The following is a 54,774-nucleotide window of genomic DNA, read 5'->3' on the forward strand; positions in this document are numbered from 1 at the left end:
CCACCACCCCCCCCACCCCCCCCCCCCCAAAATTCTTTCTGCGCTGGGGGGGCCCCCCGAGTTTTTTTTTCCCCCTCCGCTTTGCCCTTGGGGGCCCCCCCCCCGGGGGGGGCCCCCACCACTTTTTCTTTTTCCCGAATAAGAGGGACCTGTCGATTTCATTTGTGGATTTCGTTGTTTCTGTGAATCCTGAAAATCTTGCACCGCCCATAATTGGACGCTGTTATCCGATCGGGCTTTCGCATTGAGTGTCAACGTTGTTGTTGGTAATGTCCGCCGCGCGTTCCCACACTCTTCCGACCAGCCAACGGATGCTTCCGTATGGCTAGTTCGGCATGCCGAAGGGGCAGTCAATGAGCAAAGAAAGAACCCGCCTGGTCCGCTCCAGGCGGACTCGTCGGGCCGTACTCGGAGCTGCCACGGCTCTGGTACTCGCCGGTGGTGGATTCGCCGTGGCGAATGCGTCCACGCCCGCCGCTGAGAAATCCGCCGCGGGCGTCCAGCGGCCGGTCGACAAGCAGGCCAAGGGCACCGCGGCCGTCGTCAGCGCCGCCAACGCCTTTCTGAACACGCTGACCTCGGACCAGCAGGCCTCGACCCTGCTGGACCTCACCCAGGCCAACGCGACCGCCTGGTCGAACCTCCCCTGCGGCGGGACCTGCCGCCCCGGCATCCAGTTCAGCACCCTGTCGGACGACCAGCTGGCCGCCGCCGAGGCCCTGTTGAAGACGGCCCTGGGCACCGGCAAGGACACCGGTTACGAGCACGTCCTGCAGACCCTCAAGGCCGACGACGTGCTCGCCTCGGCCGAGAGCACCAGCTCCTCCTCGGCCGCGCCGACGGACGCGCCCACGGCGACCGACTCGGCCTCGGCGACGGACTCGGCCTCCGCCGACCCCTCCGCCACGGCCACCGACTCCGCCTCCGCGGCGCCCACCGACGTCCCGACCGGCGCCCCGCCCTCCGGTGGCGGCGGCGCGGGCGGCTTCTCGTACGGCAGCGGCTACTACTACCTGGCGCTCCTCGGCACCCCGTCCAAGACCGGCACCTGGCAGCTGCACTTCGGCGGCCACCACCTCGCCGTGAACATCACGTACAAGGACGGCAAGGTCTCCGGCGCCAGCCCCTTCTTCACCGGCGTCGAGCCGACCAGCTGGACCGCGGACGACGGCACCACGTACGCGCCGCTGGCGAAGTTCCGCGACGGCCTGCTGAAGCTGACCGGCAGCCTGAGCACCTCGCAGCTGGCCGAGGCCAAGCTGTCGGAGTCGTTCAGCGACGTGCTGCTCGGTCCCGGCAAGGACGGCGACTTCCCGGAGACCAAGGAGGGCATCAAGGCCAGCGAGCTGTCGCCGAAGCAGAAGAAGCTGGTCCTGGCGGCGATCCACCCGTGGATCGCGGACGTGGACGACGCCACCGCCGCCCAGCTGATGAAGACATACGCGAAGGAGCTCGACCAGACCTACGTCGCCTACTCCGGCGGCACCGGCCTGGACACCCAGGGCGACTACGTGCGCATCGACGGTCCCAGCGTGTGGGTCGAGTTCGTCTGCCAGAACGGTGTCGTGTACCAGGACCAGGTCCACTACCACACCGTGTACCGCGACCACACCCGCGACTACGGGAACGAGTTCTCCTTCTCATGACCGGACCGCGAAACTGGCTGACCACCGCCCTGACACGCCTGGTGGCCGGGATCGCGATCGTGGTGCCGGCGGCGCTCCTGCTCGGGGCGTCGCCGGCCGCCGCGCATCCGATGCCGCACTCGGTGGTGCAGCTGGACGTGTACCGGTCCTCGGTGTCCGCCCGGCTGGAACTGCCGGTCTCCGACTTCTCCCGGGCCAGCGGCATCGATCTGGACGACGTCACCGGCAGGACCGTCCCGGCCGCGCGGACCAAGGCGATCCGCGCCTACCTCGGCCGGCACATCCACCCGACCACCACCGGCGGCAAGGCGTGGCAGGTCGCCGTCGGCTCGATGCACCTGAGCGCCACCCGGCAGACGTCCACCGGCCCGTATCGCGAACTGACCGTCGCCGCGGTCCTCACCCCGCCCGCGGGCGCCGACGTACGCCACTTCACCTTCGACTACGACGTGATCGTGCACCAGGTCGTCACCCACGTCACCCTCGTGACGGTCCGCCAGGACTGGGCGAACGGCCAGGTCGACGGCAAGGGCACCACCCAGGTCGGCACCATCGAGCTGGACATCCGGCACATGAAGGTCCCGGCCCTGAAGGTCGACCTCGGCCCCGGCAGCGCCTGGCGCGGCTTCGTCGCCATGGTCGAACTCGGCGGCAACCACATCCTCACCGGCACCGACCACCTGCTCTTCCTGCTGATCCTGCTCCTGCCGGCCCCCCTCGCCGCGACCGGCGGCCGCTGGACCGGCCTGGTCGGCCCCCGCAAGGCACTCGCCCGCATCGGCGGCATCACCCTCGCCTTCACCGCGGGCCACTCGGTCGCCCTGGCCGCGAGCTCCCTGGGACGGCTCGACATCCCGTCCTGGCCGGTGGAGGCGTTCATCGCCGCGAGCATCCTGGTCGGCGCGATCCACGCGATCCGCCCCCTTTTCCCGGGCCGGGAAGCGGTCGTGGCAGGCGTCTTCGGCCTCGGCCACGGCATGGCGTTCTCCTTCGTACTGGCCGAGATGCACCTCTCCACCGGCCAGTTGGTCACCAGCCTGCTCGGCTTCAACCTGGGCATCGAACTGGTCCAGCTGCTGCTGGTCTGCCTCGCCCTGCCCTCGCTCCTGGTCCTCGCCCGGCTGCGCGTCCAGCCCGCGCTCCGCCTGACCGGCGCGACGCTCACCGGGATCGCGGCCCTCGGCTGGCTGGTCGACCGCCTCGGCCTGCCCAACCCCGTCGCCCGCGCCGCCGACAGCGCAGGCTCCCACACCACACTGCTGCTGGTCACCCTCACGCTGGCCGCACTCGTCAGCACCGGATGGACCCTGGCCACCCGCCTGCGCGGCACCCCACAGGGCGGGCTCAGGCCCCGATGGCGTGCAGCCCCGGACCGGTCATGAGCCTGCGCAGGCCGCCCTCGGCCGCCGGATCCGCCGGGGTGACGGCGATCAGGCACTGGTCCGAGCCGTCGAGGGTGGCGAGCGTGTCGTAGCAGAGGGCCAGTTCGCCCACGACCGGATGCCGGATGCGTTTGCGGCCGTGGGCGCGCTGCTTCACCGTGTGGTCCTCCCACCATGCGGTGAACTCCGCGCTCCCGTCCCGCAGTTCGGCGATCGCCTCGTGCAGCCGCGGGTCGTCCGGGTGGCGTGCGAGGTTCGCCCGCAGGTTGCCGACCGTCTCACGGGCCACCCGCGCCCAGTCCAGCTGGACCTCGCGCATACCCGGCTCCAGGAACAGCACCCGCGCGGTGTTGCCGCCGAGCTCCCCGGCCGTGCCGAAGCCCGCGCCGAACAGAGCCGTCGCGGCCGCGTTGTGGGCCAGCACGTCGAAACGGAAGTCGACGACATAGGCCGGGATCAGCGGCATCCCGGCCAGCAGCACGCGCAGCGAGTCGCCGACCGGCGCGGACAGGTGCCGGGCCACCGGGGTCTCGTCCCGCGCGAGGAGATGCAGATGGTGCCGCTCGGACGGCGACAGCCGCAGCGCCTGCGCCACCGCGTCCAGCACGGCCGCGCCCGGCATGCCGACCCGGCCCTGCTCCAGCCGGATGTACCAGTCGATGCTGACGGTAGCGAGCTGCGCCACCTCCTGCCGCCGCAGCCCCGGCGTACGGCGCCGGCCCACGTCCGGCAGCCCGACGTCCTCGGGCCGCAGCCGCGCCCGCACGGCCCGGAGGAACTCACCCAGTTCCGCGCGCCGAGGTGCCCGCCCGCCGACCCTGTCCGCCATGCCCGCCATACCCGCCATACCCGCCATACCCCTCATGATCCCGACCCCGGCCGCGCGCTGTCGACCCGCGAGCCTGGTATCCCGAATGCCAGCAATCCGAGAGCCTTCCTGCCGGCGTCCCGCCTCCTTGATCGTGGTGCCACCGCAGACACCCCACCCACCACCCAGGAGGGCACCATGAGAACGTCGATCCGAGCCGCCGCCGCGCTGACCGCGGCCGCCGCCGCCGTCACCACCGGCGTCACCACGGCCGACGCCGACACCCACACCGGCCGCGCGGACGACGGAGGGTACGGCTACACCCAGGTCCGCAAGGTCGTCCCCGACTCCGCCGCCCGGTTCACCGTCACCAGCCCCGACATCCGCAACGGCGGCACCATCCCGGCCGACTCCTACGCGGGCGCCGCCTTCGGCTGCTCCGGCGACAACAAGCAGATGCGGCTGTCCTGGCACGGCGCCCCCAAGGGCACCCGCAGCTACGCGGTCACCATGTTCGACCCCGACGCCCCCACCGGCTCCGGCTTCTGGCACTGGCAGACCTGGGACATCCCCGCCACCAGCCCCGAGCTGGGCTCCACCCTGCCGGCCGGCGCGGTCGCCGGCACGAACGACGCCGGCCAGACCGGCTACCTGGGCCCCTGCCCGCCGGTCGGCGACATCACCCACCACTACCGGATCACGGTCTACGCCCTGGACACCCCGAGCCTGCAGCTGCCCGCGGCGACCCCGGCCGCACTCACCCGCTTCACCATGTCGACCCACGTGATCGGCACGGCGACGATCACGGCGACGGCGCGCAGGTAGGCCGGTCGGCCGGTCGGTCGTCCGGGGCACGGCTGCAGGGCCTCGCGCCCGCCACCAACTGACCGTCGGGGCCGCCCGCTTCTCGGCAGTGTCGTGCTTCCACGGGTCAGAAGCGTGCGAGCGGCCACAACACGGATGCCCCACCCCCGGTAGGAGGGCAGGGCATCCGTGCGCCGAGGGGATCAGCCGATGTGGTAGACGGTGACGGTCACCTCTCCGTCCGGACCGGGGATGGTGTACGCGCCGGGGCCGTGGAAGGGCTCGCAGCCCTGGGCGAGGATGTCGTCGGCGTTGATGCCGGTGTCGTCCTCGCCGACGTAGGCGCACACCTCGCTGATCAGGTGGTCGGCGAACCGGTGCGTGGCGCCTGCCTCGGGGTAGCGCGGCACGGTGGGGGTGTTGATGTCCAGGTCCGGGTGTTCCCACAGGGTGGTCTGCCGAAGGCCGTCATCCTTCACGAAGACCCGCCCGTAGGGTTCGGGAAGGTCGTTGTCGTCCTTCTCCTGGGGGTTGGAGAACTCGATCGAGTAGGTGACGAGCCCACCGGGGTACCGCGCCTGCGCAGCGGACTGCGCCTGAGCCGATCCGGCACTCACCGCTCCGGCCAGCAGCAGGCCCATCGAGGCGACGGCCGCCACGCGACCCATGGACTTCGAACGCATCCCTGATCCCCTTTCACTCAATGTAGCCGCCTGGCTACGCTTCGAAGATAGGGGAGGTCAGGAGGCCGATCGGCAAGTGCTTCTGGCAAACCACTCTGGCGGATGGCGCCGATGTTCGCCGGTCGTGGCTCAGTGCGCCGGGTCGCCAACCCCCTCGGCCGCGTGGCCGGTTCGCGCCCTCGGGGCGGACGGCGGCCGGGGATGTGCAGGACTTCCTTCGCGTGGTTGACCAGCAGGGCCGGCAGCAGCGGAGGCGTTTGGCCGACTTGTGTCCCGCCCGGTCGGGGCCGGGTCTGCCCTGCCGGGGCGCGCGTGACTCGTGGGCGTGTGCCTGCGAGGCGGGAGCGCGCCCGCCGGTCAGTTCGCGAGCTGCGTGAGGAAGCCGACCCAGGCGGCGGGGGAGAGGGCGAGGTGGGGGCCGTCGGGGGCGGTCTTGGAGTCGCGGATGTGGATGGTGTGGGGGCAGGGGGATATTTCGAGGCAGTTCCCGCCGCCGCTGTCGCTGTAGGAGGACTTGCGCCAGGTGTAGGCGGTCTCGACGCAGTCGCCGCCCCCGCCGTCGCTGTAGCTGGACTTGAACCACCGAAGGGTTCCGGTGCGGGTCATCGTTTCTCTCCTGCCAACCGTTCGATGAGGCTAACCGAGTCGTCGGTACTCAGGGCCTGTGCGCGGATCTTCGCATAGCGGTGGGCGAGTTGGGACACTTCCTCCGGTTCGCTGACCAGGATGCCCTGGTCCTCGATCTCCATGTAGACGACGTGCTCGTGGTCCGCGGTCACCACCATCTTCATGGGGCCGCGGTCACCGGCGTAGGAGCCCCGCAACCCCCGCTCCATCGGCAGCACTTGCAGACACACATTGTCCCGCCGCGCGTCCTCGACGAGCGAGAGCAGTTGTCCGCGCAGTACCTCCCAGGAGCCGAACGGCCGCCGCAGCACGCTCTCTTCGAGGATCAGCTCGATCATCGGCGTCGGCTCCCGCTTGAACAGCGCCCGGCGGGCCAGCCGCGCCTCGACCAGCTCCTCCCGCTTCTGCTCGGAGACCGGCGGGAAGCCGCCCCCGATCAGCGCTCGTGCGTAGTCCTCGGTCTGGAACAGGCCGTCGACCACGTGCGTCTCGTACGACGAGATCGTGACCGCCCCGGCCTCCAGCTCCGAAAAGCCCCGGAACCGAGGTGGGTACTTCTCCAGCAGCATGTACTTGCGGGCCTTCTCGAAGATCCCCATGCCGCCGCCGATCGCCTCCTCCAGCTTCACCAGCATCCTGTCGCTGGCGGGCTGCGCGCACGTCTCCATGGCGCTGATCGCGGATGCCGTGTAGCCGGTCCGCTTACCCAACTCCTCCTGTGTCAGCTCCTGTTGCTCCCGCAGTGCCTTCGCCAGGGCGGCCACCATCTGTGCCGTGCCGCTCGCTTCCTCTTTGTTCTCAGCCCGCGCCATTGCGGTCACCCCCGAAATCAACCGAACTCAACCGGTCACAACCAACCCACCCCGATATCCGACCGTATTCGGCGGTCGACTCAGAGTTATGGCGACGGTAGCCCCACCTCCCCAAACTGGTCCCATGAACACGCAAAGTGACCAGTTAAACCTCGGCTGGCTACCGGCCTCCGGCGTTCAACTCCGCAAGGCCGGCGTCCAGTTCGACGCGGTGCGGGTGGACGACGGGGAGTGGGGGCGGCAACTCGCCGACCGGCTCGCGGAGATGACCGGGGGTGACCCCGGACCCGTCATCGAGGTCGCCAGCGGGCGCCGGTGTGTGTACTTCCTCGTTCCGGCCGGGAGTACGGATCACCTGCCCTGGCCTGCGGAGGTGACCAGACTGACCGCCGTTCCGGCCCGGGTGTCGTACATCCCGATTCCCGCGCTGGACGACATGACGTGGCCGCTGGCCTGGCGCTATCGGCCCACCGCGCACGGGCGCTTCGTGCACACGCGATTGCTGCGGACCGCGCTTCACTCGCCTGGGTGAAATGCGTCAACGAACAGGCAGGAAAAAGGGATTGTGGCTTGCGTTCGGCTCTTTGCGAGGCCCTAAAGTCACGATCAACGAGATTGCCCCCGCGGTGCGCCAACACCCGGGGGCTCGACACCTGGAGAGAACAGCTCCGATGCGCGTTCATCGTACGGCGCCCCTGCGCGCCTTCGCAGCCCTCGCCAACTCCCGTTTCGGGGACCGACGTCTGTCCTGGGGAGCGGTAGGCGTACTGACGTACCTCTTGGGGCTGCCGAACGGTTCCTGGATCACCGAGCGCATCCTCGCGGCGCAGCGCGGCGAAGGGTGCATGTCGATCGTCGCGTCCCTGCGTGAGCTGGAGGAACGGCGGTATCTGCGGCGGGTGGTGCGGCGGGATCCGGTGACTCGGCAGTACTCGACGACCTGCGAGGTATTCGAGAGGCCGTACGAATCCGAGTCGCCTGCGGGTGAATTGCAAAAAGTTCGCCTCGTGGCGGCCTAGCTCAAAGAGAAAGGAACCCAATGACTGTCTTGCTTGAACGGCCCGAGACGGTATACCGGAGGTATACTTGCGTCATGGCTGACACCACCGTCAAGGTTGACCCCATCGTCCGCGACCGACTTATGGTGCTCGCCCGGGAGCGCGGGATGACCATGCGCGATCTGATCGCCGAGCTTGCGGGGGCCACGCCCACGCAGGAGGAACTGCGCAAGCGGTACGAGGAGACGAAGGCGTACTGCGAGACGCACTTCGGGGTGACGTTCACCGACGAGGACCACGACCGGGTGGAGAAGATCTGGCAGGACCTTGAGGCCGGTCGGCCGGTGGACAGCCTGTGAGCGCGATGAGGGCCGGTTCCACCGGTGTCGTCTTCGACGAGTCCGCCCTGCTGGCGCTGGGCTCGGGGAACTCGCTGGCCTCCCACTTCGTGGCGAACACGGAGCACGGGCCGACCCGGCACGTCTACGTCCCCGCGCTCTGCCTGGCCGCCGCCGACGGCATGCGCAAGGGGCTCGCGGAGCATGTCGGTGCGCTTCCGGCCGTCGAGATCGTGGAGTTGGACTTCGCGGGCGCGTCCACGGTCGGCGCGCTGCTGCGTGACGGCGTGGAGTGGCGGCTCGGGCACGCGGTCCACCTGTCTCGGCCCACCATCGACTGGCCCGACGGCCGTCACGTCGTGACCGTCGAACCCGACCGCTATGCCGACATGCCCCTCGTGCGCACCATCAGGCTGCCGCAGCAGAGGTGATCCCGGTCGGCCGGGGCGTCCGCCTCCCGGGCGCCCCGCCCGTCAGCTGAACACGATCATCGAGCCCTGTGCCAGACTCCGGGTCGCCGCCGCGTGCAGGCCGAGCCAGACGTGGCGTTCGCGGGCGAAGGGGCTCGGGTCGTAGGGGGCGGGGACCGCCGGTTCTTCGAGGTCCGTCGGGGCGGCGGGGGGCTGCGGCGGGGCCGGGGGGTTCGCCGGGTCGATGCCGATCGACGGGGCGACGTACTCCAGCTCGCGCAGCAGGGCGTGGGCGGAGCCCAGGGGGCCGCCGCTGGCGAGGAGCTCGTCGCTGGAGAGCGGATGCGGGAAGTCGACCGGGACGTACGCGCCCGCGTGGTCGTAGTGCCAGACCAGGTGCGACTGCTGGGCCGTCGACTCGAACATCTCCAGGAGCTGCTCGTAGTCACCGCCCAGGTCGTCCACGGGGGACACGGGCAGGCCGCAGACCTGGAGGAGATAGGCGCGGCGGAGGAAGTGGAGCGCGTCGTAGTCGAAGCCGGCCACGGGGGCGACCTCGCCGGACAGGCCCGGCATGTACTGGTACACCGGCACCGGGGGCAACCCGGCCTCGGCGAGCACCTTGTTGTATTGCGCGAGTTCCTCGGCGAACGGATTGTCGGGGGTGTGGCACAACACGTCGACCAGCGGTACCAGCCAGAGGTCACAGGCCAAAGAGGGCTCCTAGTATCAGCGCGTTCACAGCAAGTGCTCAGCCAGGTGGTCAGGGAAGAGTAATCCGTGCGGCGCCGGTCAGCTCCCCTCGTGCAGGTCCCATACCCAGACCCCGCCGGTCCACTTACCGGGTTTTCCGGTCAGGGCCTCCACCGCCTGTCGTAGTTTCTCGTCATTGGGTTGCGGAGCGACCACCAGGACCCCCGCCTTCCAGTACGCGAAGTCCTTCTTGGCCTGCGCCTTCCAGTTCTTGCCGATCACCGGCACCTTCCCGGTGTACCGGACGTCCCGCAGCATGCTGGAGGTGTAGCGCGGGACGGCGCCGTAGATTCCGGTGCGGTCGGTGCCGTAGGGGCCGTTGAAGTATCCGCCGGGGAGCTTGAAGCCGAGCCCCGCGCTGGTCTGCCAGTGCAGGGCCTCCGCGTAGCCGGGGTCCGGGAGCGGGAGGGGGACGAGGGACTCGCCCTTGCCGACGTACGACTTCCACAGCCCGCTGCTGATGAACTCCGGGACCGCCTCCCGCTGTTCCGACTTGAGCGGGGCGGGGACGATCGGGAGCAGGGCCAGGGCGACGGCCAGCAGGCCGAAGTACTGGGCGCCGACGCGGCGGGTGGCGAGGATCTTCTCCAGGGCGAGCGCCAGCAGGATGCCCAGCGCGGGGGCGCAGATCATCGCCACCCGGCCCTCGATGACGGACTCGAAGAGCGGGAACTTCCGCACCAGTGCCCAGGGGCCCGGATACACCGTCTCCGTCAGCGGGATACGGATCTCCGGGCCCAGGGACAGCACGGCCGCGGCCACGGAGGTGAACGCCAGCGCCTTGACCAGCGGCCGCTCCCACAGCCGTACGACGATCCCGAACGCGACCAGGACCAGCGGCCAGCCGTAGAAGGCGTTCTGCTCGGTGGGGTTGAGGGAGAGTTCGTTGGCGCGGCCGGCGTTCCCGAAGAGCAGCGAGCGTTCGGAGAAGCCGAGGAGGGACAGGGGGCTGTTTCCGGCGTTGTCGCCGTGCAGGACGCTGTGGTAGCTCTGCGGGCCCGTGAACTGCCAGTAGAGCGGGAAGGCGACCAGTGGCAGGCAGACCGCCCCGGCGATCAGCAGGCCCTTGCCCAGCGGGCGCCAGGCCTCCTTCGCCACCTCCGGCCGCGCGACCGCGTACGCGAGGGCGAACAGGACCATCCCCATCGCCGCCAGCAGGAACGGCTCCTCGCCCAGGAAGACCTGGTAGGCCGCCATCAGGCCGAGCACGATCCCGTCCCGCCGGACCCGGGCGCCGGTGGCCAGCCGCAGGGCGCGGTCGATGATCAGCGGGATCATGAACAGGATCACGAAGTTGGGGTGCGCGTTGGCGTGGCTGACCATCGGCGGCGCGAAGGCCGCGAGGGCCGCGCCGACGAAGGCGGCACCCCGGTGCCGTACCACCCGCTTCACGATCAGCCAGTACCAGGCGACGGCGGTCGCGGCGAGCCCCAGCGCCATGCAGACGGAGAGCGAGACGGCCGGACCGGCTATGAGCGTCAGCGGGGCGAAGGGGACGGAGACGCCCAGCATGACCGTGTTGGCCATGAGGTTCACGCCGTCGGGGAAGTTCTGGAAGTCGGAGAAGAGCGGGTTGCGGAAGTGCGCGAGGTTGTCCGCGGTCACCGCGAAGAACCACTCCCACTGGTTCTGGTCCTGGAGGGAGTCGACGAGATAGCGGTGGTCCGGGTCGAAGAAGCGGCCCGAGTAGAGGGCGACGGAGAGGGCGAGGAAGAGGACGGTGACCAGGAGGTCGGCCGGGCGCAGGCGGCGGACGCGCAGCCGGGCCAGGTCGGCGAGGACCCTCGGGTAGTCCAGCGGGCCCACCTTGGAACCGGGCTGATGGCTCCAGCGGACCGGAACCTCGGCGATCGGGTGGCCGCCGCCGTGCAGGTGCTGCAGGACCTCGACGTCGATGCCCCAGCCGTCCAGCCGCGAGTCGGCGAAGGCCTCGCGGGCCAGGTCGCCGTCGAAGAGCTTGAACCCGCACTGGGTGTCCTTGATCCCCGGCACGGCGGTCGCGCGTATCAGCAGGTTCCCGGCGCGGCCGAGCAGCTCGCGCAGCCGGTGCTGGTGGTCGGCTATCTCCGCGCCCGGCACCGCACGCGAGCCGATCGCCGCCGCGCTGCCCTCGCTGAGCGCCTTGTCCAGCCGCTCCAGCTCCTCGATCGGCGCCGCCAGGTCGGCGTCCGTGACGAGCACGCGGCTGCCGCCGGTCGCTGCGACACCGAGGCGCAGGGCGTTGCCCTTGCCCCGGTTCCGGTCGGCGGTGACCAGCCGGACGTGCGGGTGCCGTAAGGCGGCGACCTCGCGGGTCCCGTCCGTCGAGCCGTCGTCGGAGACGACCACTTCCCAGGAGCCGAAGCGGCTCTCGTTGTCGGCGAGGTAGCGGGTGACGGCGTCGAGGGTCGGGCCGAGCCGTTCCTCCTCGTTGTACGCCGGGATGACGACGGAAAGGTCGACGTTCCCCCTGTCCTCGTCCTCCGTGGTCTCCGTGGGCGCGGTCATCCGTTCTTCTCCGCCAGTCGCTCGATCAGGGCGAGTGAGTGCGTGTTGTACGCGGCGACGATCCCCCGGGCGGCCTCGGCGTCCCGGCGGGACAGCGCGTCGACCAACTCGGTGTGCCGGGACCACAGATACCCGCGTAGATCGGGCAGCCGGCGCAGATGCCGCACCGCGCACACCCAGGACTGCACGCGCAGCCGGTGCAGGAAGTCGGCGAGGTAGGGGTTGCCGAACAGGGCCGACAGCTCCCGCCAGAACCTCAGGTCGTAGCCGATGAGGATGGTCAGGTCACCGGCGGTCGCGGCGCGCTGGGCCTCCTCGCCGCGTCGGCGGACCGCGGCCAGGGCGGCCGCCACCCGGGGCTCCTCGGGGTCCTTGAAGGCGGGGTGGAGGCCGTCGGCGAGAGCCTGGAACATGCCGTCGGTGACCAGGCTGCGGGCCTCGATCATGCCCCGGTAGTCGTCGAGCGTGTACTCCGGCACCCGGAAGCCGCGGTGCTGGTCGGCGTCGAGGATGCCCTGCGCGGACAGGTCGACCAGCGCCTCCCGGACCGGCGTGGCGGAGACCCCGTACTGCTCGGCGATCTCCTTGACCGTGAACTCCCGCCCCGGCTGCAGCCGCCCGGCGAGCACCTCGTCACGGAGCGCGTCCGCGATCTGCTGGCGCAGGGTACTGCGGGTCACAGCGCCGTTGCCGGGCATCGTCGGGTGCCTCTCCTCACGCGTACGGGTGACGTGCTCGCTTACAGATACATGTACGAGCACGCCACCTTACGCGTTCGGGTTCCGGGTGTACTCCTTCTGTACCCGGGAAGCTACCCGTGGGTCGGCTGTGAGGAGCGTGAGAGTCGCGCCCCGTCAGGGGCGCGGGGAACTGCGCGACCAGCCCCCACGCACCCGCAGCCGAGAACGCGGCCCTACGCCACCGTGAACTCGTCGGCCACGCTCAGCGCAGCGTCCAGCGCCGCGAACCCTTCCTTCAGCTCCGCCTCACTCACATTGCACGGCGGCACCACATGCGTCCGGTTCATGTTCACGAACGGCCACAGCCCCTGCTTCTTCGCCTCGGCCCCGAACGCGGCCATCGCCGCGTTCGCCTCGCCGGCCGCGTTGTACGGCACCAGCGGCTCCCGGGTCTCCCGGCTCCTCACCAGGTCGAGCGCCCAGAACATGCCGACCCCGCGGACCTCGCCGACGCTCGGGTGCCGCTCGGCGAGCGCGGCGAGCGCGGGTCCGACCACCTCGGCCCCCAGCCGCTTCGCGTTCTCGACGACCCCTTCCTCGGCCATCACGTTGATCGTCGCGACGGCGGCGGCGCAGGCCAGCGGATGCCCGGAGTAGGTCAGCCCGCCCGGGTAGGGCCGCTTGCCGAAGGTCTCGGCGATCTTCTCGCTGATCGCGACACCGCCCAGCGGCACATACCCGCTGTTCACGCCCTTCGCGAAGGTCATCAGGTCGGGTACGACCCCGAACAGGTCGGCGGCGAACCACTCGCCGGTCCGCCCGAACCCGGCCATGACCTCGTCCAGGACGAAGACGATCCCGTACTTGTCGCAGATCTCCCGGACCCCCGCCAGATACCCGGCAGGCGGCACCATGATCCCGGCGGTCCCGGGAATCGTCTCCAGCACGATGGCCGCGACCGTACCCGGCCCCTCGAAGGCGATGGTCGTCTCCAGGTGCTCCAGCGCCCGGGCGGTCTCCTGCTCCTCGGTCTCCGCGTAGAAGCGGGAGCGGTAGAGGAAGGGCGCCCAGAAGTGCACGACCCCGGCGGCGGCGCCGTCGGAGGCCCAGCGGCGCGGGTCGCCGGTGATGTTGATCGCCTGCTGGGTGCCGCCGTGGTACGAGCGGTAGGCGGAGAGCACCTTCGGGCGTCCGGTGTGCAGCCGGGCCATCCGGACGGCGTGCTCGATGGCGTCGGCGCCGCCGTTGGTGAAGAAGATCTTGTCAAGGTCCCCGGGCGTGCGCTCGGCGATCAGCCGCGCCGCCTCCGACCGCGCCTCCACGGCGAAGGCGGGCGCGAAGGTCGTCATCCTCGCGGCCTGCTCCTGGATGGCGGCGACGACCTTCGGGTGCTGGTAGCCGACGTTGGTGAAGACGAGCCCGCTGGTGAAGTCCAGGTAGCGCCGGCCGTCGTAGTCCCAGAAGTACGACCCTTCGGCGCCGGCCACGGCGAGCGGGTCGATGAGGTCCTGCGCGGACCAGGAGTGGAAGACATGCGCACGATCGGCCGCCTTCACGGCGGCTCCGGCCTGGGGATTGGGCTGAGGGGTCATGGCGGGGAGCGTAGGTGTGTCCGGTACGGGAGCGGTATCGGCGACATGTTCCGTGGTCGGGGGGTGGACACGACAGTCTGTCGAATCGCTTGTCCGGGTGGGCCTTCTGCCCGATGCTCTGTTCCAGGTGGCCTTTGTGCACCAGGCCTGTTGCCGCATCGCCGCATGCGAAATCGCCAGATGCGCAGTGGCAGACCTTCCCGCGCGGGCCTTCATCGCGATGTACACGACGGGGGGTGCGCAGGTGCCGCTGACAGACCCCGCGCTCCAGCGACGCAAGCTGCGGGACCAGTTGCGCAGGTTACGGGAGTCGGCCGGATTCACCCAGCGCGAGGTGGCCAATGAGATGGAGTGGTCGCTGTCGAAACTGATCCGCATCGAGTCCGGGAGAAACGGGATATCGATAACGGACTTGAAGGCCCTCATCGCCCACTACCAGGTCACTGACCGGGCGCTGGTGGACCGGCTGACCGCCATGGCGCGGGCGGCCCGTGAGCGGCCCTGGTGGGATCGCTACCGGGACAGCGCGCCTCCGACCTTCCTGCTCCTGCTGGGGTACGAGGGCTCTGCCTCGATAATCCGCACGTTCGAGCCGATCCTGGTGCCCGGTCTCCTCCAGACCGAGGAGTACGCCCATGAGGTGCTGCGGCTGACGAGCCCGCCGGAGAAGGTGGACGAGCGGTCCGAACTCCGCCTCGAGCGCCAGGAGCGGTTGCTCCGCTCCGACGGGCCGCAGATGCACTTCATCCTGGACGAGAACGCGATCAGCAGGGTCGTCGGCGGCCCCGACGTCATGCGGCGCCAGGTGAAGCGTCTCAAGGAGCTGACGGATCACCCGCAGATCACCTTGCGGGTCCTGCCTTTCACGCAGGGGCTCTACCGCTATTTCCGGAACTCGTACGTTCTTTTCGAGTTCGAGGACCCGGAAGAGGACATCGTGCTCTACGCGGAGCGGCCGAACGGGGACGCCATCGTGCGCGAGGGCGTGGACTGGGTCGAGGACGAGGCCCCCGCGCGCTTCCTGGAGACGTTCTTCGACATGGAACAGCTGGCCAGTGCGGAGGGCGCCCCGTCAGTGCTGGATTTCGCCATGTCCCGGCTGGCGGCGATGATCCCGGCGGAACCGGACCTTTCCGACTCCGCCGAGGGCGTCGCCTAGGGGTTCAACGGGCCTGCGCCGGGTCGTCCGAGCCGGAGCGACCGGAGTCCAGGAAAGAATTCCAGGAAGGTGCGGAGAATCTCAGAAAAGGGCGGCCCGGGTCCTTTGAGTCGCGTACCAGAACATCTCGCGCAAAGGCTACTTCTACGCAGTTGGTTTCCGCGCTTCTGGTGCTCTTTCGCCACTTCAGTGAAGAGCCGGCGAGTGTCGTCATCAAATGCTCCGGTGCGATTACTTGCTTCAGTTTCGGGCGGCGCGGCTGCATGATGCGGGCGCAGAGGGGCAACGTAGCATGTTTGAAGCGGCTAATGCATGTCCATACTGCACCGAGTGAGCGTCGCCCGTTGATGAGCCCTCGTATTTACCGAGTTAGCGACAGATCGTTGACCCGAATGAGTCGACAGATCGACCGGGGGGTGTTGTGTTCATGCCGTTCCCCTCGTCTGCGACACGGCTATTGGCCAGGTGGCCGTGTGCGTGCAGCGCAAGAGTGATCGCGGCCGCAGGCCAGTCCGCTGGTGGGCGGCTGGCGATGGGCGCGAAGGCCGATGGGAAAGCGGCTATCTGCCACTTGCCACAAAGCCCCGAGGCTCAGATACTGGTGGCAGAGATATTCGCCGCCCATGTCGATGGGTGGCCGGTGTCGCAGCGGCTACTGTGACACCTGGGAGCGAATCACCCGGATCATCCTGAATTGTCGGGAGGTCCGCGGAGATTCGCTCCCCCTTTTTGCTTCGATCCACTATTGACCACTCTGGCGTGGATCCCTTATGGCGGGCAAAATTGCATTACAGGGTCACCGGGCCCTGCAAACGGTGAAGGTGTCCCGGTCCCGTCATTTCCGAAAGGAGGTGAAAACTGTGTACAAGGAACTGGGCAAAGTCGTGGTCGAGGCCATGCAGAGCTGGGGCAAGACCGTACGGCTGTGCCTGCTGATCGCGGTGGTAGCCGCCGCCGCGATCGCCGCCGCGTACGTCAGGTGAGCGAGTGCGATCCGTCCTCACGGGCGGCGAATATCTCTCAGCGGCGCTCTCGAAGCAGCCGCAGACCGGCAGCATGCCGTCCGTCCGGCGGCATGCTGACCGTCGGGCGGGCCCGGGTGCTTGTTACGTAACCGTAGACACCGCGCCGCTCGAACCACCGAACGGCCGCATTATTCTCGGCTCGATCACAAGTGTGAGCGAGGAGCGGATCTGCCATGGAGAAGCTGGGGCCGGGGGATCCGCAGCACATCGGGCGCTACCGGCTGCTGGCGCGGCTGGGGGCGGGCGGGATGGGGCACGTGTACCTCGCCCGGTCGGAGCGCGGTCGTACGGTCGCCGTGAAGCTGGTGCGGGCGGAGCTCGCCGAGCGCGAGGAGTTCCGGGAGCGCTTCCGGCAGGAGGTCCGCAACGCCCAGCGCGTCGGCGGCTTCTGGACCGCGCCGGTGCTCGACGCCGACACCGAGGCCGCCGTGCCCTGGGTGGCCACCGGCTATGTCGCCGGGCCGAGCCTCCAGCGGGTCGTCGAGCACGACCACGGGCCGCTGCCCGAGCGGTCGGTGCGCATCCTCGCCGCCGGTCTCGCGCACGCGCTCGGCAACATCCACGCGGCCGGGATCGTCCACCGCGACCTCAAGCCGTCCAACGTGATGCTCACCATAGAGGGACCCCGGGTCATCGACTTCGGGATCGCGCGGGCGCTGGAGACGCTGCCCGGCGAACGGCTCACCCAGACCGGTTCCCTCCTCGGCTCGCCCGGCTTCATGGCTCCCGAGCAGGTGCGCGGCGACCGGATCACGCCGGCCTGCGACATCTTCTGCCTCGGCTCGGTGCTCGCCTACGCGGCCACCGGCCGGCTTCCCTTCGGCTCCACCGAGGGCGGCGCACACGCCCTGATGTTCCGGATCGCCCAGGAGGATCCCGACCTCTCCGGTCTCCCCGAGGACGTCGCCGACGTCGTCCGCGACTGCCTGCGCAAGGACCCGGCGGCCCGTCCGACGCTGGAGGCGATCCTGGCCCGCACGGGCGCGGGCGACACGGTCTGGGAGGGCCGGTCGCGGGACCCGTGGCTGCCGGGCGGCCTGGTGGCCCAACTGGGCCGCCACGCCGTGGAGTTGCTGGAGGTGGAGGACCCTACGGTCTACGGGGCGCTGGTGGAGGCGCCTGTTGAGCGCCCCGAAGGGGCGCGGGGCGGTGTTGAATCTGCGGCTGCCGCCGCGGGGGCGCGACCGGCCACCACGCACCCGCAGCCGACACTCAACCCCCCGTCCCCCGAACACGCCCCCGCCCACCCGGCCTACGGCTACTCCGGCCAGCCCCATCAGCACCCGCAGCCGTACAACCCGTACACCGCGACCTCCCCCGCTCCCGCCCCAGGCTTCGACCCCACCTCCGACTCCACCCAGATCTACCCCCCCGTCCCCCCGCCTCCCCTCTACGACCCCCTCCCCGTGGACGAGCCCCGTCGCCCTCGCTCCACCGCCCTCCTCGTCACCATCGCGCTGGTCGTGATGCTGGCCGCGGGCGGCACGGTGTACGCGCTCATCAACGGCGGCGACGACGGCGCCGACGACAAGGCGGCCGGCAAGGGCACGCCCACCCCGTCGGCCACCGCCCCGACCACCTCCGGGGAGTCGACGCCCGCACAGTCGCCCTCCTCCTCGACCGCCGCGAAGGACACCGTCCCGAGCGGCTTCCTCGGCACCTGGGACACGTCGATAGACAACGACACCGGCCACAACACCCGTGAACTGACCATCCGCCAGGGCGCCGTGGGCGACAAGGTCCTCACCCTGGTGGCGGACGGCCCCGGCTACCACTGCGAGTTCACGGCGAAGCTCGCCGAGAAGCCCGGCTCGGACGGCCCGTTGGAGATCGGCCCCTCCACCGTCACGTCCGGCAAGCCCCGTTCGTCGTGCAGCGCCGGAAAGGCCACCGAGGTGACCCTGCTGTCGGGCGGCAAACTGAAGCGCGTGACGAAGGACGGCGACGAGAGCCTGACCTACAGCAAGAAGTGAACTACCGCTTTCGCCGAGGCAGTTGAACGTTCGGCGAACAACGGTGCGGGCGACCGATATGTCCCTTCACAACCGCATCCCGCCCCTTACGGTGACCCCACCATCCGACTCCGGGGAGTGGCGGGGGCACCCACATGGAGTGGCTGAGCGCGGAGAACATCGTCGCCGTGGGCACCGCGGTGCTCGGCATCGTCGCGTCCGCGGGCATCTTCTGGTACGAGCGCCGCGTCCCGCGCCGTAAGCGGATCGGCTACCGCGTCCAGATGGACAACCCGATCGGCGACGACGTCCGTTCGGGCCGTATCGGCAGACGCCTGGGCCTCTTCGACGAGGCTCCGGACATGGCCGGTGCCACCCTGGTCCTGCTGCGCATAGAGAACGACGGCTCCCAGGGCATCGGCCGGGACGACTACACCAGTCCCGAACTGCACGGTCTCACCGCCGTGTTCACCGACCGCGTCATCCGGGGCGTCTCGGTCACCCAGCCGACCGACAGCGACCACCTCATGCCGCACTTCACCGCGGAGCGCGGCTTCGGCTACTCGGGCAACACCCTGCGCATCCCGCGCGTCCCGCTCAACCACGCCGAGCACTTCAAGCTGCTCGTGCTGCTGTCCGGCGGTGACGTCGGCCGGGAGATCCGGATCGTCGGCGGGATCCACGACGGCGAGGTGCACCCCAACCGCAGCGCCACCCCGGACGACGCCACGCCCCTGTTCAGCCGCGCCTCCCGGCTGATCACCATCATGCTGACGCTCAGCGTCCTCACGCTCTCCACCATCGTCGTGGCCCGCGACGACACCCCGCCGCCGATCGGCTGCGCGAAGGGCTCGCTGCGGGTCATCGGCTCCACCGCCTTCGCCCCGGTGATGCGGGACGCGGCGAAGAAGTACGAGAAGGACTGCGAGGGCGCGTCCATCACCGTGGACGCGCGTGGCTCGACCGCCGGGATCCGGGATCTGAACGACGTCGGGACGGGTACGAAGAAGGGCTCCCCGGTGGAACTGGCCCTCTCCGACGGCCCCAAGCCCACCGACATGCCCGAGCTGAAGGAGTACCCGGTCGCCCTGGTGGTCTTCGCGCTGGTCGTGAACGACGACGTGCCGCTGCGCAACCTCAGCACGGCCGACGTACGACGGCTGTACCGGGGCGAGATCACCAACTGGAAGCAGCTGGGCGGCCCCGACCTGCCGGTGGTGCTGGTCAGCCGGGACGCCAACTCCGGTACCCGGCAGGTGTTCCAGCGCCGGGTGCTGAAGCGCGGCGAGATCGCCAACTCCTCCGTCGACTGCAGGCACAAGGACGACCCGACGGCGAAGGTGATCCGTTGCGAGCTGGACTCCACCGAGCAGGTGCTGTCGGAGGTGGCCCGGCTGAAGGGGGCGGTCGGCTACGCCGAACTGAACGTGGCGGAGGGGGCGAAGGGCCTGCACACCCTCTCCCTGGACGCCGACGCCCCGTCGGTGGACGCGATCGAGCACGGCGACAGCTCGTACCCGTACCGCGAGATCGAGTACGCGTACACCTACGGCTGGCCGGCGGCGGACTCGCTGGTGTCGAGCTTCCTGTCGTACGTCAGAACGGGGAACGGCCAGGACGTGATCCGGTCGTACGGGCATCTGCCCTGCTACATCCCGGTGGGCATGAAACTCTGCGCGTGACGCCCGCCGCCCGCCCCGGTCAGCCGAGGTCCACCCACGTCCCCTGTGCGGCCGAGCGGCTCATCGCGTCGAGGGCGGTGGCGCTGTGCACGGCGTCGTCGAGGGTCGCGCCGTGGGACGTGCCCTCGGCGACGGACCGCAGGAAGGCGTGGGCCTCGATCACCTTGAGGTCGTCGTAGCCCATGGCGTTGGCGGCGCCGGGCTGGAAGGCGCCGTACGCGCCGTGGCCGGGGCCGACGAAGACCGTGCTGACGGGCTGGTCCTGGTAGGAGGTGCCGCGGCTGACGCCCAGCTCGCCCATCCGGCGGTAGTCCCAGAACACCGCGCCCTTGGTGCCGTGCACCTCGAAGCCGTAGTTGTTCTGCTCGCCGACCGAGACCCGGCAGGCCTCCAGGACGCCCCGGGCGCCGGAGGCGAAGCGCAGCAGGCAGTTGACGTAGTCCTCGTTCTCGACGGGCCCGAGCTCGCCGCCGGTGGCGAGGGTGTGGCCGGCGGTGGCGCCGGTCGGGCGGGCCCGCTCCGGGATGAACACGGCCGTGTCGGCGGCCAGCGACGCGATGTCGCCGAGCAGGAAGCGGGCCAGGTCGACGCCGTGCGAGGCCAGGTCGCCGAGGACGCCCCCGCCACCGCGCGCCCGCTCGTAACGCCAGGTCAGGGCGCCGTCGGGATGTGCGGCATAGTCGCTGAACAGCCGGACGCGGATATGCGTCACGGTCCCCAGCTCGCCGGAGGCGATCAGCTCACGGGCGTATGCGACGGCGGGCGCGTTGCGGTAGTTGAAGCCGACGGTGCCCCGCACGCCGGCCTTGGCCACCGCCTCGGACACCGCCCGGGCGTCCTCGGCGGTCAGCCCGACCGGCTTCTCGATCCAGATGTGCTTGCCGGCCTCGGCCATCGCGACGCCGATCTCGCGGTGCAGGAAGTTCGGCGCGGTGATGCTGACGGCGTGCACCCGCGGGTCGGCCGCCACGTCCCGCCAGTCCCGGGTGGTGGACGCGAACCCGAACTGCGCGGCGGCCTCCTCGGCCCGTCCCGGCACCTCCTCGGCGACGGCCATCAGCTCGGCGCGTACCGGCAGCTGCGGGAAATGGTGGGGAACCCGCTGGTAGGCCTGGGCGTGCACCCGGCCCATCCACCCGAATCCGACGACGGCGACGCCGAGCGTTCTCACGTCCATTGGCTGCCCTTCTCCGCACCGTTGCGACTGCGCTGCTCACGATGGGGGCCCGTCCTGACAATGTCAAGACATTCGGGCGTCTGGACAAGGTCAGGTGCACCGCCGTCGTGGTTGCCCGCGCAGTTCCTCCCCCAGCCTTCGGCCGGGGGTACCCCCAGCGCCCCTGAGGGGCGCTGCAGTGAACGGCGCCACAGAGGCGCCCCCTCTTCACCTCGGTTCCGGCGGTCTCTGCCGCGGCATGTTCGGTCGCGCCCCGTTGGCGCCCGGCGGCAGGGGGAACCGCCCGTTCAGATGCCCCGCGTCCGCCCGCGGCCCCGCCGTCACCGTCGCCTGCATGCCCAGCGGCGTCGGCCCCGTCCGGAACTCCACCATCCAGTCGGCCGTCTCCGTACGGACCAGCTCGGTCACGTCCTCCGAGAACCTCCGCAGCACCCCCAGGCACCGCTCGCTCGCCTCGCTCGCCGTCCCCTCCGCCGGCCCCAGCACCTCCCGCACGCTCTCCGACGCCCAGTCGAACTGCAGCACCTGCAGCCGCCGCTGCACGGCCTGCGCGGTGGCCATGTCCCTTATCCAGCCGGACGTCACCCCGAAGAACCGGTCGATGCCGACGCAGGACACCGCCAGCAGCAGGGCGAGGTATCCCCAGGGTGCGACCCCGCCGACCACCCCGGTGAGGTCCAGCAACGGCAGCGCGGCCCCCAGCACCGCCCCCACGGCCGTCCCGCACCGCAGCGCCCTCGCCCCCCGTCGCTTCCACACCCGGTCCGCCAGATACCACGCGGCCGTCTCCAGCGCCCCGCGCTCCACCCACCGGTACAGCTCGTCCAGCCGCTCGGCCGGCTCGCCCCAGTCCCCGAGCGGGAACGGCCGCCCGGTCAGATCACCCGGCCGCGGTCCGGCCGCGCCCTCGCCGCCCCGCCCGTCCTGAGGCCGTCCCTCGGGCTGCATCTCCGGCTGACCCACCCGGCACTCCCTAACTGATCCCGAACCGATCCCGACCGGTCACGTACCGTGACGCCGACGCTGACGTCGGGCCTGACATCGGGCCTGACGTCGGACCTGGCACTGGACCTGACAATGGATGCTGACGACGGGAACCCTTCCTACCGCCCAATGGGTGGCGAAGGCCTTGCTTTCGCCTCTTTTCCGCCCGGAAGTGGGCCTTGATCAGGTATAGGCGTCTCGGGAATCTCACTCGAAAGAGTGGCGGGGCGATGGCTGCGTCGACCACGTAGGCTCATCCACAACAGAGAAAATCCGGACCCGACCCAGGAGCTGATCGTGATCCCCGGTGGTGGCCAGCCCAACATGCAGCAGCTGCTCCAGCAGGCCCAGAAGATGCAGCAGGACCTGGCGCGGGCCCAGGAGGAACTGGCGAGCACGGAGGTCGACGGACAGGCGGGCGGCGGCCTGGTGAAGGCCACCGTGACCGGCTCCGGCGAGCTGCGCGCGCTGAAGATCGACCCGAAGGCGGTGGACCCGGACGACACCGAGACCCTCGCCGACCTGATCATCGCGGCGGTCCAGGCGGCCAACGAGAACGCGCAGGCGCTCCAGCAGCAGAAGCTGGGCCCGCTGGCCCAGGGCCTGGGCGGTGGCAGCGGCATCCCGGGCCTGCCGTTCTGATGTTCGTCGCCCGCACGACACCCGTACCGCCTTCCTAGGACAGGCGGCAGCCAACTACCGTACGTACCGAAAGACTCCAGGAAGGGCAGTCCGTTGTACGAAGGCGTGGTCCAGGACCTCATCGACGAGCTGGGGCGGCTGCCCGGCGTCGGTCCCAAGAGCGCGCAGCGGATCGCCTTCCACATCCTGCAGGCGGAGCCGACGGACGTACGGCGTCTGGCGCAGGCTCTCCTGGAGGTGAAGGCGAAGGTCCGCTTCTGCGCGACCTGCGGCAACGTGGCACAGGAGGAACTGTGCAACATCTGCCGCGACGCCCGCCGGGACCCGACGGTCATCTGCGTGGTGGAGGAGCCGAAGGACGTGGTCGCCGTCGAGCGCACCCGCGAGTTCCGCGGCCGCTACCACGTGCTCGGCGGCGCGATCAGCCCGATCGAGGGCGTCGGCCCCGACGACCTCCGGATAAGGGAGCTGCTCGCCCGCCTGGCGGACGGCACGGTCACCGAGCTGATCCTGGCCACGGACCCGAACCTGGAGGGCGAGGCGACGGCCACCTACCTCGCCCGCATGATCAAACCCATGGGCCTGAAGGTCACCCGCCTGGCCAGCGGCCTCCCGGTGGGCGGCGACCTGGAATACGCGGACGAGGTCACGCTCGGCCGCGCCTTCGAGGGGAGACGACTCCTAGATGTCTGACGCCACGCTGCACGCGACCGCGCAGAACCCCGACGACTTCGCGGTCCAGATCGCCGACCAGGTGGAGAGTTTCCTGGTGGCCGTGACGGAGGTGTCGAAGGGCGACGAGCCGGACTCGGCGGTCCCCTTCCTCCTCCTGGAGGTCTCCCAGCTCCTGCTGGCCGGCGGCCGGCTCGGCGCGCACGAGGACATCGTCCCCGACGAGCGCTACGAGCCGGACCTGGGCCCGGAGCCGGACGTCGACCAGCTCCGCGAGAACTTCGCGCGCCTGCTCGACCCCATCGACGTCTACTCCGAGGTCTTCGACCCCTACGCGCCCCGCAAGGCGCCCGTCCCGGCCCGTATCTCGGACGACCTCGCCGACATCATCACCGACCTCCGCCACGGCATGGCCCACTACCGCTCGGGCCGCACCACGGAGGCCCTGTGGTGGTGGCAGTTCTCCTACTTCTCCAACTGGGGCCCCACCGCCTCCGCGGTCCTGCGCGCCCTCCAGTCCGTCCTGATCCACGTCCGCCTGAACCAGCCCCTGGAGGAACTGGACGGCCTGGACACCGACCAGGACTCGATGGGCGACGAGACCCTGGAGTTCGAGGCGGGCCAGGTCATGGAGCAGGAGATCGGCGGCTCGATGGGAGTACGGTCCTCCTCCCATTAGGACAGCCGCTGTCCTGAGCGGTCCCTAGGGTCGTCGGCGTCATCCCGACACCGACGAGAGGACCGCGATGCCCGAGCAGACCGGAAACGCCGCACCGCAGGGCTACACCACACTCGCCCCCTGGGTCGTCACCGACGACACGGGGGCGTTTCTGGACTTCGTCACCGAGGTGTTCGGGGGCGCGGAGCTGGGGCGGGTCCCCACCGAGGCCGGTTCTATCGGGCACGCCGAGATCCGGATCGGCGACACCGTCCTGCTGGCCTTCGACCGGAGCGCGGACTGGCCCGTCATGCCCAGTCTGCTGCGCGTGTTCGTCGCCGACGCGGACGACACGTTCGCGCGTGCCGTCGCGGCCGGTGGCCAGGTCGTCACCGCCCTCGCCGACCACGCCTTCGGACAACGCGGCGGGCGCATCAAGGACCCCTTCGGCAACATCTGGTGGGTGGTCGCCCACATCGAGGACGTTTCCGAGGAGGAGATGTGGAAACGACTGCGCGATCCCGCGTACACCGAGGCCATGCGCGTCGCACAGGAGACTTTCGACGCCGAACTCAGCGGCCGTGGGCAGGGCTGCAGCAGCGCTCCCGTCCAGCCTGGCGCTACAGCGGCGACCAGTTGAAGCGCTGGCGCACGAGGGCTGACGTCACCAGGGAGAAGCTGGCCTCCGCCGCCAACCACTCCCCGGAGACCGTCGCCTCGATGGAGCGCGGGGTGCGCAGGCCGACCTCGCGAGTGCTGGACGTGGCGGACGACCTGTGCGCCGCGCAGGGGATGCTGAGCGCGGCGAACGGGAGAAGGAGGCGACGAGCCTCTGGTGGTACGAAGTCGCGCTCGTCCCCGGTCTGTTGCAGACGCAGGCGTACGCCCGTGCGCTCATCGACAACCGCATCCCGCCGCTGGACGGGGAGACGGTGGAGGAGCGGATCGCCGCGCGCATGGACCGGCAGGCCATCCTCACGGCGCGGAAGCCTCCGGTGGGCCTGAGCTTCGTCCTCTACGAGGCGGTGCTGCGCAGCCCGTTGGTGGATGGCGAGCAGTTGAGCCGTCTGCTGGAGGTGTCCCGGTTGCGGAACGCCGTGGTGCAGGTGCTCCCCTTCGAACGGGCCTTCAGTGACGCGCTCATGGGTCCCCGCGATGCTTCTGGAAACCCGTGACCACGAGCGATTCGCCTTCACGGAAGGCCCGTTCGTCAACGAGCTTTCGGCTGATCCAGGGGTTGTCAGCCGCGTGACGGAGCGGCTTGGCATGATCCGCACGCAGGCTCTCAGTCCCGCTGAGTCGGCCGGTTACATCGAGCGGATGGTGGATCAGTCGTGAGCGACCAGCTGAAGTGGTTCAAGTACAGCTACAGCTACAGCTACAGCGACAACGAGGGCGGGGCCTGCGTCGAAGTCGCCCTCTCCGCCGCCGTCCACATCCGCGATTCCAAGGCCGCCGCGGGCCCCGAGCTCGGCGTCGCCGCCCCTGCCTGGGCGGCGTTCGTTTCCGCAGTTCGGCCCAGGGCTTGAGCCTCGGGCTTCGAGCACTTTCCATAGCCGCTGGTGAGGGCCGACCATGCGCCGACGGCGTGCTCATGGTCGTCGAGATCACCGCCGCAGACCGGGATACGGACTGGCATACGCGTGCGGCGAAGCCTCATGGCTACGCCGCCGTCAATGTGTGTGTCTGTGGTCGCTGGATGGGGTGATGTCTGCGGGGTTGGCGTACATGCGTGTGGCTGTCGTGCGTATGGTCCGTTTGGGGTCCCGGGATGCCGTGGTGTCCCGGCCGGGGATCGTGAGAGGCGGCGATGGCGCAGGTGAGGTCGGTTGCAGAGGTCGGGCATGCCCGCTTCACCTACCGGCTGCGTGTGTCGTCGACCGCCCGGACTGCACTTGAAGCGGAGTGGGACCGCTGCCGGTGGATCTGGAACGAATGCGTCGCCAAGTCCCGCCGGGTACACGCACACAACAAGGGCGCCCCGGACGGCAGGCTGACGTGCGGTCTGGCGCAGCTCGACAGGATGCTGACCGAGGCCCGCGCGGCGACGGCGTGGCTCCGTGACGGCGCGAGCGTCCCGCAGCAGCAGATCATCAGGGACTTTGCCAAATCCCGGTCCAAGGCGCAGAAGGACATCAAGGACCGGCTGCCCATGCACCGGCGGGCAGGGATGCCGCGCTGCAAGAAGAAGCGTGAGGCTCTGCCGACGCTGAACTACACCGTCCGGGGCTTCCGGCTCAAGGACGGACGCCTGCACCTGGCGGGCGGCATCAGCCTGATGGTGGTGTGGTCCCGTGAACTGCCGTCCGCGCCCTCCTCGGTGCGCGTGTACCGCGACGCGGTGGGGCACTGGTACGCCTCGTTCGTCGTCGTCACCGAGGCCCAGCCGCTCCCGGAGACGGGCCGTGTGCTGGGCGTGGACTGGGGCGTGAAGGAGACCGCCACCACTACCTCTGACGCACACGACCTCCCCCATGCCGGGCACGGGAAGAAGGCCCAGGCGAAACTGACCCGGTACGACCGGATGATGGCCCGCCGCCGCCCACCCAAGGGGCAGCCCGGGTCGAAGGGCTATCGCGAAGCGAAGCAGTTGCGAGCGAAGGCGCACCAGAAGGTCGCCCGGCAACGCCAGGACACTGGTTGTAAGTGGGCCAAGCGCGTCGTCGCCGACCACGACGCCATCGCTGTCGAGGACTTCCGCCCGAAGTTCCTCGCCAAGTCCACCATGGCCCGGAAGGCCGCCGACGCGGCGATCGGCGCCACGAAGAAGGCCCTGATCGAGATGGGCCGCAAGCACGGGCGGGACGTCCGCTTCGTGCATCCCGCGCACACCACCATGGACTGCGCGCACTGCGGAGCGAGAGCCAAGCACGCACTGCCGTTGTCGGAACGTACCTACACCTGCACCGCGTGCGGGCTCGTGTCCCCCCGGGACAAGAACTCCGCCCACGTGATGCTCGTCCGGGCTGGTCTCCACCCGGCTGGTGCCGAGGGCGTAAGACCTCCGGGAGCGTGGCTCCCGGAGGCAGCCTGAGCCAGGAATCCCCCAGCTTCAGCAGGGGGAGGATTCAAAGCGTCCATATGCCCTTCACCACCGCCGTCACCCCGCCCGTCAGGGCGAGGAGGAGGACCAGGCGGCGGGCGTGGTGTTCGGGCATGTGGTCGCCCACCGCTCTGCCGAGCAGCCCGCCCGTCAGCATGGCGCCGCCCACCGCCGCCCACTCCGCGCCGCTGAGGTCCGGCACCCCGTTCGCCGTCACCGAGAAGGCGTTCACGACCACGCCGTAGAACTGGGCGTTCGGGACGAACTCGCGTACCGTCCAGCCCGCGTTGAGGGCGTAGAGGGAGACCGGGGGGCCGCCCACGCCCGCCGCCGAGTTCATGAAGCCGCCCACCGCGCCGGCCGTCAACGCGCCCGCCCGGCCGCGGAGTACGGGGACCCGGGCGCCGCGCATGACCAGGAGGACGGCCGCCGTCACCAGGGCGCCCATGGTCAGGAGGAGGAACGGCGGCGGGAGTTGGCGGGTCAGCCAGGTGCCCGCGGGTACTGTGCAGGCCGCCGCCGCGCACAGCGGGACCATCGCCGCCGGGCGGACCCGGCGCCAGCCGCCCGCCAGGCCCACCACGCTGATCGCGCCCGCCGCGCAGTTGGCGAGCGCGACGCCCTCGGCGGGGCCGAGGAGGAGGATCAGGGCCGGTACGGCGACCAGCGCGAAGCCCATGCCGGTCAGCCACTGCACGCTCGCGCCCAGCAGCACGATGCCGGAGAGAAGGATCAACGCCGTCGTCATGGTGTAACTGGCTACACCAACGGTTCGGGAGCGCGCTCCCTCGTTGCGGTCCCCGGGAGACGGAATCGTTGATCTCGCCAGGTCAACTCCTCCCGGACAAGGACATCTCCCATGAAGTCGCTGCTCGCCTCCCGGCCCGTCCTGTGGTTCCTCTTCCTCTTCAACCTCGTCGTCGCCGCCGTCGCGCCCTTCGTCGTCGACGGCACACAGGGGGTGCTGACCGCCGTCGGGATGGGGGTGGTGTCGCTCGGTGCCGGCGTCAGTCTGCTGCGCCGCTGAGGGAATTGGCTCAGCCCTGCACCTGCGCTGTACGTCGGCTGCACGGGCGCTAACCGGTGGAAGGCGAGTCTTGGGGCATGAACCGAACGACACGCATACGCGCCGCCGTCGTCACCGCCACCGCCCTCGTCACCGCCGCCACGGTGAGCGCGGGGGTGAGCCAGGCCGGTGGTTCCAAGCCGCCGCACGAGCCGAGCAAGAAGCAGATCGCGGCCCTCTTCGACCGGTGGAACGCCGCCCTGCGGACCGGTGACCCCGAGAAGGTCGCCGGCCTCTACGCCAAGGACGCGGTTCTCCTCCCGACCGTCAGCAACAAGATCCGCACCGACCATGCCGAGATCGTCGACTACTTCGAGCACTTCCTGCAGAACAAGCCGGTGGGCGAGAAGAAGCGGACCATCGTGAACGTCCTCGACGCGAACTCCGCCATCGACACGGGCGTCTACCAGTTCACCCTCACCGACCCCGCGACCGGCGTCCAGCGGGTCGTCGAGGCCCGCTACACCTACGAGTACGAGAAGCGCGGCGGCAAGTGGCTCATCGTCAACCACCACTCCTCGGCGATGCCCGAAGGGTGATCCGCACCCACAGCCCGCCGCCCGGCGCGTCCCGCAGGGTCACCGTGCCGCCGTCGTCCGTCAGCAACTGGCGTACGACGGACAGCCCGAGGCCCGAGCCGGAGCGGCCGGTCAGGCCCTGACCGCGCCAGAAGCGGTCGAAGGCACGGGACTTCTCCGCGTCCGTCATGCCGGGGCCCTCGTCCAGGACGGAGAGCGTCACCTCGTCGGCGTCGGCCTCGACGCGTACGGTGATGGTGGCGCCGTCCGGGGACACCTCCAGGGCGTTGGAGAGCACGTTGTCCAGCACCTGGTCCAGGTGACCGGGACCGGCCAGCACGGCCGGCCGGCCGTCGGCGGCCGCCCTGAGCGCGATGTCGACCCCGCGCTCGTCGGCGGCCGGTCGCCACACCGAGAGACGCTCGTTCACGATGTCCAGCAGCTGCAACGGCTCGGGCGCCGTCACCTTCGCCTCCGCGCGCGCCAGCACCAGCAGGCCGTTCACCAGGCGGCTCATCCGGACCACCTCCGCCGTCGCCTGTTCCACGTCCTCGCGGACGAACTCGTCGTCGACGCCGTCCGCGATGTTGTCCAGGGACAGGCGCAACGCCGTGAGCGGGGTGCGCAGTTGGTGGGAGGCGTCGGCGACGAAGATGCGCTGCGAGGCGACGAGCGTGTCCAGGCGCTCCGCGCCCTGGTTCAGGGTGCGGGCCAGGGTCTGGGTCTCGGCCGGGCCGGTCACGGGGGAGCGGGCGGTGAGATCGCCGTCGCCGAACCTGCTGGCCATGGAGTTGAGTTCGCGCAGGGGACGGGTGATCCGGCGGGCGGCGACCGCGCCGATCGCGGCGGCCGCCGCCAGCACGAGCACGGCCAGGCCGGCCCGGAAGCCCCAGATCTGCCAGAGCCGGGTGGTCATGTCCGAGGTCGAGTAGACGATCCGTACGGCCGTGTCCCCCTCGGCGGGGACGGTGACGGTCAGGTGCTCGCCCCAGATGAAGTCGGAACCCCAGTCGGTGGTCGGGGTGTTGTACCGCACGGCCCGGGTCAGCGCCGCGTCGGCGGCGGGCCTCGGCAGGTCCGGGGCGCAGCTGCCGCCGGGGACCGCCTGGACCGTGCCGGGGGTCTCGCGGTCGTACGCCCTGGCCACCTCGGTCAGGGCCTCGCAGGAGACGCCGTCGGCGCCGCCCAGCAGCAGCGCCATCGTCTTGGCCTCGCGCAGGACGGAGAGTCCGGTGTCGTCGCGGAGCTGCTTGGTGAGGGTGAAGGCGACCGGGACGGTGAACAGCAGGATGGCGACCGCGACCAGGAGGATGTAGCTGCGGATGAGCTGGCGGTTCACGAGGTGTCCCCGGCTATCTCCAGGCGGAAGCCGACGCCCCGGACGGCCTCGATGGTGATCGCGCCGGCGAGTTTGCGGCGCAGGGCCGCCACATGCACGTCCAGGGTCTTGGTCGGGCCGAACCAGTTCGCGTCCCAGACGGCCTCCATGATCTGCTCGCGCGACATCAGCGCGCCCGGCTCCTCGGTGAGGAAGGCCAGCAGGTCGTACTCCTTGGGGGCCAGGGCGACCTCCGCTCCGTCCAGGTGGACGCGGGCGGCCTTGCGGTCGACGGTGAGCCGGGGGCCGTAGCGGTCGGGGCCGGCGTCCAGCGTCCGGGGCCGCGTCCGGCGCAGTACCGCCCTTATCCGGGCGATCACCTCACGGACCCCGAACGGCTTGGAGACGTAGTCGTCGGCGCCCAGTTCCAGGCCGACCACCCGGTCCGTCTCGTCGCTGCGCGCGCTGATCACGATGATCGGCACATCGCCGCGCTGCCGGAGCGCCTTGCAGACGTCCAGGCCGTCGGTGTCGGGCAGGCCGAGGTCGAGGAGCACGACGTCACAGGGGCCGGTGTGGGCGAGCGCGGCGGCGCCCGTGGTGACCCACTCGACCTCGAAGCCGTACCGCTTCAGGCCGCGCCGGAGGGATTCCGCGACCGGCTCGTCGTCTTCCACCAGGAGTACGCGCACGCCCCGTACCTTAATTCTTGAAACTTCATTCATGGAGTTCGCTGTGAGGCAGGGCACTTTCCGCGTGGTGCGCCGTCCGCTGGGCAGGTTCCGGTGACGGGTGCCGACGTCTCACCATGCGGGAGCGCGCTGGTGGAATTCGGACGCTCGTTAAACTGAGCCGACACAAACAAACCGAGCGAGGAGCGCACGTGGGCCTTGTCGTGCAGAAGTACGGAGGCTCCTCCGTTGCCGATGCCGAGGGCATCAAGCGCGTCGCCAAGCGAATCGTGGAAGCGAAGAAGAACGGCAACCAGGTGGTTGTCGTCGTTTCCGCGATGGGCGACACGACGGACGAGCTGATCGATCTCGCCGAGCAGGTATCCCCGATGCCTGCCGGGCGTGAGTTCGACATGCTGCTGACCGCCGGAGAGCGTATCTCCATGGCGCTGCTGGCCATGGCGATCAAAAACCTGGGCCACGAGGCCCAGTCGTTCACCGGCAGCCAGGCAGGCGTCATCACCGACTCGGTCCACAACAAAGCCCGGATCATCGACGTCACGCCGGGGCGGATCCGGACGGCGCTCGACGAGGGCAACATCGCGATCGTCGCCGGGTTCCAGGGCGTCAGCGCGGACAAGAAGGACATCACCACGCTGGGGCGCGGCGGCTCCGACACGACGGCCGTGGCGCTCGCCGCCGCGCTCGACGCCGAGGTGTGCGAGATCTACACCGACGTCGACGGTGTGTTCACCGCCGACCCGCGCGTGGTGAAGAAGGCGCGGAAGATCGACTGGATCTCCTTCGAGGACATGCTGGAGCTCGCCGCCTCCGGTTCCAAGGTGCTGCTCCACCGCTGTGTGGAGTACGCCCGCCGCTACAACATCCCGATCCACGTCCGGTCCAGCTTCAGCGGACTGCAGGGCACGTGGGTCAGCAGCAACCCGATTGGGGACAAGAAGGTGGAGCAGGCCATCATCTCCGGTGTCGCGCACGACACCTCCGAGGCCAAGGTCACGGTCGTCGGTGTGCCGGACAAGCCGGGTGAGGCCGCCGTGATCTTCCGGACGGTCGCCGACGCCGGGATCAACCTCGACATGATCGTGCAGAACGTGTCCGCCGCCGCCACCGGCCTGACGGACATCTCCTTCACGCTCCCGAAGACCGAGGGCCGCAAGGCCATCGACGCGCTGGAGCGCAACCGGTCGGGCATCGGCTTCGACTCGCTGCGCTACGACGACCAGATCGGCAAGATCTCCCTGGTCGGGGCCGGTATGAAGACCAACCCCGGGGTCACCGCGTCCTTTTTCGAGGCCCTGTCCGAGGCGGGCGTGAACATCGAGCTGATCTCGACCTCCGAGATCCGCATCTCGGTCGTCACGCGTGCCGACGACGTGCCGGAGGCCGTGCGAGCCGTGCACACCGCCTTCGGACTCGACTCCGACTCCGACGAGGCCGTGGTCTACGGAGGCACCGGCCGATGACGGGCAAGCCGACGCTCGCGGTCGTGGGGGCGACCGGGGCCGTCGGCACGGTCATGCTCCAGATCCTGTCCCAGCGGGCGGACGTCTGGGGCGAGATCCGCCTGATCGCCACCCCGCGCTCGGCCGGCCGCAAGCTGACGGTGCGCGGGGCCGAGGTCGAGGTCGTCGCGCTGTCGGAGGAGGCCTTCGACGGGATCGACGTCGCGATGTTCGACGTGCCCGACGAGGTGTCCGCGCGCTGGGCGCCGGTCGCCGCGGCCCGGGGCGTGGTCGTCGTGGACAACTCCGGGGCCTTCCGGATGGATCCCGAGGTGCCGCTCGTCGTCCCCGAGGTCAATCCGCACTGCGCCCGCAACCGGCCGCGCGGGATCATCGCCAACCCCAACTGCACCACCCTGTCGATGATCGTCGCCCTGGGCGCGCTGCACGCCGAGTTCGGGCTGCGCGAGCTGGTGGTGTCGTCGTACCAGGCGGTGAGCGGCGCCGGGCGGGCCGGCGTGGAGACGCTGCGGGCCCAGCTGTCGATGGTCGCCGGTACGGAGCTGGGCACCAAGCCCGGTGACGTGCGGCGGGCCGTCGGGGACCTCACCGGGCCGTTTCCGGAGCCGGTCGCGCTCAACGTCGTCCCGTGGGCCGGGTCGCTGCGGGAGGACGGCTGGTCGTCGGAGGAGATGAAGGTGCGGGACGAGTCCCGCAAGATCCTCGGCCTGCCGAAGCTGCCGGTCGCGGTGACGTGCGTACGGGTGCCGGTGGTCACCACCCACTCCCTGACGGTGCACGCCAGGTTCCAGGGCCCGGTCACGGTCGACGGGGCCCGGGAGATCCTGGACACCGCCCCGGGTGTCGTCCTCTTCGACAACCCGGCCGCCGGCGAGTTCCCGACGCCCGCGGACGTGGTGGGCACGGATCCGACCTGGGTCGGGCGGGTACGGCGGGCGCTCGACGACCCGACCGCGCTGGAACTCTTCGTGTGCGGGGACAATCTTCGCAAAGGGGCCGCGCTGAACACCGCGCAGATCGCCGAGCTGGTGGCGGCGGAACTGACTGGCCGTTCAGGTAGTGGGGATTTTGTGTGAACAGCCGGTGACCACGGCAAACGCCCTGTAGGCGGCCCGGGTGGGAGCGGGCCCACGGGTAGGGTCCGCGTAAGAAATGTGTCCCGGAGCATGGTCCAAACCTCTTGAACCCGCACCCGTCCGCGTTCGAAGATTTTCCTCCCCGTCCTCCGCAACCATGCGGGCGGCGGGGAGCGTCTTTGCGGTCGCCTGTCTTACCGGGCGCTTACGTGATCGGGCCTTCGGGTCCTGGGGACGCATGATCCTGGCGTGGGGACGCCGTGATCGGGGCGTGGGGACGCCCGTTCATCATGGGATACAAGGGAAGAGCGGGACGCATGACGGCAATTGAGGCACCGCCGAGTGTGCTGCCGGACGCGCGGAGAACGGCGCCGCCCGCGTCGGCCGGCCGATCCGGCGGATCCGGCGTGCGTGCCACCGGCGGGCTCGGTGTGCGCTCGTCCGACATGCCCGACGTAAAAGTGATGCCCGGCACGTACAACCCCAGCGGGGGTAGGCGTGTCCAACTGGCGTGGCAGAGGTTCTCGAACTCAGTGCGCCCCGCGGCGCGACGGTCCTGCGGCCGCCCCGCGCCGGGCTGCGCCCCCGCATGCCCGGCGCGCCCGGCGGCATGCCGGTGATCGCCCCCATGCCCGCAGCGCGGCCCACCCGCATACCCAGCCAGCGCGACGGCGCCGACGAGACGACGGCCGCGGCCGGTACCACCGTCGACCACCTCACCGAGACGTACCGGGCGCACTACCGCTCGCTCCTCGGCCTCGCCGCGCTCCTCCTCGACGACACCGCCTCCTGCGAGGACGTCGTCCAGGAGGCGTTCATCCGCGTCCACTCCGCCCGCAAACGCGTCCGGGACCCGGAGAAGACCCTGGCCTACCTGCGCCAGACGGTCGTCAACCTCTCCCGCTCCGCGCTGCGCCGCCGCATCCTCGGCCTGAAGCTCCTCTCCAAGCCGATGCCGGACGCGGCCAGCGCCGAGGAAGGCGCCTACGACCAGCTGGAGCGGCGCGACCTGATCAAGGCGATGAAGGGCCTGCAGCGCCGCCAGCGCGAGGTCCTCGTCCTGCGCTACTTCGCCGACATGACCGAGGCCCAGGTCGCCGAGACGCTCGGCATCTCGCTGGGCTCGGTGAAGGCGTACGGTTCGCGCGGTATCGCGGCCCTGCGGGTGGCGATGGAGTCGGCGGCATGACGGACAGCCCCCAGGGAGGCGACTCGCATGATCGCCACGAGCCCTACGCCTGGCACGAGCCGACAGGCGATCACGAGCCCGGTTCAGGGCCCGCTTCGAAGCCCGGTTCGGGGGAGCCGGCGCCACGACAGCACGAGCAAGAGCACACGCAATCGCACGCTGGGAACGGAACTGTGAACCACGGCCCCGACGAAAAGGGCCCCGAGGGCCCCGAGGGCCTGGGACCGGGCCCCGAAGGGCTCCGGAGCGGGCTCGGCCCCGGCTTCGGGGCAGGAGCCGACGGCCCCGACGCCCTGGACGGGTTCGACGCGGACGAGCTGGCCCTGCGCCGGCTGCTGCACTCCGCGGTCGACGACCTCGCGCCGCGCGACGGCTCCCTCGACCACCTGCGCCGCGCGGTCCCCGCCCGCCGGGCCCGCAAGCGTCAGGCCGCCGTCGGCATGGCGGCCGCGGCCCTGTTCATCGGCACCGCGGTCCCCGCCCTCATCCACGTCTCCAACTCCGGCGGCACCGACCCCAACACCTCGATGGCCGGCCAGGCCTCCCAGGCGCAGGGCGGCTCCGCCGGCGGCAAGAACCCGGACGGCGGCGCCAGCACCGCGGGCGGCACCAGCGGCCAGGCCACCGGCCAGAACCCCGGCGGCACCAAGGGCAGCGGCAAGAACGAGACCACCGGCGCCGGCGACGGCACCAAGGTCGTCCCCACCGCCAGCGCCGCCAGCAGCGCCCCGGTCTGCACCTCCGCGCAGCTCGGCACCCCGACGTCCACCGTCGACGCCCCCGACTCGACGGGCGTCGTCTACGGCACCTTCAGCGTCGTCAACGTCTCGACGACGAGCTGTACCGTCGGCGGCCCCGGCAGCGTGGCCTTCCTCGCGCAGGGCGCGGCCGACTCCACCAAGATCCAGGTCGTCCGGCACGCCTCCGGCGACGCGGCGGCCGGGCTGCCCGACCCGACCACCGAACTCACCGGCCTGATCCTGGCGCCCGGCGCGGCCTACCAGGAGAAGTTCGGCTTCGTCCCTTCGGAGACCTGCCCGACCACCGGCTCCAGCACCGGCGGCTCCACCGACACCGGCGGCACCGACGGGGGCAGCACGGCCTCCCCGAGCCCTTCCGAGGGCGCCAGCAGCAGTGCGGGTACGACCACGTCCGGGTCGGACGGCACCACCACCCAGCTGCTCACCGAGGACGGCACGGCCGACGGGAGCATCGCGGTCTCGTACACCCCGCAGGCCGGATCCCCGACCGGCTCGGCGACGGTGACGAACGCCTGCGCCGGGACGGTCTACTGGACCGGGGTCCTGCCGGCGGTGTGACCGGCGGGACCGGCAGCACTGGCAGGACCGGCAGTGTCCGTCAGACGGCGGTCGGCTGCTGGGTTTCCGCTTCCTCGTCCGGGACCAGGCCGAGCGCCGCGTCCCGGGCGAACTCCACCTCGCGGCGCAGCAGCCGGAACCACATGAACACCACGAACCCCGCGAACACGAACCACTCACCGGTGTAGCCGAGGTTCTGGAACGCCTTCAGGTCCAGCCCCGAGTTGTCCGGCGCGGTCGCCGGCACGGCCGTCATCCCCGGGTCGGCCTTGTCCAGGGTGATCCACGCGTCGTACACGGGGTACGACACCAGGTTCACCAGTGAGGCCGCGCTGATCGCCGCCGTCTGCCCCGACGGCAGCCCGCCCTGGTTGCTGACGCCGTTGTCCCCCGGCGTCTCGGAGGCCTGCAGCGCGCCGGTGACGGTGACCTCGCCGGTGGGCGCGGCGGGCACCTTGGCGGCGTCGGCCTTGCCGGGCAGCCAGCCGCGTACGACGGGCAGCGCCTTGCCGGAGTCGGTGCGCAGCAGGGTCAGGACGTAGAAGCCGTTCTTCCCGTCGACCTGACGGTCGGGCACCAGCAGCTGCTTGGCGTACCGGCCGGTGACGGTGGCCCGCTGGCCGGAGGTCGACTGGTCGACGGGGAGCAGCTCGGCGAGCGGCCGGGCCGCCTCCGTCTTCGCCGTCTCGACCTGCTTGTCGGCGCTGCGATGCGCCTCGACCCGCGCCTCGAAGCGGCTCAGCTGCCACGACCCCATGAAGATGCAGAACGGGATGGCGAGCAGCACGAAGACGTTGATGCCCCACCAGCGGGGTGTCAGCAGGAAGCGGTACACGCCGTCCACGGTACGGGGCGGTTCATGGCGGTTTACGGGCGGGGTGGGCGCGGCCCGGCGGGTTTTCCGGCCGGCCTGCGGGCCTGCCTGCCGGGTGGGTGCCGGCCCGGACGTCCACCTGGGGGTTCGCAAAGTTATCCACAGGCTGCGGACGCCCCTCGACGCATTGTGGGTGCGGACGGGCACTATGGGGCCATGACTGCGGCCATGAGTGAGAGCGACATGCCGGACTGGGAGAAGCGCTTCCGCGCCCCTCGGGTCTCCCTGCCGGACTGGGCGGAGGACGCCCCCGACCGTTCCCTGTTCGTGTCGAACGCGACGGGGACGTACGAGCTGTACGCCTGGGACCGCGCGAGCGGGGAGCAGCGCCAGGCGACGAACCGGCCGAACGGCACGACGGACGGGCTGCTCTCCCCGGACGGCGCGTGGATCTGGTGGTTCGACGACAAGGACGGCGACGAGTTCGGCGTCTGGCGCCGCCAGCCCTTCGGCGGCGGCGCGGACGAGGAGGCGACGCCCGGCCTGGAGCCGTCCTACCCCTCGGGCCTGGCGCTGGGCCGGGACGGCCGTACGGCGGTCGTGGGCCGCTCGACGGACGACGAGGGGACGACGATCTTCCTGGTCAGAGCCGATGAGCAGCCACTGGAGATCTACCGGCACGCCGAGTCGGCGGGGGTCGGCGACCTCTCCCACGACGGCTCGCTGATCGCGATCGAGCACACCGAGCACGGCGACGCGATGCACTCGGCGCTGCGCGTGGTCCGTCCGGACGGCACGACGGTCGCCGAGCTCGACGACACCGACGGCGGCACGGAGGAACTCGGCCTGGAGGTGCTGGGCTTCGCCCCGGTCGACGGCGACCCGCGCCTGCTCATCGGCCACCAGCGGCGCGGCCGCTGGGAGCCCCTGGTCTGGGACGTCGTCTCCGGCGAGCAGACGGACCTGACCCTCGACCTGCCGGGCGACGTGAGCGCGGAGTGGTACCCGGACGGCGGCTCGCTGCTCGTCGTCCACAGCCACAAGGCCCGCAGCGACCTGTTCCGCTACGACCTGGCGACGCGCGAGCTGGCGCGCATCCCGACCCCGGCCGGTTCCGTCTCCGGGGCCACGGCCCGCCCCGACGGCACCGTCGAGTACCTGTGGTCGTCGGCCGCCGAGCCGCCGGTGGTCCGCTCGACGACCGGCGAGGTGGTCCTCGACCCGCCCGGGATGAAGTGCCCGCCGTCCGTCCCGGTCTCGGACGCGTGGGTGGAGGGTCCCGGCGGCCTCATCCACGCCCTGATCCAGAAGCCGGCCGGAGCGACCGGCCCCCTCCCCACCGTCTTCGACCTGCACGGCGGCCCGACCTGGCACGACAGCGACGGCTTCGCGGCGGGCCCGGCGGCCTGGGTGGACCACGGGTACGCGGTGGTCCGCATCAACTACCGCGGCTCCACGGGCTACGGCCGGGCCTGGACGGACGCGCTGAAGCACCGGGTGGGCCTGATCGAGCTGGAGGACGTGGCGGCGGTCCGGGACTGGGCGGTCGCCTCCGGCCTCGCCGACCCCGACCGACTCGTCCTGACCGGCGGCTCCTGGGGCGGCTACCTCACCCTCCTCGGCCTGGGCACCCAGCCCGCGTCCTGGGCGGTGGGCATCGCGGTCGTCCCGGTCGCCGACTACGTCACGGCGTACCACGACGAGATGGAGTCCCTGAAGGCGATGGACCGCACGCTGCTGGGCGGCACTCCGGAAGAGGTCCCCGACCGCTTCGCCGCCTCTTCCCCCCTCACCTACGTGGACGACGTCAAGGCCCCGGTCTACATCTCGGCCGGCCTCAACGACCCCCGCTGCCCGATCCGCCAGATCGACAACTACGTCAACCGCCTGGCGGCCCGCTCGGCCCTGCACGAGGTCTACCGCTACGACGCGGGGCACGGCTCCCTGGTGGTGGACGAACGCATCAAGCAACTCCGCCTGGAAATGGAGTTCGCGGAACGCCACCTCACACCTACGGCGGCAGCGCCGACAGACTGACCCCGCTTTCCCACCCACCCGACTCGGTTCGTGAAGCAGCGAGGCCCACACCCGCGCCGGCGCACGACAGGGACACGGCGCACCGCCGAACAAGCAGCGCTCACACGCCCGTGAGGTGAGGCGCCCCGAAAGGGGCGCGGGGCTGTTCCGATATGCGGCTCCGCCGCGTGGGCGCGACCAGCCCCCGCGCACCCGCAGGGACTCACGCCACCGCAACCCGCCCACCCCTCCTAGCCCTCAACCGAGCGAGTCGGGTGGGTGGGTGGGCGGTACCCGGCGTCCGGACAACTCGGCCAGACCCCTCCGGGTGGCGACCACCACCACCCGATCCCCACCCCGCAACACATACTCCCCGGCCGCAACCCCCGGCCGCCCCTCGAGCGCCAGCACCCGCCACGCCCCCGCCCGAAACGCCCCCTCCACGGTCCGCCCCTCCAACTGCGGATGCCCGCTCACCTGCACCGCCGCCACCAGCAACACCTTCCGCTCCACCGGAATCGCCCCGAGGATCTGCCGCCCCAGCATCGCCCCCGCGAAGGACGGCGCCGCCAGGTACGAGACGCTCCGGCTCCGGGTGACGGCATCCGGATGCGCCGCGCGCAGCGTCCGGTACACGGCGGTCGCGAAGTCGTCGTCGTACAGCCGCAGCACCGCCGTCAGATCGGGCCGCACGGACCGCGCGTACAGCACGGCCTCCAGATTCGTCGTGTCGGCGCTGGTCACCGCGAGCAGCGCCTGCGCCCGATGGATCTTCGCGGCCTCCAGGACCCCTTCCTGGGTCACGTCCCCGAGCACCACCGGCACCCGCAGCCGCCGCGCCACCGCCAGCCCGCGCGCCTCGGGATCCGACTCCACGCACACCACGGGCACGTGCAGCTCCCGCAACCGCGTCAGCACGCGCGTACCGATCTTCCCCAGCCCGAGGAGCACCACATGCCCGCCCAGCCCCCGGGGCGGCTTGCGCAGCGCGGAAGCCGTCCGGAAGGTCCCGAGCGCCTCCAGGACCGCCGCCAGCAGCACCGGAAGCAGCAGCAACCCGACCAGCCCCGTAAGGAGTTGCAGGATCTGTCTGCCGAGCGGCGCCCCGATCGCGGGGTCGTCGATGGCGAACAGGTCGAGGAGCGTGTAGTAGAAGGCCCGTACCGGATGGAGGCCCGTCACCACCGACAACGCGATCGCCAGCGCGACCACGCACGCCACGCTCCCGGCCAGCGACCACCTGAGCCGCCGCGAGAACAGCGAGGCCAGCGGCGGTACGACCCCGACCCCGCGCCCGGCCGGCTCCGCCGCCCCCGCGGACGACGACACGTGCTCCAGCACCATCACGCCACGCTCACCCGCGGCCGCCCGCACCTGCTCCCCGTCCGGCAGCATCAGCGGTCCCCGGGCCCGGACGCCCTCGGCCGGCTCGGGCCCGGTGCTGTTCGGCGAGAGCAACGCCAGCGGGAACAGCCCCCGTTCGGCGGCATTCTGCCCCGCGTCGGCACCCGGCGGCAGGTCCACCGCCCGCAGCACCAGGCCCTCCGTGTGGATGACCTTGCCGCGCCCGGCGAGCGCGGTGGCGGCGAGCGCCGGCGCGGCGGTGTCGGCGTCGGACAGCACGATCGTGGAGGCGTCCCCCACCGCGCCGCCCCCGCCGCCGTCCGCGTCCCCGATCGCCAACGCGGCCGCCTGGTCGAGGAGTTCCTCGATGTGCTGCCCCAACCGCCGGTTGTACAGGCGCAGGACGAGCCGCAGGCGCGGATTCAGCCGGCGGGCGGTGAGGGCGGCCCGGATGTTGGTCTCGTCGTCGTCGTACACGAGCGCGAGCGCGGCGGCCCGCTCCACACCCGCCTCGGCGAGCACCGCCTCATTGGCCTCGACGGCCTCCAGCACCCGTTCCCCGCGCGGCCCTTCAGCGACACCGGCGACGCCACCGGTAGCCGTACCGGTACCGCCGTTTCCGCCACCGCCGCCGTTCCCGCCGCCGTTCCCGCCCGTCCGTCCCACGGTCGCGCTGACCACCCGGTCGAACAGCGCGGCCGAGGCGGCCCGGGCGCGGCCGACGACCGGCGGCCGGGCGATGCGCACGTTCGGCGGCACGACAAGGGTGACCTGTTCGCCGTAGACCGTGCGCAACTCGGCGGCCAGCCGGTGCGCGAGTCCGTCGTCCCCGCACACCACCATCTGGGCCGGACCGCCACCACCTTGATACGGAACACTCGCCACAAGGGAAAAGACTGCCTCAACGGGACGCATGGTTCCAGCAACGAAGTGAACAGCCACCCCTGACCGCCCGTAGGGAAGGGGAGGGAGCATAATCCCCGATCTGACCGAAGTGCCGGAGGTATCCGACCCGTGGCCATCACCGAGAAAGCCGCCCCGCCCGGGGCCGCGCCCGAGGACGGGACCCCCGGCGCCGACGGCACCGGAACCCCGCCCGACAAGGAGGGCTGGCACCTCAACTCGCCCCTGGCACTGACCCTGCTCCTCCTCCTGGTCGTGGTCTTCCAGGGCCCGGTGCGGGGCGCGCTGTCCAAGCCGGTGATGCAGAGCTGGATGACGGTGTTCGTGGCGGTGGTCGTCCAGGCGCTCCCGTTCCTCGTCCTCGGCGTGCTCCTCTCCGCGGCGATCGCGGTCTTCGTCCCGCCCTCCTTCTTCGCCCGCGCCCTGCCCGGCCACCCCGCCCTGGCGGTACCGGTCGCGGGGCTGGCCGGGGTGATCCTGCCGGGCTGCGAGTGCGCGTCGGTCCCGGTGGCGGGCGCCCTGGTCCGCCGGGGCGTCACTCCCGCGGCGGCCATCGCCTTCCTCCTCTCCGCCCCCGCCATCAACCCGATCGTGCTGACGGCGACGGCGGTGGCGTTCCCGCGCAACCCCGAGATGGTGGTGGGCCGGTTCGCCGGCAGCCTGCTGGTGGCGTGCGCGATGGGCTGGCTGTGGCAGCGGCTCGGCCGCACCGACTGGCTGCGGCTGCCGGCGCACGCGCACCACGAGGGCGAGACCAAGGGGGAGGCGTTCTGGTCCTCCGTCCGGCACGACACCATGCAGGCGGGCGGCTTCCTGGTCCTCGGCGCGATGGCCGCGGCGACGCTGAAGGCGGTGGCGCCGGCGGAGTGGCTGCGTACGGCGGCCGCCAACCCGGTGGTCGCGATCCTCGCCCTGTCGGTCCTGGCCGTGCTCCTGTCCATCTGCTCGGAGGCGGACGCGTTCGTGGCGGCTTCCCTGACCCAGTTCTCGCTCACCGCGAAGCTGGCGTTCCTGATCGTGGGCCCGATGATCGACCTCAAGCTCTTCGCGATGCAGGCGGGCACCTTCGGCCGCGGCTTCGCCCTGCGTTTCGCCCCGGCCACCTTCGTGGCGGCGATCGCGGGCGCGGTCCTGACCGGGGCGGTGCTGCTGTGAACCGGCAGGCACAGGCGGCGGTGATGTTCCTGGTCGGAGGGGCCCTGCTGCACGCGGGCGGGACCGACCTCTACCTGCGCTACGTCAAGGCGGGCCTGCAGCCGCTGGTGCTGGCCGCGGGCGCCGTCCTGATCGTCGCGGCGCTGGCGACGGCCTGGTACGAGTGGAAGCGCGCCCGGACCCGGAAGGGGGCCGCGCCCGAGGCACACCCCGAGACCGAGGCGCACCCGGACACGCATCCGGAGGCACATGCCCACCCCGAACCCCGCATCTCCTGGCTGCTGGTCCTCCCCCTCCTCGCCCTGATCCTCGTCGCGCCGCCCGCGCTCGGCTCCTACAGCGCGCTGCGGACCGGTACGGCCCTGCAACAGCCGTACGGCTACCTGAAGTTGCCCAAGTCCGACCCGATACCGCTCAACCTCGTCGACTACGCGGGCCGCGCGGCCTACGACCACGGCCGTTCGCTGGCCGGCCACCAGGTCCGGATCGAGGGTTTCGTGGCCGTCGACTCGGCCGGCACCCCCTATCTCGTCCGCATGGCCCTCAACTGCTGTGCGGCGGACGCCCAGCCGGTGAAAGTGGGCCTGACCGGCAAGATCCCCCCGGTCCTGCAGCCGGACGCCTGGCTCCAGGTGACCGGCACCTACACCACCAAGCGGACCCGCGACCCGGTGAACAACGGCCCGATCCCGTTCCTCCAGGTCACCGACGCCAAGCCGATCCCGACCCCGGCCGACCCGTACGACGAGACCTGGAACAACTGACTGGCCTGGCGGTGGTGACGTAGGCGGTGTTCGGCTGCCCGCTGTCGTGGATGGGGCGCGCGTGTCACGGGCTGTGGTCGCGTCCGTCCTGCGGGGCGAAGACCGTGAGGGCGTCGGCGTCGGTCGCGCGTGCGTGCAGGAAGTAGTCGGCCCATTCGGTGATGTCGGGGTAGGACGAGTCCTGGCCGAGCCGGGTGACTGCGTTCTGGATATCGAAGTTCGTGGTGCGAAGTTCGACTCCCGGACCGAGGAGGGCCCAGTGTGCTCCGGTTCGTCCGTAGGGCATGCCGATGCTGCCTGGGTTGATCACGAGTCGGCCGTGGGCGAGACGGACGAACGGCATGTGGGTATGGCCGCAGACCACGGTGCGGATGTCGGAATCGAGCCCGTCGAAGACTTCCCTCCAGCGGTCGAGGCGGGAGTCGACAAGGACGACCTCTTCGTCGTCGCGAGGGGTGGCATGGCAGAACAGCACCATTCCCAAACCGTTCACGGGCAGGGAGAGTGATCGTGGCAACGAGCCGAGAAGGTCCAGATGGTCCTCACGGAGCTGCGAGGCCGCCCAGGGGGCAATGGGATCGGGGATGGTGTCGCGTTGCCCCCGCCGGAATTCGAGGAGTTCGCGGTCGGCGTTGCCGCTGACCCAGATGACGCGGTCGCCGAGGCCGGTCAACAGGTCGAGCACCTGGGTCGGTTGCGGGTCGGCGGTGATGTCGCCGGTGAGCACGATGCGATCGGCGGTGCTGACGTCTGGTTCGGCGAGTACGGCCTCCAGGGCCGGCAGTACGCCGTGAATGTCGGACAGGACGGCTACTCGGTTCAGCATGGTCACCACCGTGAGGTGAAGGCAGCCGCGTGGTGCGGTCTTTCGCCCGGCGCGTAGCTCAGACTGATCGACGGGTCGAGGCCCTCACGGCCAGGTGCGCTCGATACGGTCGTGGCGCACCGCGTACGCCGCCGGGCCGCCCTTCTCAAGGGCCCGGTGGATCGCATCGACGCGTGCGACGAGCCGTTCGACCATCTCGCTGCTGCGAAGCTGCTGGTTGTCGAGGTAGAACAGCACCGCTTCACGCTCCAGGACAGGCCGGATCTCCAGGTCCCTGGCCTTGATCCGTCCGTCCTTCGAGAGCGGGACCCAGGCTCGGTCGAGACCGTAGGTGATCCACTTCTCGTCGGGAACGTCCTGCCCGTCGTCCGGGAAGACGTCTCCGATCCGGTGAACCGTCCACCCGTATGCCCTCAGCCCCTCGGCGACACGACGACCGAGATTCCGGTCGAGGAAGAACTCAGGCGGCAAGGTGCACCACTGCCTGGCAGAGGGCATCCACCTGCTCAGGCGTCATGTCGTAGTCGTAGGCGATGTCTTCGACCGTTTCCCCGGCCTCCCAGAGGTCGGTGATCGCCTTCACCGTGACGCGGTTGGCGGCCACCACGGGGAGACCGTGGCCGAACCGCGGATCGATCAGGACGGGGACGGACTCCGGATACTGTCGCAGCCGCAGGCTGGAGGGGAAGTCCTCACCGGGCTCCCAGGTGAGGTAACGGAGGTGGTCGGAGACGACCTCCTTGATGGGAACCTGGCCGTCCCGGGCTCTTCGGAGATCCCCCCACCCGTGCTCGACGAAGATGTCCACACCGTCCGTGGCGATCCGCTTGGACACAAGACCGTACGGGGTGTCGAAGGCGTCCCGTACCGCGGCGGCCGCCTCCCTGATCTCGCTCATGCGAAGACCCAGCGAACGCAGAGAACGAAGGACGTGTGCCTCGGCCACTGCGATGAACGGAACGGAAGGCTGCCCCTTCCGCACCGGCTCCACCTGGTGGACCAGCGGCGCTCCGGCGGCCTGACCCTTCAGCCACGTGGCGAGAGTCGACTGTGGAATCTCAAGGTAGGAGGCCGTTTCCCTGGGTGTCAGAAGTCCGTCCATGAATCTGTCGACCATGCCCCACCTCCTCCTGATGCCGGGTTTCGCATCGTTGCACACCAAGCCTCCCACCTGCGGGTGGACCGCACACCCGGCCACCGGCTCAACCGGCCGCACGGAGATGGTTCCCGGCCCGGCAGTCCCGGCAACGTCCGCGTTCCGGCGCGCGGAACGCCCGGTCGCAGCCGTCGCAGGTCTGGAAGGGCGGGACGGTCGGGCGGTCCGTGAGGCGCTTCGACGGGAGTGGGGGCGGGGCCGGAAGGGGCGTCTCGCGCAGGCGGAAGGCGAGGATGCCTGCCGGGCGGGCCCGGAAACGGTCGGGCAGCCTTGCGGTGAGGAACTCGGTGAGCCGGTGCGCGTCGACGCCGGCCGCGAGCCATGCGGAGACCGCCGGTGCGAGTCGTGCGGCCTCCTGCCCGGACAGGATCAGGCGCGGATCGACGCGGCGCAGTGCCGTGAGTACGGCGATGGCACGAGGGTCGGCATCGGCGAGCGAAGCCGACGTCTCCGTCTCCGGTCCCGCCTCGGACGGTTGGGGTGTGTGCGCCGCTGGCTGCGCGGTCACCGGGCCACTCGCGGGCCTCGTCCTGCGGGGGTGGGGCGGCTTCGGCGGCTCGGGAGGCTCCGGGGCGGGAGAGCCGCCGGGGACGTCGTAGAAGTACGTCCGGGTACGGATCTGCCCGGAGGGCAGGCGCTCGCGGCGGCGCTCCAGGTACCCGGCCTCTTCCAGTTCCCTGAGCGCTCGCGAGATGAGGATCTCGCCCTCGTCGAAGTGCTCGCACAGGGCGGTGATGGTCACGGCGGTGCCGTCGGGCAGGGAGAGGATGTACGTCGCCACTCCGACCGTGACCGCGCTGCCGCGCCGTTGGGCGAGGGCGTTGGAGATCACGGTGAAGTCGGCCGTGAGGCGGGTACGGACGTGGATCACGCCGGAGGTCGGAGCTCCGGCGTCGGCGCGCAGGCGCGCGTTAGACTGCGACTCAGCCATTGGGAAGGTTGGTAGCTTCCTGATCGGTCAGGCCCTCGTTCGGGACGGCAATCCCGGCCGGGGGCCGAAGTCTGTGTGCGGTTGTCGCGGCGAACGTAACGGTCCGTGTCCCGCCCCTGCAAGCCGGTCACTCGGACGGGTGACGCGGGCTTCGGCGCGCGGGAGGGTGGGCGGGCGGGGGGTTCTTTCCCCCGGTTCTTTCCGGAGGTCAGCGGCCCGCCGGGCCCTCGCGGACAAGGATCCGGCGGACCGGGAAGGCGGGCCGTGACCGGGACCCGGCAGGCTCGGACGCGGTCATGCCGGGGCGCGACTTCGGTCTCCGGCTCGCCCTCGACTCCGCGGCGGGGGTCTGGTCCGTGTCGAGGTCGCGGATGCCGAGGCGGTGAAAAGGCCGCCCGCCGCCCTGCCCTCGTGCACTCCTGACGGGGAGTCGGGCCGCGGTCTGCTCCTGGTGGATGCCCTGGCTCTGCGGTGGGGTTTCACGCCTCGTCACCCCGTGGGCAAGACGGTGTGGGTGGAGGCGCCCGTCGCCTCGCCGTGACCGGGGCCCGCTGAGCCCGGTCACGTCCGGCCGACCGTGTCCTGGTCGTCGACCGGAGCGGCCGGGGCGGCCGGGGCCGGGACGGGGAGGGTCTGGGTGGTTCTCGTGCGGGCGGTGAGGCGGCGGGCCACCGGCTCGGTGTAGCGGGCGGTGAGGGGGCCGAGGACGACGAGGATCAGGACGTAGGCCGTGGCCAGGGGGCCCAGGGAGGGTTCGATGCCGGCGGTGACGGCGAGGCCCGCGATGACGATGGAGAACTCGCCGCGGGCGACCAGTGTGCCGCCGGCCCGCCAGCGGCCCTTGGCGGAGATCCCGGCGCGTTTCGCGGCCCAGTAGCCGGTGGCGATCTTCGTCAGGGTGGTGACGGCGGCGAGGGCGAGCGCGGGCAGCAGGACCGGCGGGATGCTCGACGGGTCGGTGTGCAGGCCGAAGAAGACGAAGAAGACGGCGGCGAACAGGTCGCGGAGGGGAGCGAGGAGGTGGTGGGCGCCCTCGGCCACCTCGCCGGAGAGGGCTATGCCGACGAGGAACGCGCCCACCGCGGCGGAGACCTGGAGCTTCTGTGCGATGCCGGCGACCAGCAGGGTCAGGCCCAGCACCACCAGGAGCAGCTTCTCCGAGTCGTCGCTGGAGACGAACCGCGAGATGTGCCTGCCGTAGCGGACGGCGATCAGCAGGACCAGCCCGGCGGCGCCGAGGGCGACGGCCAGCGTGAGGCTGCCCGCCGCGAGGCCGGCGCCGGCCAGCAGCGCGGTGATGATCGGCAGGTAGACGGCCATGGAGAGGTCTTCCAGGACCAGGATGCTCAGTATCACCGGGGTCTCCCGGTTGCCGAGCCGCCCCAGGTCCCCGAGCACCTTCGCGATCACCCCGGACGAGGAGATCCAGGTGACGCCGGCCAGCACCACGGCCGCCACCGGGCCCCAGCCAAGGAGCAGGGCCATCGCCGCGCCGGGCAGCGCGTTCAGCGCCGCGTCGACCAGGCCCGCCGGGTACTGCGTCTTCAGGTTGGAGACGAGATCGCTGGCCGTGTACTCCAGGCCGAGCATGAGGAGAAGGAGTACGACGCCGATCTCGGCGCCGATCGCGACGAACTCCTCACTGGTGCCGAGCGGGTAGAACCCGCCCTTGCCGAAGGCGAGCCCGGCCAGCAGGTAGAGGGGGATGGGCGAGAAGCGGAGACGTCCGGCGAGCCGGCCGAGCAGGCCGAGGCCGAGGATGATCGCACCGAACTCGATCAGGAAGACGGAGGAGTCGTGCACGCGGACTCACTCCCGCCCGAGTATCGCGGCGGCCGCGTCGACGCCCTCACGGGTGCCGATCACGATGAGCGTGTCGCCGCCGGCGAGCCGGAAACCGGGCGTGGGGGAGGGCACCGCCTCCGCGCGGCGCAGCACGGCGACGATGGAGACGCCGGTGTCGGTCCGCATCCGGGTCTCGGCAAGGAGCCGGCCGTTCCAGTACGACGTGGCGGAGAGTTCGATCCGCTCGGCCACCAGCCCGAGGTCGGTGGTGGACAGCAGGTTCGGGCTGTGGTGGGTCGGCATCAGCGCGTCGATGAGCGCCGCCGTCTCGCCCGAGGACAGCCTGAGCGACAGGGCGCAGGCGTCGGGGTCGTCCCGGTGGTAGGCGCTCAGGATCCGTGAGCCGTCCCGGTGCGCGACCACGGACACCCTGTCCTGCTCCCGCGTGGTGAGGTCGTAACGGACCCCGATTCCCGGCAACGGCGTCCTGCTCAGGCGTGGAGCCCCCAAGGCTGTCTCCCCTGTCTCGTCGTGTCGTCGCGCAGGTTCTTTGCGCTTTCTTTAACAACACCCTAACGGGGGAGGGGGAGAGGCAGGTCCTAGGACGGGTAGGGGACGTAGCAGTCCAGCGCCGGGTGGTACAGCACGTGCCAGGTGCGGCCCTCGACGACTCCGCTGGCCGGCAGGCCGTGGCAGGTCTGGATCCACTCGATCTTCTTCTGCAGGACCGTGCCGTAGAACCCGTCGGCGGCGACTTTGGGCGGCTCCCCGCCCCACGCGTTGCTGAGGCACTGCGCCTGTCTGACCGCCGCTCCGGTGGCGCCGTACGCGAGCGTCGGCCGGTAGCCCGACGCCACGTAGGCACAGCTCTGGCCGGAGGCGGCCGAGGCGGTGTGGGGCACCGCCGGGCCCAGGGCGACGGCCGCGCCCAGTACCGCGGCCGAGGTGAGCAGTCGGTTTCGTCTCATGCCCGCTCCTTCAGGGGGCGACTCGACTTCTGCCCATGGTCGCGCGGGAGCGGTGACGCCCGCGAGTCGGGAGCCCCCGGTCACCCGGAGCCGGGGACGCCTGCCATCTCCGGTGTTTCCGGTGTTTCCGGTGTTGCCGTCGTTCCGGCCGGCTCGGCGCGTGCCGAGCGCCGGTCGCGTACGGCGGTGAGCGCGCCGAGCAGCGCCATGGCCAGGCAGCCGAGCACGACGACGGTGGACGACGCCTTCAGCATCGCAAGACCGGACCCGGTGAGCAGCACGACCAGGGCCCAGCGCACCGTGGATCCGGCGACCCGGCTGGAGACGAGGGACCCGAGCAGCACCCCGGGGATCGCGCCGATCAGGAGCGTCGCCGCGAGCCCCAGGTCGGCGTCGCCGACGAGCAGGTGGCCCAGGGCGGCCGCGGCCACCATGGGGATCGCCTGCACCAGGTCCGTACCGACGAGGTGGTTGGCCTTGAGCCGCGGATGGGCCAGCATCAGCATCACGATGATCAGGGAGCCCGAGCCGACCGAGGTCATCCCGACGATCACCCCGCCCACCAGGCCGATGAGCAGCGTGGCCACGGGCCGTACGGGGACCCGGGCGTCCTCCCCGTCGCCCCCGCCCATGCCGTCCGCGGCGGTGCGGCGGCGGTCGAGCCACATGCGGGCGAGCATGCCCACGACCGCGAGCATCAGCGCCGTACCGACGACGTACTTGACGCGCTGCTGCAGGTCGTCGCCGTCGCCGAGCGCGCGGAGCAGGAACACCCCGCCGAAGGCGGCCGGGACGGCGGTCGGCAGCAGCCAGCGCACGATGTCCCAGCGCACGGTCCCGGCCCGCTGGTGGACCACCGCGCCGAACGGCTTCATGAACACGGACGCGGCCAGGTCGCTGCCGATGGCCGCGGTGGGATTCACCCCGAACACCATCACCATGATCGGCGTCATGAGCGCTCCGCCGCCCATGCCGGTGAGCCCTACGGCGAAGCCGACCAGGGCTCCCGCGATGACGATCGGAAGGGTGGAATCCATGGTGGGGGACCTTAGCCACCTTTCCTATGGGAAATGTATGGAAGGCCGCCGGTTTCAGTGCTCCGAGGCCGTCCCGCCCGGCTTCGGCCCGGCTGAAACCGGACTGAAGCCGGGCTGAACCGCCGTGGCCGCACGCTCTGCGGCATGACGACGAACGAACACGAGCAAGGACGCGAACTCGCGATCGCGGCCACCGGGCTGCGCAAGGCCTACGGGGACAAGACCGTCCTCGACGGCATCGACATCGGGGTGCCCGCCGGCACGATCTTCTCCCTCCTCGGACCGAACGGCGCCGGCAAGACCACGGTGGTCAACATCCTGTCCACCCTGATCTCGGCCGACGGCGGCGAGGCCCGGATCGCCGGGCACGACCTCACCGCCGAGGCCCAGCGGGTACGGGCCGCCATCGGGGTCACCGGTCAGTTCTCCGCCGTGGACGGACTGATCACCGGCGAGGAGAACATGCTCCTGATGGCCGACCTGCACCACCTCTCCAAGCAGCGGGGACGGCAGGTCACCGCCGAACTGCTGGAGCGGTTCGACCTCACCGAGGCCGCGAAGAAGCCCGCCTCCACCTACTCCGGCGGCATGAAGCGCCGCCTCGACATCGCCATGACCCTGGTCGGCAGCCCGCGGATCATCTTCCTCGACGAGCCGACCACCGGTCTCGACCCGCGCTCCCGCCACACCATGTGGCAGATCATCCGCGAGCTGGTCTCCGGCGGCACCACCGTCTTCCTCACCACCCAGTACCTGGAGGAGGCCGACCAGCTCGCCGACCGCATCGCGGTGCTCAACGGCGGCCGGATCGTCGCCGAGGGCAGCGCCGAGGAGCTCAAGCGGCTCGTCCCGGGCGGGCACGTCCGGCTGCGGTTCTCCGACCCGGTGGCGTACGAGCGGGCGGCGACCGAGCTCCGCGAGACCACCCGCGACGACGAGGCCCTCACCCTGCAGATCCCCAGCGGCGGCAGCCAGCGCGAGCTGCGCGCCATCCTCGACTGGCTCGACGCCGCCGGCATCGAGGCCGACGAACTCTCCGTGCACACCCCCGACCTGGACGACGTGTTCTTCGCCCTGACCGGCAGCCCCGCCACTTCGACCGACAAGACCGCCAAGAGCGCCAAGAACGCCAAGGAGACCGTCCGATGAGCACCGCTTCCTACGCCCTCCGCGACAACCTCACCATGCTGCGGCGCAACCTCCTGCACGCCCGCCGCTACCCCTCCCTCACCCTGAACCTCCTGCTCACCCCGGTCATCCTGCTGCTGCTCTTCGTCTACGTCTTCGGCAACGTGATGAGCGCCGGCCTCACCGGCGGCCACGCCGACCGGTCCGCGTATGTCGCCTACCTCGTCCCCGGCATCCTCTTCCTCACCGCCGCGATGACCTCGCTGGGCACCGCGGTGGCGGTGGCCACCGACATGACCGAGGGCATCATGGCCCGCTTCCGCACCATGGCGATCTCCCGCGCCTCGGTGCTGATCGGCCACGTGGTCGGCAGCGTGATCCAGACGATGATGGCGCTGGTGCTCGTCCTGGGTATCGGACTCGCCATCGGGTTCCGGCCCGATGCGTCGCCGGTGGAGTGGCTCGCGGCGGCCGGACTGATGGCCCTGGTCAGCCTGGCGCTGACCTGGCTCGCCGTCGGCATCGGCCTGATCAGCCCCAACGCCGAGGGCGCCAGCAACATCGGGACGCCGCTGGTGATGCTGCCGTTCCTGTCCAGCGCGTTCGTGCCGGTGGACGCCATGCCGGGCTGGTTCCGCTGGTTCGCCGAGTACCAGCCCTTCTCGCCCTTCATCGAGACCCTGCGCGGTCTGCTGCTGGGCAGCGGGATCGGCACGAAGAACGCGGTGCTCGCCCTCGCCTGGGGCCTGGGCCTGACCGTCCTCGGCTACCTGTGGTCCAAGGCGCGGTTCAGCCGTGAGCCCCGGCAGTGAGCCCGTGCAGCGCCTGCCGGGCCGCCGCCCGCAGCTGATCCGGCCCCAGGGCCGCGTACCCCGACCTCGCGTCGGCGTACGCGGCCCTGTCCGCGTTCTCGGCCGCCTGCCGGGACCGGGCCGAGGAGAGGGTGGGCAGGTCCCGCATCACCGGCAGCTGCTCCGCCAGCGCCAGCAGCCGTACCGCCGCCGTGTCGCCACCGGCCAGCCCGGCGTGGCCGAGCGCGAGCAGCACCGCGCCGTAGACCGGCAGTTCCAGCAGGTCCCCGGCACCGGAAGCGTCGCCGGACAGCATCCGGAGCAGGCGTTCCCGCAGCTGCCCGGCCAGCTCGGCGACCGGTTCCAGCCGGCCGTGCTGCGCGTGCGCGGCGAGCGCGGCCGCCTGCAGGTGGAGGGACCACGAGTCCAGGAAGAGGTCGTCCGCGGCCTGCGCACTGGCCTCCCGGATCCCGAGCGCCGCCTGCCGCCAGAGGCCGAGGCCGACCTCGGTCAGCCCCCGGGCCAGCGCGATCTCCGCCCGGGCCTGGAGCAGTTCGGGCGTGAAGACCTGCGGGGAGTCGGGCTGCCGGTCCGGGGCGGCACGGCCCAGCCAGTACTCCGCCTCCTCGATCTCCCCGCGCTGCAGGCAGGCGGAGACCAGCGCGAAGCGGACGCCGATCGCGTCCGACCAGGTACCGGCGTCACCGAGCGCGTCCGCGGCCCGGAGATGGTCGTACGCCTCCGCGCCGCGCTCCGTCTTGAGGCACAGCTCGCCCATCCGCCCATGGCTGAGCAGCAGCATGATCGGGTTGCCGAGCGGCTCCACCACCGTGACCATCCGGCGGGCGTACTGGAGCGCGCGCTCCGTCTCGTACGCGGACTCCCACAGGTAGCTGGCGACGCCCGCCGCGATGCCCGCCAGCAGCGGCTCGTCGGCGTCGCACAGCTCCTCCAGCCGCTCGTACCGCGGCGGGCGCATGTCCGGGACCGCGCACAGCACGGCGGCCAGGGCCCGCGGCACGGTGTCCGCCGGGACGGTCGGCAGGCGGCGCAGCGTGACGAGCTGGCGTACGGCGTGCGGGCCGTAGCCCATGAAGAGACCGGCCGCGCAGACCGCCGCCGCGCTCCGGGCCGCCTCCACGTCCTCGGGGTGCTCCGGTCCCGGGCGGAAGTGGGACAGCGGCCCACCGGTCTCGGCGGCGAGGGTGATGAACCGGCTGTAGCTGTTGCCGACGGACCACAGGGAGGCGAGTACGGCGGTGACGGCGGCGGTGGCCGGTCCGTCGGCGCGGGCCAGGGCGTGCCGCAGCGCGAGGACGAGGTTGTCCTGCTCGGCGCGGACGCGGTCGAAGGAGGACAGCGCGTCGGTGCTGTACATCCAGGCGTGGTGGGCCCGGCCGAAGTCCCGGGCCCAGGCGAGGAACCGGCCCGTCACGGCCTCGTCCTCGCCCGCCTCCGCCCGCCGGGCGGCGCCGAACTCCCGCAGCGTCTCCAGCATGTGGAAGCGCACCCCGGCGGGCCCCTCGCCCACCTTGATCAGCGACTGACCGGCCAACTGCTCCAGCAGCTCCATCGCGTCCAGGCCGTCGCCGTCGCCGTCGCCGTGGCCGTGGCCGTCTCCGTGGCCGTTGCCTTCGCCTTCGCCGTCGGTGGCCGTGACCACGTACTCCGCCGCGGCCGCGTCGAAGCTGCCGGGGAACACCGACAGCGCCCGGAGCGCCGCCCGTCCCTCGGGCTCCAGCAGGTTCCAGCTCCACTCGACCACGGCCCGCAGGGTGCGATGCCGCTCGGGGGCGTCCCGGGCGCCGCCGCGCAGCAGCGCGAAACGGTCCCGCAGCCGGTGCGCGATGTCGGCCACGGAGAGCACCCGCACCCGGGCCGCGGCCAGTTCCACGGCCAGCGGCAGCCCGTCCAGATGACGGCAGATCTCGGCGACCCGGTCGGCGGGCAGCTCCACGCCGGGCCGGGCGGCCCGCGCCCGCTGCCCGAAGAGCTCCACGGAGGTCGCCAGGGACAGCTCCGGCAGCGCGTACACGGACTCCGAGGTCAGGCCGAGCGGGGCCCTGCTGGTGGCGAGCACCCGCAGTTCCCTCGACCGTGACACCAGTGCCTGTACGAGAGCGGACGCGCCGGCGATCACGTGCTCGCAGTTGTCGAGGACCAGCAGCGCGGGACCCGGTCCCAGCGCGGCGACGATCCCGCTCACCGTGTCCTGGCCGCCGCCCGGGAGCTGGCGGCCCTCCCCGCCGCCGACGGCCGCGGCGACCTCGTCCGCCACGTCGTCGTCGGTGACACCGGCCAGGGTGACGAAGTGGACGGCGGGCTGTTCGGCCGCCCGGCTCACCGCGTGCGAGAGCCGGGTCTTGCCGAGCCCGCCCGGGCCGACGACGGTGACCACCCGGGCGCCGCGCAGCAGCCCGGCCACGGCGGCGACGTCGGCGTCCCGGCCCAGCAGCGGGTTCGGCTCGTGCGGCACCCCGTGTCGGACCGGCACCGCGTCCGCACTCAGCAACTCCTGGTGCACGGCCCGGAGTTGCGGCCCCGGGTCACTGCCCAGCTCGTCCCGCAACCGGCGCCGGTAGCCGTCGTACCGGGTCAGTGCCGCCGCCCGCCCCGCGCCGGCTGCCTCGCAGCGCAGCAGCTCCGCCAGCACCTCCTCGTCCCGCGGCAGCTCCCGGTTCAGCTCGGTCAGCGGCGCGGTGGCCTCGGCCCGACGGCCCAGCCGGGCGAGCGCGAGGGCGTGGGAGCGCACCAGCGCCCGGTACGCCCGCACCCGCTCGGCCCGCAACGCCGCCACCGGGTCGCGCAGTTCCTCGTCCGCCCCGGCGCCCACGCTCCCGTCCCACAGCGCCAGCCCCGCGACGGCCCGCGCCAGGGATCCCTCGTGGTCCCCGGCCCGGGCTCGCTCGGCGGCGGCAGCCTCGTGCACAAGGAGCGCGGAACTGTCGACCGCCATCTCCTCCAGCCCCAGCCGGTATCCCGTCGGCGTGCTCAGGATCAGCTCGGCACCCAGCTGCGACCTGAGCCGGGACACCAGGATCTGCACCGCCTTGCCCGGCCGCTCCGGCAGTTCGTCCGGCCAGAGCCCCTCCACCAGCCGCCCGGTGCTGCAGCCGGTGCGCAACTCCGCCGCGAGCAGCGCCAGCAGCCCGCGCAGCCGGGGCGCGGTGACCTCCCGTCCACGACAGGCGACTCGGGGCAGCAGGGTCAGCTCGGTGGTATGGGTGGTGGTCACCCGTGCAGAGTAGGCGGCTCGGGCGAAGTCCGCTGCGGTTCGGCAGCGCCCCGTCAGGGGCGCGGGGCTGTATCAATATGCGGCTCCACCGCGTGGGCGCGACCAGCCACGACGGCGCGGCAGTCGAACAACTACCGCGTGGTCCGCTCGAAGGCCACAGAAGCCGCCTCCTCGCGCCACTGCACCGCGGCCTTCGTGCTCGCGTCCAGCAGGCGCCGGCATTCCACGCCCGGCGCCCGGCCGCTCCCGGGCAGCTGCCCCGCGCA

The 54,774-nt window shown here is 71.1% G+C and carries 56 protein-coding genes and 2 pseudogenes (1 of these 58 running past the window's edge); 32 read left to right on the forward strand and 26 right to left on the reverse strand.

The genetic code is table 11. The annotated features are described in order from the left end of the window. Positions 1–452 precede the first annotated feature (452 nt). Both ACFWPQ_RS09925 and ACFWPQ_RS09930 read left to right on the forward strand, forming a co-directional pair. Complete coding sequence (locus tag ACFWPQ_RS09925) at positions 453–1,646, forward strand: DUF3500 domain-containing protein (RefSeq protein WP_384031788.1); 1,194 nt, start codon at positions 453–455, stop codon at positions 1,644–1,646. After that, positions 1,643–3,028: a HupE/UreJ family protein gene (locus ACFWPQ_RS09930; protein WP_384031789.1), complete on the forward strand. Its 1,386-nt coding sequence runs from the start codon at positions 1,643–1,645 to the stop codon at positions 3,026–3,028. The genes ACFWPQ_RS09925 and ACFWPQ_RS09930 overlap by 4 nt, the downstream gene beginning before the upstream one ends. Here ACFWPQ_RS09930 and ACFWPQ_RS09935 read toward each other — a convergent pair. Then, positions 2,991–3,884, reverse strand: a complete 894-nt coding sequence (locus tag ACFWPQ_RS09935; RefSeq protein ID WP_384031791.1) for a helix-turn-helix transcriptional regulator — start codon at positions 3,882–3,884, stop codon at positions 2,991–2,993. The genes ACFWPQ_RS09930 and ACFWPQ_RS09935 overlap by 38 nt on opposite strands. Positions 3,885–4,034: 150 nt before the next feature. On the opposite strand from ACFWPQ_RS09935, the gene ACFWPQ_RS09940 reads away from it, so the two are divergent. Further along, entirely contained in the window at positions 4,035–4,661 is a 627-nt protein-coding gene (locus ACFWPQ_RS09940) for a YbhB/YbcL family Raf kinase inhibitor-like protein (RefSeq protein ID WP_384031793.1), read from the forward strand. A 182-nt stretch (positions 4,662–4,843) separates the two neighbouring features. Here ACFWPQ_RS09940 and ACFWPQ_RS09945 read toward each other — a convergent pair whose 3' ends face one another. The 3 genes from ACFWPQ_RS09945 to ACFWPQ_RS09955 form a co-directional block, all read right to left on the reverse strand. Beyond that, positions 4,844–5,323 carry a hypothetical protein gene (locus ACFWPQ_RS09945; RefSeq protein WP_384031795.1) on the reverse strand — a complete coding sequence of 160 codons (480 nt, stop codon included), beginning with the start codon at positions 5,321–5,323 and terminating at the stop codon, positions 4,844–4,846. 357 nt (positions 5,324–5,680) lie between these two features. Then, on the reverse strand, positions 5,681–5,929 hold the full coding sequence (locus tag ACFWPQ_RS09950) for a DUF397 domain-containing protein (RefSeq protein WP_384031797.1): 249 nt from the start codon (positions 5,927–5,929) through the stop codon (positions 5,681–5,683). Further along, the gene (locus tag ACFWPQ_RS09955) at positions 5,926–6,762 is read right to left on the reverse strand and encodes a helix-turn-helix transcriptional regulator (RefSeq protein WP_384031799.1); all 837 of its coding nucleotides are present in this window, start codon (positions 6,760–6,762) and stop codon (positions 5,926–5,928) included. The genes ACFWPQ_RS09950 and ACFWPQ_RS09955 overlap by 4 nt, the downstream gene beginning before the upstream one ends. A 124-nt stretch (positions 6,763–6,886) precedes the next feature. Here ACFWPQ_RS09955 and ACFWPQ_RS09960 point away from each other — a divergent pair, with 124 nt between their 5' ends. From ACFWPQ_RS09960 to ACFWPQ_RS09975, 4 genes are all read left to right on the forward strand, one after another. Further along, positions 6,887–7,294: a hypothetical protein gene (locus ACFWPQ_RS09960; RefSeq protein WP_384031801.1), complete on the forward strand. Its 408-nt coding sequence runs from the start codon at positions 6,887–6,889 to the stop codon at positions 7,292–7,294. A gap of 247 nt (positions 7,295–7,541) precedes the next feature. Further along, positions 7,542–7,781, forward strand: coding sequence for a hypothetical protein (locus tag ACFWPQ_RS09965; RefSeq protein WP_384031803.1), 240 nt, complete (start codon positions 7,542–7,544; stop codon positions 7,779–7,781). Between the two features lie 74 nt (positions 7,782–7,855). Continuing rightward, on the forward strand, positions 7,856–8,119 hold the full coding sequence (locus ACFWPQ_RS09970; protein ID WP_384031805.1) for a hypothetical protein: 264 nt from the start codon (positions 7,856–7,858) through the stop codon (positions 8,117–8,119). Positions 8,120–8,124: 5 nt separating this feature from the next. Next, entirely contained in the window at positions 8,125–8,529 is a 405-nt protein-coding gene (locus ACFWPQ_RS09975; RefSeq protein ID WP_384031932.1) for a hypothetical protein, read from the forward strand. Positions 8,530–8,571: 42 nt separating this feature from the next. On the opposite strand, the gene ACFWPQ_RS09980 is transcribed toward ACFWPQ_RS09975, so the two are convergent. From ACFWPQ_RS09980 to ACFWPQ_RS09995, 4 genes are all read right to left on the reverse strand, one after another. Continuing rightward, the gene (locus ACFWPQ_RS09980) at positions 8,572–9,222 is read right to left on the reverse strand and encodes a hypothetical protein (RefSeq protein ID WP_361286394.1); all 651 of its coding nucleotides are present in this window, start codon (positions 9,220–9,222) and stop codon (positions 8,572–8,574) included. 78 nt (positions 9,223–9,300) lie between these two features. Next, complete coding sequence (locus ACFWPQ_RS09985) at positions 9,301–11,748, reverse strand: dolichyl-phosphate beta-glucosyltransferase (protein WP_384031807.1); 2,448 nt, start codon at positions 11,746–11,748, stop codon at positions 9,301–9,303. Beyond that, a complete protein-coding gene (locus ACFWPQ_RS09990) occupies positions 11,745–12,446 on the reverse strand; it encodes a GntR family transcriptional regulator (RefSeq protein ID WP_384031809.1) in 702 nt (233 codons plus the stop codon). The genes ACFWPQ_RS09985 and ACFWPQ_RS09990 overlap by 4 nt, the downstream gene beginning before the upstream one ends. A gap of 215 nt (positions 12,447–12,661) precedes the next feature. Next, positions 12,662–14,020, reverse strand: a complete 1,359-nt coding sequence (locus ACFWPQ_RS09995) for an aspartate aminotransferase family protein (RefSeq protein ID WP_384031811.1) — start codon at positions 14,018–14,020, stop codon at positions 12,662–12,664. Between the two features lie 97 nt (positions 14,021–14,117). Here ACFWPQ_RS09995 and ACFWPQ_RS10000 point away from each other — a divergent pair, with 97 nt between their 5' ends. After that, positions 14,118–15,179, forward strand: a complete 1,062-nt coding sequence (locus tag ACFWPQ_RS10000) for a helix-turn-helix domain-containing protein (protein ID WP_384031812.1) — start codon at positions 14,118–14,120, stop codon at positions 15,177–15,179. A gap of 4 nt (positions 15,180–15,183) precedes the next feature. Here the strand turns inward: ACFWPQ_RS10000 and ACFWPQ_RS10005 are convergent, their stop codons facing one another. Continuing rightward, positions 15,184–15,444: a DUF397 domain-containing protein gene (locus ACFWPQ_RS10005; RefSeq protein ID WP_384031814.1), complete on the reverse strand. Its 261-nt coding sequence runs from the start codon at positions 15,442–15,444 to the stop codon at positions 15,184–15,186. A 595-nt stretch (positions 15,445–16,039) separates the two neighbouring features. Here ACFWPQ_RS10005 and ACFWPQ_RS10010 point away from each other — a divergent pair. From ACFWPQ_RS10010 to ACFWPQ_RS10020, 3 genes are all read left to right on the forward strand, one after another. Beyond that, positions 16,040–16,162 (forward strand): hypothetical protein, encoded by a 123-nt coding sequence (locus tag ACFWPQ_RS10010; protein WP_359206269.1) that lies wholly within the window; start codon positions 16,040–16,042, stop codon positions 16,160–16,162. Positions 16,163–16,377: 215 nt separating this feature from the next. Beyond that, entirely contained in the window at positions 16,378–18,177 is a 1,800-nt protein-coding gene (locus ACFWPQ_RS10015; RefSeq protein WP_384031816.1) for a protein kinase, read from the forward strand. 134 nt (positions 18,178–18,311) lie between these two features. After that, the gene (locus tag ACFWPQ_RS10020; RefSeq protein WP_384031818.1) at positions 18,312–19,838 is read left to right on the forward strand and encodes a substrate-binding domain-containing protein; all 1,527 of its coding nucleotides are present in this window, start codon (positions 18,312–18,314) and stop codon (positions 19,836–19,838) included. A 19-nt stretch (positions 19,839–19,857) separates the two neighbouring features. Here the strand turns inward: ACFWPQ_RS10020 and ACFWPQ_RS10025 are convergent, their stop codons facing one another. Then, a complete protein-coding gene (locus ACFWPQ_RS10025) occupies positions 19,858–21,015 on the reverse strand; it encodes a Gfo/Idh/MocA family protein (protein ID WP_384031820.1) in 1,158 nt (385 codons plus the stop codon). 207 nt (positions 21,016–21,222) lie between these two features. Continuing rightward, entirely contained in the window at positions 21,223–21,978 is a 756-nt protein-coding gene (locus ACFWPQ_RS10030) for an SLATT domain-containing protein (protein ID WP_384031822.1), read from the reverse strand. A gap of 318 nt (positions 21,979–22,296) precedes the next feature. On the opposite strand from ACFWPQ_RS10030, the gene ACFWPQ_RS10035 reads away from it, so the two are divergent. The 9 genes and pseudogenes from ACFWPQ_RS10035 to ACFWPQ_RS10075 all read left to right on the forward strand — a co-directional run bounded on the left by ACFWPQ_RS10035 (position 22,297) and on the right by ACFWPQ_RS10075 (position 27,005). Next, a complete protein-coding gene (locus ACFWPQ_RS10035) occupies positions 22,297–22,641 on the forward strand; it encodes a YbaB/EbfC family nucleoid-associated protein (protein ID WP_384031824.1) in 345 nt (114 codons plus the stop codon). Positions 22,642–22,734: 93 nt separating this feature from the next. Further along, positions 22,735–23,334, forward strand: a complete 600-nt coding sequence (gene recR, locus ACFWPQ_RS10040; RefSeq protein ID WP_359206251.1) for a recombination mediator RecR — start codon at positions 22,735–22,737, stop codon at positions 23,332–23,334. Continuing rightward, positions 23,327–23,992 carry a DUF5063 domain-containing protein gene (locus ACFWPQ_RS10045; RefSeq protein ID WP_384031826.1) on the forward strand — a complete coding sequence of 222 codons (666 nt, stop codon included), beginning with the start codon at positions 23,327–23,329 and terminating at the stop codon, positions 23,990–23,992. Before recR ends, ACFWPQ_RS10045 begins: the two co-directional genes overlap by 8 nt. Before the next feature lie 67 nt (positions 23,993–24,059). Further along, positions 24,060–24,611 (forward strand): VOC family protein, encoded by a 552-nt coding sequence (locus ACFWPQ_RS10050; protein ID WP_384031828.1) that lies wholly within the window; start codon positions 24,060–24,062, stop codon positions 24,609–24,611. Further along, positions 24,608–24,703: pseudogene (locus tag ACFWPQ_RS10055) on the forward strand (transcriptional regulator); the annotation flags it as partial. The gene ACFWPQ_RS10050 and the pseudogene ACFWPQ_RS10055, both read left to right, overlap by 4 nt. Positions 24,704–24,747: 44 nt before the next feature. Then, positions 24,748–25,146, forward strand: a complete 399-nt coding sequence (locus ACFWPQ_RS10060; protein WP_384031830.1) for a DUF5753 domain-containing protein — start codon at positions 24,748–24,750, stop codon at positions 25,144–25,146. Further along, a complete protein-coding gene (locus ACFWPQ_RS10065; protein ID WP_384031832.1) occupies positions 25,127–25,309 on the forward strand; it encodes a Scr1 family TA system antitoxin-like transcriptional regulator in 183 nt (60 codons plus the stop codon). Before ACFWPQ_RS10060 ends, ACFWPQ_RS10065 begins: the two co-directional genes overlap by 20 nt. Beyond that, entirely contained in the window at positions 25,306–25,500 is a 195-nt protein-coding gene (locus tag ACFWPQ_RS10070) for a DUF397 domain-containing protein (RefSeq protein WP_384031834.1), read from the forward strand. Before ACFWPQ_RS10065 ends, ACFWPQ_RS10070 begins: the two co-directional genes overlap by 4 nt. Positions 25,501–25,790: 290 nt before the next feature. Next, positions 25,791–27,005: an RNA-guided endonuclease InsQ/TnpB family protein gene (locus ACFWPQ_RS10075; RefSeq protein WP_384031836.1), complete on the forward strand. Its 1,215-nt coding sequence runs from the start codon at positions 25,791–25,793 to the stop codon at positions 27,003–27,005. 34 nt (positions 27,006–27,039) lie between these two features. On the opposite strand, the gene ACFWPQ_RS10080 is transcribed toward ACFWPQ_RS10075, so the two are convergent. Continuing rightward, positions 27,040–27,762, reverse strand: a complete 723-nt coding sequence (locus ACFWPQ_RS10080; protein ID WP_384031838.1) for a sulfite exporter TauE/SafE family protein — start codon at positions 27,760–27,762, stop codon at positions 27,040–27,042. A 111-nt stretch (positions 27,763–27,873) separates the two neighbouring features. Here ACFWPQ_RS10080 and ACFWPQ_RS10085 point away from each other — a divergent pair, with 111 nt between their 5' ends. Together ACFWPQ_RS10085 and ACFWPQ_RS10090 are read left to right on the forward strand one after the other, a co-directional pair. After that, entirely contained in the window at positions 27,874–28,041 is a 168-nt protein-coding gene (locus ACFWPQ_RS10085) for a hypothetical protein (protein ID WP_361286357.1), read from the forward strand. A 77-nt stretch (positions 28,042–28,118) separates the two neighbouring features. After that, positions 28,119–28,619 (forward strand): SgcJ/EcaC family oxidoreductase, encoded by a 501-nt coding sequence (locus tag ACFWPQ_RS10090; protein WP_384031840.1) that lies wholly within the window; start codon positions 28,119–28,121, stop codon positions 28,617–28,619. On the opposite strand, the gene ACFWPQ_RS10095 is transcribed toward ACFWPQ_RS10090, so the two are convergent. Both ACFWPQ_RS10095 and ACFWPQ_RS10100 read right to left on the reverse strand, forming a co-directional pair. Further along, positions 28,585–29,937 (reverse strand): sensor histidine kinase, encoded by a 1,353-nt coding sequence (locus tag ACFWPQ_RS10095; RefSeq protein WP_384031843.1) that lies wholly within the window; start codon positions 29,935–29,937, stop codon positions 28,585–28,587. The genes ACFWPQ_RS10090 and ACFWPQ_RS10095 overlap by 35 nt on opposite strands. Next, the gene (locus ACFWPQ_RS10100; protein WP_384031845.1) at positions 29,934–30,608 is read right to left on the reverse strand and encodes a response regulator transcription factor; all 675 of its coding nucleotides are present in this window, start codon (positions 30,606–30,608) and stop codon (positions 29,934–29,936) included. The genes ACFWPQ_RS10095 and ACFWPQ_RS10100 overlap by 4 nt, the downstream gene beginning before the upstream one ends. A gap of 191 nt (positions 30,609–30,799) precedes the next feature. Here ACFWPQ_RS10100 and ACFWPQ_RS10105 point away from each other — a divergent pair, with 191 nt between their 5' ends. From ACFWPQ_RS10105 to ACFWPQ_RS10120, 4 genes are all read left to right on the forward strand, one after another. Further along, positions 30,800–32,071, forward strand: coding sequence for an aspartate kinase (locus tag ACFWPQ_RS10105; RefSeq protein WP_384031847.1), 1,272 nt, complete (start codon positions 30,800–30,802; stop codon positions 32,069–32,071). Then, complete coding sequence (locus ACFWPQ_RS10110) at positions 32,068–33,147, forward strand: aspartate-semialdehyde dehydrogenase (protein ID WP_384031849.1); 1,080 nt, start codon at positions 32,068–32,070, stop codon at positions 33,145–33,147. Before ACFWPQ_RS10105 ends, ACFWPQ_RS10110 begins: the two co-directional genes overlap by 4 nt. Before the next feature lie 511 nt (positions 33,148–33,658). Next, positions 33,659–34,336, forward strand: coding sequence for a SigE family RNA polymerase sigma factor (locus tag ACFWPQ_RS10115; protein ID WP_384031851.1), 678 nt, complete (start codon positions 33,659–33,661; stop codon positions 34,334–34,336). A gap of 173 nt (positions 34,337–34,509) precedes the next feature. After that, entirely contained in the window at positions 34,510–35,655 is a 1,146-nt protein-coding gene (locus tag ACFWPQ_RS10120) for a hypothetical protein (RefSeq protein ID WP_384031853.1), read from the forward strand. A gap of 40 nt (positions 35,656–35,695) precedes the next feature. Here the strand turns inward: ACFWPQ_RS10120 and ACFWPQ_RS10125 are convergent, their stop codons facing one another. Further along, on the reverse strand, positions 35,696–36,490 hold the full coding sequence (locus ACFWPQ_RS10125) for an SURF1 family protein (RefSeq protein ID WP_384031855.1): 795 nt from the start codon (positions 36,488–36,490) through the stop codon (positions 35,696–35,698). Positions 36,491–36,697: 207 nt separating this feature from the next. Between ACFWPQ_RS10125 and ACFWPQ_RS10130 the strand changes: the two genes are divergently transcribed. Continuing rightward, positions 36,698–38,506 carry a S9 family peptidase gene (locus ACFWPQ_RS10130; protein WP_384031857.1) on the forward strand — a complete coding sequence of 603 codons (1,809 nt, stop codon included), beginning with the start codon at positions 36,698–36,700 and terminating at the stop codon, positions 38,504–38,506. Positions 38,507–38,743: 237 nt separating this feature from the next. On the opposite strand, the gene ACFWPQ_RS10135 is transcribed toward ACFWPQ_RS10130, so the two are convergent. Further along, complete coding sequence (locus ACFWPQ_RS10135; protein WP_384031934.1) at positions 38,744–40,672, reverse strand: NAD-binding protein; 1,929 nt, start codon at positions 40,670–40,672, stop codon at positions 38,744–38,746. A gap of 171 nt (positions 40,673–40,843) precedes the next feature. Here ACFWPQ_RS10135 and ACFWPQ_RS10140 point away from each other — a divergent pair, with 171 nt between their 5' ends. Together ACFWPQ_RS10140 and ACFWPQ_RS10145 are read left to right on the forward strand one after the other, a co-directional pair. Further along, a complete protein-coding gene (locus ACFWPQ_RS10140; protein ID WP_384031859.1) occupies positions 40,844–41,887 on the forward strand; it encodes a permease in 1,044 nt (347 codons plus the stop codon). Beyond that, complete coding sequence (locus ACFWPQ_RS10145; RefSeq protein WP_384031861.1) at positions 41,884–42,651, forward strand: TIGR03943 family putative permease subunit; 768 nt, start codon at positions 41,884–41,886, stop codon at positions 42,649–42,651. Before ACFWPQ_RS10140 ends, ACFWPQ_RS10145 begins: the two co-directional genes overlap by 4 nt. 64 nt (positions 42,652–42,715) lie before the next feature. On the opposite strand, the gene ACFWPQ_RS10150 is transcribed toward ACFWPQ_RS10145, so the two are convergent. From ACFWPQ_RS10150 to ACFWPQ_RS10165, 4 genes are all read right to left on the reverse strand, one after another. Further along, entirely contained in the window at positions 42,716–43,477 is a 762-nt protein-coding gene (locus ACFWPQ_RS10150) for a metallophosphoesterase family protein (protein ID WP_384031863.1), read from the reverse strand. Between the two features lie 84 nt (positions 43,478–43,561). After that, positions 43,562–43,948, reverse strand: a complete 387-nt coding sequence (locus ACFWPQ_RS10155; protein ID WP_384031865.1) for a toxin-antitoxin system, toxin component, PIN family protein — start codon at positions 43,946–43,948, stop codon at positions 43,562–43,564. Next, entirely contained in the window at positions 43,938–44,594 is a 657-nt protein-coding gene (locus tag ACFWPQ_RS10160) for a DUF433 domain-containing protein (RefSeq protein ID WP_384031936.1), read from the reverse strand. Before ACFWPQ_RS10160 ends, ACFWPQ_RS10155 begins: the two co-directional genes overlap by 11 nt. An 85-nt stretch (positions 44,595–44,679) precedes the next feature. Then, complete coding sequence (locus tag ACFWPQ_RS10165) at positions 44,680–45,564, reverse strand: hypothetical protein (protein ID WP_384031867.1); 885 nt, start codon at positions 45,562–45,564, stop codon at positions 44,680–44,682. Positions 45,565–45,860: 296 nt separating this feature from the next. Between ACFWPQ_RS10165 and ACFWPQ_RS10170 the strand changes: the two are divergent. Further along, positions 45,861–46,105, forward strand: a pseudogene (locus tag ACFWPQ_RS10170) (ATP-binding protein); the annotation flags it as partial. Positions 46,106–46,125: 20 nt separating this feature from the next. Here ACFWPQ_RS10170 and ACFWPQ_RS10175 read toward each other — a convergent pair. From ACFWPQ_RS10175 to ACFWPQ_RS10190, 4 genes are all read right to left on the reverse strand, one after another. Continuing rightward, entirely contained in the window at positions 46,126–47,367 is a 1,242-nt protein-coding gene (locus tag ACFWPQ_RS10175) for a cation:proton antiporter (RefSeq protein WP_384031869.1), read from the reverse strand. 6 nt (positions 47,368–47,373) lie between these two features. Then, positions 47,374–47,859 (reverse strand): TrkA C-terminal domain-containing protein, encoded by a 486-nt coding sequence (locus tag ACFWPQ_RS10180; RefSeq protein WP_361286312.1) that lies wholly within the window; start codon positions 47,857–47,859, stop codon positions 47,374–47,376. A gap of 89 nt (positions 47,860–47,948) precedes the next feature. Beyond that, entirely contained in the window at positions 47,949–48,317 is a 369-nt protein-coding gene (locus ACFWPQ_RS10185; protein ID WP_384031871.1) for a peptidoglycan-binding protein, read from the reverse strand. Between the two features lie 80 nt (positions 48,318–48,397). Beyond that, positions 48,398–49,354: a sulfite exporter TauE/SafE family protein gene (locus ACFWPQ_RS10190; RefSeq protein WP_384031872.1), complete on the reverse strand. Its 957-nt coding sequence runs from the start codon at positions 49,352–49,354 to the stop codon at positions 48,398–48,400. 144 nt (positions 49,355–49,498) lie between these two features. On the opposite strand from ACFWPQ_RS10190, the gene ACFWPQ_RS10195 reads away from it, so the two are divergent. Both ACFWPQ_RS10195 and ACFWPQ_RS10200 read left to right on the forward strand, forming a co-directional pair. After that, positions 49,499–50,503 (forward strand): ATP-binding cassette domain-containing protein, encoded by a 1,005-nt coding sequence (locus ACFWPQ_RS10195; RefSeq protein ID WP_384031874.1) that lies wholly within the window; start codon positions 49,499–49,501, stop codon positions 50,501–50,503. Next, positions 50,500–51,294, forward strand: coding sequence for an ABC transporter permease (locus tag ACFWPQ_RS10200; protein WP_384031876.1), 795 nt, complete (start codon positions 50,500–50,502; stop codon positions 51,292–51,294). Before ACFWPQ_RS10195 ends, ACFWPQ_RS10200 begins: the two co-directional genes overlap by 4 nt. Here the strand turns inward: ACFWPQ_RS10200 and ACFWPQ_RS10205 are convergent. Both ACFWPQ_RS10205 and ACFWPQ_RS10210 read right to left on the reverse strand, forming a co-directional pair. Continuing rightward, entirely contained in the window at positions 51,272–54,508 is a 3,237-nt protein-coding gene (locus ACFWPQ_RS10205) for an ATP-binding protein (RefSeq protein WP_384031878.1), read from the reverse strand. The two genes, ACFWPQ_RS10200 and ACFWPQ_RS10205, sit on opposite strands and share 23 nt — an antisense overlap. A 131-nt stretch (positions 54,509–54,639) precedes the next feature. Next, positions 54,640–54,774: the 3' portion of an adenosine deaminase gene (locus ACFWPQ_RS10210; RefSeq protein ID WP_384031938.1), read on the reverse strand. The gene runs 1,443 nt beyond the window's last position; the window shows 135 of its 1,578 coding nt (coding positions 1,444–1,578); its start codon lies beyond the right edge, outside the window — the gene reads right to left on this strand; it ends in the stop codon at positions 54,640–54,642.

Source organism: Streptomyces sp. NPDC058464 (assembly GCF_042721035.1).
Lineage (GTDB): Bacteria > Actinomycetota > Actinomycetes > Streptomycetales > Streptomycetaceae > Streptomyces.

Bases quoted from the DNA above. Each gene is read 5' to 3' on its own strand.
- ACFWPQ_RS09945 (WP_384031795.1), bottom strand. From the start codon at position 5,323: ATGCGTTCGAAGTCCATGGGTCGCGTGGCGGCCGTCGCCTCGATGGGC.
- ACFWPQ_RS09960 (WP_384031801.1), top strand. From the start codon at position 6,887: ATGAACACGCAAAGTGACCAGTTAAACCTCGGCTGGCTACCGGCCTCC.
- ACFWPQ_RS10090 (WP_384031840.1), top strand. From the start codon at position 28,119: ATGAACCGAACGACACGCATACGCGCCGCCGTCGTCACCGCCACCGCC.
- ACFWPQ_RS09930 (WP_384031789.1), top strand. From the start codon at position 1,643: ATGACCGGACCGCGAAACTGGCTGACCACCGCCCTGACACGCCTGGTG.
- ACFWPQ_RS10110 (WP_384031849.1), top strand. From the start codon at position 32,068: ATGACGGGCAAGCCGACGCTCGCGGTCGTGGGGGCGACCGGGGCCGTC.
- ACFWPQ_RS09985 (WP_384031807.1), bottom strand. From the start codon at position 11,748: ATGACCGCGCCCACGGAGACCACGGAGGACGAGGACAGGGGGAACGTC.
- ACFWPQ_RS10190 (WP_384031872.1), bottom strand. From the start codon at position 49,354: ATGGATTCCACCCTTCCGATCGTCATCGCGGGAGCCCTGGTCGGCTTC.
- ACFWPQ_RS09995 (WP_384031811.1), bottom strand. From the start codon at position 14,020: ATGACCCCTCAGCCCAATCCCCAGGCCGGAGCCGCCGTGAAGGCGGCC.
- ACFWPQ_RS10025 (WP_384031820.1), bottom strand. From the start codon at position 21,015: ATGGACGTGAGAACGCTCGGCGTCGCCGTCGTCGGATTCGGGTGGATG.
- ACFWPQ_RS10160 (WP_384031936.1), bottom strand. From the start codon at position 44,594: ATGGTCGACAGATTCATGGACGGACTTCTGACACCCAGGGAAACGGCC.
- ACFWPQ_RS10045 (WP_384031826.1), top strand. From the start codon at position 23,327: ATGTCTGACGCCACGCTGCACGCGACCGCGCAGAACCCCGACGACTTC.
- ACFWPQ_RS10005 (WP_384031814.1), bottom strand. From the start codon at position 15,444: ATGCAGCCGCGCCGCCCGAAACTGAAGCAAGTAATCGCACCGGAGCAT.
- ACFWPQ_RS10135 (WP_384031934.1), bottom strand. From the start codon at position 40,672: ATGGTGGTGTGCGGGGACGACGGACTCGCGCACCGGCTGGCCGCCGAG.
- ACFWPQ_RS09990 (WP_384031809.1), bottom strand. From the start codon at position 12,446: ATGCCCGGCAACGGCGCTGTGACCCGCAGTACCCTGCGCCAGCAGATC.
- ACFWPQ_RS09955 (WP_384031799.1), bottom strand. From the start codon at position 6,762: ATGGCGCGGGCTGAGAACAAAGAGGAAGCGAGCGGCACGGCACAGATG.
- ACFWPQ_RS10200 (WP_384031876.1), top strand. From the start codon at position 50,500: ATGAGCACCGCTTCCTACGCCCTCCGCGACAACCTCACCATGCTGCGG.
- ACFWPQ_RS09975 (WP_384031932.1), top strand. From the start codon at position 8,125: ATGAGGGCCGGTTCCACCGGTGTCGTCTTCGACGAGTCCGCCCTGCTG.
- ACFWPQ_RS10165 (WP_384031867.1), bottom strand. From the start codon at position 45,564: ATGGCTGAGTCGCAGTCTAACGCGCGCCTGCGCGCCGACGCCGGAGCT.
- ACFWPQ_RS10065 (WP_384031832.1), top strand. From the start codon at position 25,127: ATGCTTCTGGAAACCCGTGACCACGAGCGATTCGCCTTCACGGAAGGC.
- ACFWPQ_RS10050 (WP_384031828.1), top strand. From the start codon at position 24,060: ATGCCCGAGCAGACCGGAAACGCCGCACCGCAGGGCTACACCACACTC.
- ACFWPQ_RS09970 (WP_384031805.1), top strand. From the start codon at position 7,856: ATGGCTGACACCACCGTCAAGGTTGACCCCATCGTCCGCGACCGACTT.
- ACFWPQ_RS10080 (WP_384031838.1), bottom strand. From the start codon at position 27,762: ATGACGACGGCGTTGATCCTTCTCTCCGGCATCGTGCTGCTGGGCGCG.
- ACFWPQ_RS10150 (WP_384031863.1), bottom strand. From the start codon at position 43,477: ATGCTGAACCGAGTAGCCGTCCTGTCCGACATTCACGGCGTACTGCCG.
- ACFWPQ_RS10085 (WP_361286357.1), top strand. From the start codon at position 27,874: ATGAAGTCGCTGCTCGCCTCCCGGCCCGTCCTGTGGTTCCTCTTCCTC.
- ACFWPQ_RS10195 (WP_384031874.1), top strand. From the start codon at position 49,499: ATGACGACGAACGAACACGAGCAAGGACGCGAACTCGCGATCGCGGCC.
- ACFWPQ_RS10130 (WP_384031857.1), top strand. From the start codon at position 36,698: ATGAGTGAGAGCGACATGCCGGACTGGGAGAAGCGCTTCCGCGCCCCT.
- ACFWPQ_RS09940 (WP_384031793.1), top strand. From the start codon at position 4,035: ATGAGAACGTCGATCCGAGCCGCCGCCGCGCTGACCGCGGCCGCCGCC.
- ACFWPQ_RS10185 (WP_384031871.1), bottom strand. From the start codon at position 48,317: ATGAGACGAAACCGACTGCTCACCTCGGCCGCGGTACTGGGCGCGGCC.
- ACFWPQ_RS10015 (WP_384031816.1), top strand. From the start codon at position 16,378: ATGGAGAAGCTGGGGCCGGGGGATCCGCAGCACATCGGGCGCTACCGG.
- ACFWPQ_RS10020 (WP_384031818.1), top strand. From the start codon at position 18,312: ATGGAGTGGCTGAGCGCGGAGAACATCGTCGCCGTGGGCACCGCGGTG.
- ACFWPQ_RS09935 (WP_384031791.1), bottom strand. From the start codon at position 3,884: ATGGCGGGTATGGCGGGTATGGCGGGCATGGCGGACAGGGTCGGCGGG.
- ACFWPQ_RS09950 (WP_384031797.1), bottom strand. From the start codon at position 5,929: ATGACCCGCACCGGAACCCTTCGGTGGTTCAAGTCCAGCTACAGCGAC.